We start from the raw sequence: 54,772 nt of genomic DNA on the forward strand, positions 1-54,772 counted from the left end.
TTCGTCTTCGGATTGGAGGCATTGATCAGCCACATGACCAGGAAAAAGGCCATCATGGCGGTCATGAAGTCGGCATAGGCGATCTTCCACGCACCGCCATGGCTGCCGCCATGCGCGGCCGCATGTCGCTTGATGATGATGATTTCGTTCTTGCCGTGATGGCTGTTGCTCTCGCTCATGCTATCACTTTCCGTACGGTATCAGCCCAGGCCGACAGCCGGGTCATCAGGATCGAATCGCCGAATTCGGCGGAGAGGTCGATGTCATCGGTTTCCACATGGCGGAAGGTCACTTCCGTGTCCGAAAGACGCGTCTCGAGCGCCTGGAACATCCGGGCCGGGCCGCGCACGGTGATCTTCACGGCGTCGCCGTCGATGGAATGGCGGATGGCGGCCGCAAGCGACTCCACGGCCTTTTCGGTCAGCGTTTCCTGCAGGATCGGCGCGAGAACCTGGGCCGTCTGCTCGCAGATCATGCCGGCGAGCAGCGAACCGATCTCGCTGAAGCGCTGATGGATCATCGCGGCGGCCTGGTTCTCGAGGCGCTCGCGGATGTTTTCGCACTCGGCCTCGTGTTGTGCGCGCAAGGCGGCAATCTCGGCCTGGTGGCGGGCACGCATCTCCATTTCGGCATGTTCGCGGCCGCGCCCGTAGGCGCTCTGGCGTTCGGCCTCGATATCGATGACCGGCTCCGGCGGCGCCTTGACGACCGGGCGCGTGTCGCGCGAGACGGGTTCTTCGATGTCGGGAAAATAGGTTTTCGGCACGCGCGTCAGGTCCACCTTCGGCGCGCTGAAATCCTTGAGATATCGGGAGAGTGGCGCCGTCATCGTTGCATCTCCGGCATCGCCCGTCCCGCATCGTTGCGGACACAGGGTTTGCGGGCTGGGGACAACAGGCTTTCGGGGCCGAAACAACGGGTCATGGGCACGTCCGACCGTCTCCTTCTGGGCCCGTGCCGTGTCGGCAGAGCCCGGACATCTCGTTGAGCAGACAGGCGGAACGGAATCCGGAAGGCTGCAAGCGGCGGTACAAGGACAGGATGCACCGGCGGCCCTGCCCCGCACTGTGCGGGATCTTCGGTCCGGACGGCGCGCCTGGGTGGCGAGCACGGGCCGGAGACGGGGCTGCGAGAGGAGAGTAGCGGGTCAAACTTGTGCGAGGGTTGAAGGGTGTTGGACCGCGCTCGGGCAATAACGCGGTCCAACCGATCCACCGAAGCCGATGACCGCGGCTCCGGCGAATGACGGCCTAGCCCCCCGACGATGGCGGAGGCGAGGCCTTGTCCGGGCTTACTGCTGGAAGAGGCGCAGGATGTTTTCGGAGTTGGTGTTGGCGATGGAGAGCGACTGCACGCCGAGCTGCTGCTGCGTCTGCAGAGCCTTCAGGCGGGTCGATTCCTCGTTCATGTCGGCATCGACCAGACGGCCGACGCCCTTGTCGATCACGTCGATCAGGTTGGCGACGAAGCCTTCCTGCAGGTCGATGCGCTTGGTGATGGCGCCGAGCGTGGAGGCTGCATCCGTCAGGCCGGACAGGATCTCGTTAACGGCGGACAGCATGCCGGCAATCTGCTGCGGCGTCGTCGCCTGCGACAATTCGATCACCGCCCCGGCGGCACTCGTGCCGCCCAGCGCGTTGATCAAGTGGTATTCGGTCGGAACGGTGCCGCCTGTGCCGTCGGGCTGATCGACCGTGATGTCCTTGGTCAGCTGACCGCGGGTCGGGTCCTGAAGATCGATCATGATCGAGGTGGACGTGTCGTAATCCAGCGTCGTCACCGAAACGGAACCGTCCGACGAACGGTTGAAGGAGCCGACGATCGACTTGATGCCGACAGCGGTCGAGCCCGCATTGTAGAGCCAGTTTTCACCGGAGAAGGAGGCCGACTGTGCGGCGGCGGCGAGCTGGTTCTTCAGCTCGGAGAGTTCCTTGTTGATCTTGGACTTGTCGACGCCCGGCTCGCTGGCCGCAACGAGCTTGGACTGGATCTCGGTGATGACGTCGATCGAGGAGCTCATGGCGGAATAGGACGTGTCCACCTTGGCGGCACCCAGACCAAGCGCGTCCTGGACCGTGGAGAGCGCCATGTTGTCGGAGCGCATGGTCGTTGCGATCGACCAGTAGGCCGCGTTGTCGGACGCCGTTTCGACACGGTAGCCGGAGGAAACGCGCGCCTGGGTCTCTTCCATGGCAGTACTGATCGTGCGGAGCGTCTGCAGCGCAGCCATAGCTGCGGCATTGGTCATGATGCTGGTCATTGGGGTTCACCCTTTTTTGGAAGATCGAAAGCATGCGGCCGATGGCCCGCGACGACGAAGGAGCGTCATGCAGCTGCCCGATTTACCCGATCGGCAGCGCTTCGTCTTAAGGATGATTTAATCGTGTTATGGTTAACAAAGATTTAAGCGCGACGCTTGGCCGTCAATCTTTATGAACAGATCTCAATCCATATTGCCAGCGCATTAATATGTTGAATACAAACAAAAAAAGACCGCCTCTTGCGAGACGGTCCTTTGTTCGGGGAGCATGAAACGCTGTCCCGCGTTCCTACTTCTCTTAACGGAAGAGCGACAGGATGTTTTCGGAGTTGGAGTTGGCGATCGAGAGCGACTGGACGCCGAGCTGCTGCTGCGTCTGCAGAGCCTTGAGGCGGGTCGATTCTTCGTTCATGTCGGCATCCACCAGACGGCCGATACCCTTTTCGAAGGACGAGCTGAGGTCTTTGACGAAGTCGGCCTGCATATCGATGCGCTTGTTGAGGGCACCGAGGTCTGCACCGGCGTCGGTCATGGTCTGCAGAACGCCATCGACGCCCGAAATAGCGGCTGACAGCAGAGCGGGTGTCAGGGCGGAGATATCAAGAGTCAGAACGCTCATGTTGGTCAGGCCAGCCAGATCGGTCGTCAGCTTTCCGGCGGTACCGCCTGCCGCAGGATTGCCCGAGGCATCGACTTCGATCAGCATGCTCTTCGACGTATCGAAATCCAGCGTTGTCAGGCTGACGGCGTTGGCGGAATCGCGGTTGAAGCCGCCGACGATGTTCTTTAAGGCACCAGCCGTACCCTGAACCCAGTTTTCGCCCGAGAAAGAAGCCGATTTGGCGATCGAGACCAACTGGTTCTGAAGTTCGTCGATTTCCTTCTGGACTTTGCCCTTGTCGACACCCGGCTCGCTGGCGGCAACGAGCTTTGCCTTGATTTCGTCAACGACGCTGATGGAAGAGTCCATGGCGGTGTAGGCGACGTCGGTCTTTGCAGCGCCGAGGCCGAGGGCGTCCTGGACCGTGCCGAGCGCCTTGTTGTCCGACTTCATGGTCGTTGCGATCGACCAGTAGGCGGCGTTATCGGCGGCAACGCCAACCTTGAGGCCCGAGGACACGCGGCCCTGGGTGGTTTCCATGTCAGCGCCGATCTGGCGCAGCGTGGAGAGTGCCGCCATTGCGGAAGAATTCGTCAGAATGCTCGTCATCGTGATCTGCCCCTCTTGAACAGGAAAAATGGAAGGGACATTCCGGCCTATACCGGGAGACAGCGGCCAGCTTCATGCCTGCTAACGTGTTAATTCTCTTGGTTAACCCGCTGTCTCGATAACCATAGAAAACACTATCAGAGTTAAAGAACAGCTAAGGCCAGAAAACATTTTCGATCAGACGAGAAAAGGCCGCGTCTCTTGCGAGACGCGGCCTTTGGTCGAGTTCGTTCGTGTCGGGCTGAGCCCGCCGCAATTAACGGAAGAGCGACAGAATGTTCTGCGAGTCCGAGTTGGCGATCGAAAGCGCCTGGATGCCGAGCTGCTGCTGCGTCTGCAGAGCCTTGAGGCGGGTCGATTCCTCGTTCATGTCGGCGTCCACCAGACGGCCGATGCCCTTCGAAAACGAAGCCGTCAGATCGCTGACGAAATCGGTCTGGAGCGTGATCCGTTTGTTGAGTGCACCCAGATCAGCGCCGGCATCCGTCATGCTCTGCAGGACGGCGTCAACGCCGGAGAGGGCCGTGGCAAGATCGACATTGGACAGGCTTGTGATATCAAGGTTCAGAACCGTCTTGCCGGTCATGTTTGCGCCGGTAAGGTCGGTCGTTAGCTTTCCGCCCGTAACCGCGGCACCCGTGCCGTCGACCGCGATCAGAAGGCTCTTGTTCGTGTCGAAATCCAGAGTCGTCAGGCTGACGGCATTGCTGGAGTCACGGTTGAAGCCGCCGACAACGTTCTTGACTGCGCCGCCTGCGGCGCCCTGAACCCAGTTCTCGCCGGAGAAAGATGCCGACTTTGCAATCGACTTAAGCTGGTTCTGAAGTTCCGTGATGTCCTTCTGCACCTTACCCTTATCGACGCCTGGCTCGCTGGCGGCAACCAGCTTGGCCTTGATTTCATCGACGACCTTGATGGAGGCATCGACCGCCGTGTAGGCGACGTCGGTCTTTGCAGCGCCGAGGCCGAGGGCGTCCTGAACCGTGGCCAGAGCCTTGTTGTCCGACTTCATGGTCGTGGAGATCGACCAGTAGGCGGCGTTGTCGGAAGCCGAACCGACCTTGAGGCCGGAGGAGATGCGCGACTGGGTGGTCTCCATTTCGTTGCTGATGGTGCGCAGCGTGGAGAGTGCCGCCATTGCGGAAACGTTGGTATTGATGCTTGACATTTAGACTGTCCCTCTAAGGTACACAAAACAAAAAACTTAGGGACATACCGGACTAACTTACCGGTGATAACGGTTCGGCATCATGCCACTCGGTGCCTGCTATTCCTCAGGAGAACCAAACCCGTCATGTAAGCGTAATATCGCATTCAAAGCTTGCGATTTGCTTAAATCGACCTTTGGCGCAGGGCAGCTCCGTCCGCGGCGGATTCCCATCTCGCCGCAGAATATTCGTTTTATAACAATGACTTAGAAAACGGATTAAGACTAAATATACCGTGCCGAACAGTACTTGGTTAACCACGCCCGCAAGGTCAGTTGAACGAGCGCACCAAACTGCCGACGAGCAGGTTCCAGCCGTCGATCAGCACGAAGAAGAGAATCTTGAACGGCAGCGAGATGGAGGTCGGCGGCAGCATCATCATGCCCATCGCCATCGTGATGGTCGCCACGATCAGGTCGATGACGAGGAAGGGCAGCATGATCAGGAAGCCGATCTCGAATCCGCGCCGGATCTCGGAGATCATGAAGGCGGGGATGACGGCACGCAGGTCGACGCGACCATCCACGACGACGGTCTGGTTCTTCTCCTGGGCGATCTCGACGAAGAGCTGGAGATCCCGGTCGCGCGTGTTGGCGAGCATGAACTCGCGGAAGGGCTCGCTGATGCGCGTGAGCGCCTCGGTCTCGGTGATCTGGTTCTGGATGAGCGGATCGACGCCCTCCCGCCACGCCCGGTCGAATGTGGGTGCCATGACGTAGAAGGTCATGAACAGCGCGAGGCTGACCATGATCATGTTCGAGGGGGTGGTGGCGAGACCCATGCCTGTGCGCAGGATCGCAAAGGCGATGACGAAGCGTGGGAAGCTCGTGACCATGATGAGGATGCCGGGCGCGACCGACAGGATCGTCAGAAGCCCGAACGTGCGAATGATCCACGAGGCCGCGGAGCCGTCGATCGGCTGGTTGAAGATCTGCGAGGGGAAGCCCTGCGCCCCTGCGATCCCCGTCATGGCGACCATGGCGGCTATGAATGCGACCAGACGAATCATTGGACCACGAATGTTCTGAAGATCACATTCGTTACGCGCCCTTCGGAGCGCAGGTCAACCCGTTCCTGAATATCGTCCTTCAGATACTGGAAGCCGCGGGGGCCCTGGATCTGCTGCAGCGAGACGGTCCGCAGGTAGGTTGCGATATCCTCGTGGATCTGCTGGGCCATGGCGACGTCCGGCGCGCCCTTGAAAAGAAGCGCCAGCTCCAGCCGGATCCAGTTCTCCGTGGGATAGGACAGGTTGGTGGTGATCGGGTCGAGCTGCAGGACGCCGTTGGCTTCGGTCGAGGCCTTCGGCAGGCCGTCCTTGTCTTCCTTACTGGCCTCGCCGTGCCCGCCGCCCGGAGGCGCGGCCTCGTTGGCGGCTTCTGCGGCTTCCCGCGTCCTGATGGTCGCCTTGGCTTCCTCAAGCACGCGGGCCTCGTCGGAGGTCAGCGGCTCCGGCGCCAGCATGCTGCCGAGGAACCAGCCGCCGCCGGCACCGAGCACGGAGACGATGGCGACCGCCGCGATGGTCATGACCATGCCGCTTTTCTTTTTCGGCGGTGTGCCGTTTTCGATCTCGTCCATCTCGCCTCGCTCAAGCCTTCCAGATGTCCGTTCCGTTCCGTCCGCCGGCACCTGCCGGTCGAAGCGCGATCAGAGCGGCGATATGATGTCCATGACCTGCTGACCCCAGGGCGGCTGCTGCACTTCGGTCAGGCGGCCACGGCCGCCATAGGAGATGCGGGCCTCGGCGATCTTGTCGTAGGAGATCATGTTCTTCGCATCGACGTCCTGCGGCCGCACGATACCCGCGACATTGAGGATCCGGAGCTCGTGATTGACGCGAACCTCCTGCGAGCCGCTGATCAAGAGGTTGCCGTTTTCCAGCACGCCCGTGACCACGGCGGCGACGAGAAGGACGAGCTTTTCGGATCGCTCCGTCGTCCCCTCCCCCTTCGTCGAGGTGTTGGAGCCGTAATCGAGATTGCCCTTCCAGGCGAAATCGCTCGTCTGGGAATTGCCGGCCGCGCCGAGATTGTAGCCGCTGTCGTTGGTCCGCTTGCGGTCGGTCTTGTTGTCGAAGCTCGCCTTGTCGTCGATGCGGATATCGACGGTGATGATGTCGCCGATCTTCATGGCGCGGGCGTCCTTGAAGAGCGCCGACTGCTGGTCGCTCCACAGCGAGTAGCCGCTGGCCACCTGATGCGGCTCCTTGGGATACATCGCGAGCTGCGGCGTCTGCGTGTATTGCAGGCCGCTGCCGATGGGGCTCATGGCGGGGGCGCGGCCGACATCGTGCAGGGACGACTGGCAACCGGTCAGAAGACTTGCGGCCAGGGCGGCCGAAAGGCGAATTTTCATGACGGTTCCTTCGATGTGTTCGGATCGGCGGCACTGGAGATGATGTTGGTCAGGACGGCCGCCTTCTCGTCGCTCATCTCGCTGAGGATGAGGCTGGACTGGCGGGGCGGCAGCTTCATGATGACCGCGGCAGCGATTTCGGCGCGCACCAGCGACAGCTTGCTCGCCGCCGCATCCGGCTTCATGGTCTTGTAGATGTCGACGAGGTTGAGCTCGGCCTGCTTCAGGAATTCGTCGCGGCGCTTGCGCCAGTCCTCGTATTCCGCGCGCCGCTTTTCCAGAAGGGCGATGCGCTCGTCGACGCCGGCCTGCAGCTGCTCGATCTGCTGCTTCTGCAGCAGATAACGCTGGTCGCGGGCGGCATCTGCAATGTTGGTGCAGAACTGCTGGATCTCGCCGCCCTCGGGGGCGCCCGTGCCGGACGGGGATGCGACCTCCTGGGCGAATGCACCCGGGATCGTCAGGACAAGGCTCGTCGCGGCGCCGATGAGCAGCTGGCGCAGGCGCGCGGATGACATGTGGTTCGCGATCATTGCAGAACGAGCTCCGCCTGGAGGGCACCGGCCGATTTGATGCCTTGAAGAATGGAAATGATGCCGTCCGGCTTCACGCCGATCGAATTCAGGCCCGAGACGAGCGTGCGCAGATTGGACCCGTTGAGGATCGCGACCTTGCCGCCTGCCTGGCTGGCATCGATCTGCGTGTTCGGCTCGATGGCGGTCTCGCCACGAGAGAAGGGTTCGGGCTGGACGACCGTCGGCGTCTCCGTGACCTGCACCGTCAGCGTGCCGAAGCTGACCGCGACCGGCGAGATCTGCACATCCTGCCCGATGACGATCGTGCCGGTGCGCTCGTTGACGACGACACGGGCGGGGACGTCCGTTTCGATGACGAGGTTTTCGATATCGGCCATCAGGCGCGCGAGATCGGCCATCTTCGGCTTGTCGATGATGACGGTCTGGCTGTCGCGGGCCTCGGCGATCTGGCCGCCGAACTGCTCGCGCCCATAGCGGTTGATGGCCGCGGCCATGCCGACGGAAGTGGAAAAGTCGGGGTTGCGAAGCTGCAGGACGAGATTGATCGCATCCTTGAACTTTGCCGGAAGCTCGCGCTCGATGATCGCGCCGTTCGGCACGCGGCCGGCCGTCGTGATGCCCTGCTGCAGGGTTGCGGCATCCCCCTGGGCACTGAAGCCGGTCACGACGACGGAGCCCTGGGCCACCGCATAGATCTGTCCGTCCGCGCCCGAGAGCGAGGTCATGACCAGCGTGCCGCCGCGCAGCGACGTGCTGTCGCCGAGCGACCCGACGGTGACGTCGATGCGGCTGCCGGGACTGGCGAAGGGGGGAAGGTTGGCGGTGACGAGCACGGCCGCAATATTCTTCGACCGCGACTCGCCGCCCTGCGTGGAGATGCCGAGGTTCTGCAGCATGGCGCGCAGCGACTGCTCGGTGAAGGGCGAGGAGCGCAGGCTGTCGCCCGTTCCCTGCAGGCCGACGACGAGGCCGTAGCCGATCAACTGGTTGTCGCGACCCGACTGCAGCGAGGCCACATCCTTGATGCGGGCTGCCGCGGATGCGGTTTCGACGCCGAGGGTCAGGTTAAGCGGCAGGCTGAGAGCGAGCGCCGCAACCACTGCAATGAGGCGCCGTGCCATGGAAACGATCATTTTGCCACCACGTGAACTGTTCCGTCTGCCATGACGGTGCCCGATACGATCATGCCGGAATCGGTGTTGCGAATGCGAATGAGGTCGCCGACGGCGGCATTGTCGAGCGGCGAGCCGCCGGCGCTGATCGTCAGCGAGCCGTTCGAATAGACGATCCGCACGGCCTTGCCGCGTTCCACGGCATAGGGTTCGCGCAGTCCGGCGACGAAGATGACGCGGCCGGCGAGAAGCGTCCGGTTCGTGATCTTGCCGACGACTTCCTCAAGCCCGGAGGCGTAATCGCCGGACAGGTCCGGATTGGTCACGGCGACCACCTGCAGGTGGCCTTCCTCGATGGTCTGGCCGGGATAGATGGTTTCCGTGGGGATGACGGCCGTCTTCGACGCGGGCTGTGCCCCGTCCCGGACACCCGTCTGGCTGCCGGCCTGGCCGTTGGCGCCGGTGATCGTCATCGTCGAAAGGGCGGCAGCGCACAGCATCGTGGCCATCAGGCGCCGGAGTGCGGGCTGCACGATGCGCGCCGCCGACCCCACCGTTCTCAACCTGTTCATCGGGCGAAACATCATGTCTGCCGCTCCTTCCGTGTCTTCCGGGCTCTGGCCGCTTATCTCAGGTTCTTGCTGACGGTGGAGGCCATCTCGTCGGCGGCCTGGATGATCTTGGAGTTCATCTCATAGGCACGCTGCGCTGAGATGAGGTCGGTGATTTCCTTGACCGGATCGACGTTCGACGCCTCGAGATATTTCTGCTTGATGGAGGCGTAGCCCGGATCCGCCGGCGTGCCGACGACCGGAGGGCCGGATGCAGGGCTTTCCTTGAAGAGGTTGTCGCCCTGGGGATCGAGACCCGTTTCGTTGATGAAGTTCGCGATCGTCAGCTGGCCGACCTGGGCGGGGATGGAGGCGCCGTTCAGACGGGCCATGATCTGGCCGGACCCGGAAATGGTGATATCGGTCGAGCCTTGCGGAATGGTGACGCCGGGAGAGACGGTATATCCGTCGATGGTGACGAGCTGTCCCGTCTCGTTGGTGTTGAAGGCGCCAGCCCGGGTATAGGCCATCTCACCGTCGGGCATTTCGATCTGAAACCAGCCCTTGCCCATCAGCATCACGTCGAGGTCGTTGCCCGTCTGAACGGGGCTGCCCTGAATGTGCAGGTTGCGCACGGCGGACGTCTGGACACCGAGACCGACCTTGGCGCCTTCGGGCACGATCGCCTGGTTGGAGCGGTTGGCGACGCCGGCCGCGCGCTCGGTCTGGTAGAGAAGGTCGGAGAACTCGGCGCGTGCCCGCTTGTAGCCCGTCGTGTTGATGTTCGCGATATTGTTCGCGATCACTTCGAGGTTCAGCTGCTGGGCGTTCATGCCGGTGGCGGCAATGGAGAGAGCCTTCATGGTACTATTCCTTTAGATCCGCGCCTCAGATCGGTGTACGGGCAATTTCGAGATAGGCCGTGACGATCTTGTCGCGGATGGCGATGGCGGTCTGGAGCGACTGTTCGGCGCTCATGACGGCATCGATGACGTCTCGGGTGTTGGCCTTGCCGCTGATCCCCTGGATGGACGAGGTTTCCGCGGAGCGCAGCGAATTGGTCATCTCCGATGCCATGCCGCTGAAGACGTCCGAGAAGCTCTGCCCGGCCGGCGCTGCGCCGCCCAGAGCCTGGGAGGCGATGGAGGCCGCGGAGCCCGTGGCGTTGGTGGTGCTTTCGGTGGCGGTGGAGAGTGCCGCACCGATGGTCTTGATTGCGTCGATCATTATTGCGAGGCCCTCAGGAGGTCGATTGTCTGGGAAATGAGGTCGCGGGCCTGCTTGGTGGTCTGCAGGTTGGCCTCGTAGGAACGGTTGGCTTCGCGCATGTCGGCCATTTCGATCAGCACGTTGACATTGGGCAGCTTGACCATGCCCTTGGAGTCGGCGGCCGGATTGCCCGGATCGAACTCGACGGTGAAGTCGGACTGATCGACGCCCAGTTTCTGGACCTCGACGCTCGACGCGCCGCTGACGCGGTCCACCTCGGCGGAGAAGCTGACCGTCTTGCGACGGTAGGGGTCGGCACCGGCGGTATCGCCGGTCGAACGGGCGTTGGCGATGTTTTCGGACACGATGCGCAGGCGCGTGGACTCGGCTTCGAGACCGGAGGCTGCGACTTTGAGAGCGGAGACGAGAGGATCCATGACCATTACTTCCTGACGACCATCAGCATCATGCGATGGAAGGACTTCACCAGACCGGTGTTGAGTTCGTAATCCCGCTTCACCTCGCCGGACTTCATGAGCTCTTTCTCGATCTCGACGCTGTTGCCCGACTGCTGGACTTCGCCATCCTCGACCAGCGACGTCTCCGTGACCTGGTTGCTCAAGGGGCCGCTGGTGAAATGCGCGGGATTGGTGGCCGCCAGCTGGAAGCCGGTTTCCTTCATGACGCTATCGAACGGCTTGATGTCCTTCGATGCGTAGTGCGGCGTATTGGCGTTGGCGATGTTGCCTGCGACGACATTCTGGCGGACGGCGAGCCATTGTGCTTGCCTCGATGCCAGTTCGAACAGCTGAATAGGTTGCATCATGCGACTCCATGCTTGTTGATGGAGACACTAGGCGCGTAAACTTGCGTGGGACTGGCGCAGATTTGCAGGCTTTCGGCGCGTGAAAAACGCGCGAAAATCGGCCTTCGACCAAGATGTGGGCGGGCCGTCATGGCGGGGAGCGGGAGCTAAACTCAAGGCTGGCCTCCGGGGCGTGTCGGACCCGGCGTCACGAGAACGCGAAGGGTGCCGCGGCCATCCCTGGAGATGGCGAGCCCGCGCAAGCATCATGCAAGCGGAAGAAAGGGACAGGCGGAACGTGTCATTCCGCCTTGAAGACGTCTCCCTTTGACGTGATCATCACCCAGTTGCCGTCACGCTCTTCGAGCGTGGCGAGCCGACTGTTGTCCGGCAGGGGCGAGCCAACCCGGACGATATACATGCCGCTGACGTCCTCGATCAGGGCGCGACCGCCGGCGACGTGGATGAGCTTGAAGGTGCTCGATCCCGGGAAAGGCTGGTCGAGCATCGGCGCGTCGGCTTCGCCCGGTTTCGACGGCGGTGCGGGGACGGTTGCCGTGGTGAGCCGGTCGACGGCAGCCTGGGTTTCCGCCGTCAGCGAACCTGCCGGCTCCAACGGGGAGGCCTGGGGAGCGGAGGCCATGCCCGGCGTGCCGATCTTTTGCGGCAGATCGCGGGTGGCACCGGTCCAAAGGGCGGGAAGCGCGAATTTCTCCTGGTGCAGGAAGGCGTACCACGGAAAGAACATGGCGAGACCCGCAAGGGCGATGCCCGTGCCGGCCAAAGCCTTGTCGATGACGGGCATGCGATCGGCGAGCTTGCGCTGCCGGACGATTTCGTCTGCGTCCGTGTCGTTCATAGCGGCCCCTCTCCTTGTCAGCGACGCGCCTGCTGCGCGCCCGCTCCGGCCTTCAGCGCATTGGCGAGGTCGGTGAAGGCGTCGAAGGCAGGGCGTTCGCCCGGTGTCTGTTTCAGGATGTCGTAGATGACCGGCACCTGCTTGATGGCCATGTCGAGATCGGGATCCGAGCCTGGACGATAGCCGCCGATGAGGCGCAGATCGCGGGTCTCCTCGAAACGATGGATCAGCGACTTCAGCCGCGATACCAGCATTTCCTGATCCGGCGTCCAGGCCTTGCGCGCGAGACGCGAGACGGAGGACAGCGGGTTGATCGGGGGATAACGCCCCTCTTCCGCAAGGCTGCGGTCCATGACGATATGGCCGTCGAGAATGCCGCGCGTCGAGTCCGCGATCGGGTCGTTGTGATTGTCGCCATCGACGAGGATCGAGATGATGGCGGTGATCGTGCCCGTTCCCTCGGGACCGGGGCCGGCGCGTTCCAGAAGGCGCGGCAGCTCCGTAAAGACGGACGCGGGATAGCCGCGCGCGATCGGCGGCTCGCCGGATGCGGTCGCGACTTCGCGGATGGCGTGCGCGAAGCGGGTCACGCTGTCGATGATGAGGAGGACGTTGTCGCCCTGGTCGCGGAAATGCTCGGCAATGGTGATGGCCGTCAGCGGCGCCATCTTGCGCAGCATCGGGCTCTCGTCGCTGGTCGCGACCACGGCGACCGACTTCTTCAGGTTGTCGCCGAGGGTGTCCTCGATGAATTCGCGCACTTCGCGACCGCGTTCGCCCACAAGCGCGATGACCACCCGGTCGAAGGCGTCGGCGCGCGCGAGCATGGACAGCAGCGTCGATTTGCCGACGCCGGAGCCGGCGAAGACGCCGAGACGCTGGCCAAGGCAGAGCGGCGAGAAGATATCGACCGCGCGGACGCCGGTGCGAAAGCCGTGCTCGACGCGCTGGCGCGTCATGGAAGGCGGCGCGGAGGTGGAGATCGCCCGGCGGACGTCGCCCTGCATCATAGGCCCGCGACCGTCGATCGGCTCGCCGAGCGAATTGATGGTGCGGCCGCACCAGCTGGCGGTGGGCGCGACGCGGAAGGCGCCCTTGCGGATGACCGTGTCGTGAATGCCGATCGGCTCGCCCGGCTCGATCGGGCAGACGACGACGGTTTCGGGCTCGACCTTGACGACCTCGCCGAGATGGATGCCGGTCGCGCTCTTGTGGGCGACGAACTCGCCGAGGCGAACATGGCGGGACAGGCCGCTGACCGTGTAGTGGCCGGGCGAGATGGTCTGGACATGCCCGCCGGGCGCCACGGCATGCTCGGGCCGGGAATACCGATCGACGAGACCGGCGAGCGCCGACAGCGCGGTCGAGGCCTGCCGGACATCCAGCGGCTGATCGTTGATGACCGTCACTTGCTGCCACCGAGCGTCTTGATCGCCTCATCCAGCGAGGTCTCGCTGTCGCGCAGCAGGGAGGCGATGCTCTCGAAGGCGCGCGAGACGGTGATCAGCTGCGACATTTCCTGAACGGGATTGACGTTGGATTCCTCGACATATCCCTGCATCACGCCGACATCCATGCGGTCGACGACCGGCTCCGAGGCGGCATTGGGAAGAATGGCGGAATTGTCGTAGCGGCTGAAGCCATTGGCGAAATTGGCCTCATAGAGGCCGAGCGCGGCGACCTGGTTGCCGTTCTGGCGAATGGCGCCGTCATTGGCGATGGAGATCTCGCCGGCATTGGCGTTCAGCTGGATGGGCGCGCCGCCGGCATCGAGAACCGGATAGCCGCGCAGGGTGACGAGATCGCCGGTCTCCGTCAGCGAGAAGCGTCCGTCCCGCGTCAAAGCGGGACCGGCGGGCGTCTCGATGGACAGCCAGGCATCGCCCTTGATGGCGACGTCGAGCGTGTTGCCCGTGTGGGAGAGGCCACCCGACTTGGTGTTCAGAAACTCCGCACCCTCGCCGACGAAGGCGACCTTGTTCGGCTTGGTGTCGCCGAGCACCGTGTTGAACTTCACTTCCGTGGCGCGAAAGCCGACGGTGGTGGAATTGGCGACATTGTCGGCCAGGGTGTTCATGCGCTTTTCGAGCGCAATCTGCGAGGAAACGCCGACGTACAGACCGGTTTGCATGCTCATCGACCTCCGAGCTTCAGGGTGTTGATGGACAGGAGCAGGTCGGACGAGATGCCGAAGCCGCTCTGCGTGCCGAACAGCGCGAGGGGGTCGTAGCTGCTCGTGGCATTGTCCAGCTCCCAGAGCGCGGTAAAGCGCTCCATCAGCTTCGACAGCTTCTGCGGATCCTTCAGATCCTTGAGGTCGATCGCCTTGGAAACGGCATCGGCCTGCTTGTCGATGTCGGCCGCCGCGAAAGCCTCGGGCACCTGCATGAGCGTGCGAACGACCTGCCCCATGGCCTCGTCGGCCAGGAGCCCGTAGGCATTGCTGACGCCGGGCGCCATGCGTTCGAAATAGAGCGCGAGGCGAACGCCGGCATTGTCCTCGCCCGCATCCTGCTCCAGCGTCTGGCGCGCATATTTGTCCGTCACGCCCTTGCGAGCCTTGTCGGACGCGGTGGCGGCAGCGCCGTCCGCGGCGAAGTTGAGCGACTTGACGAGCTCCGTGTAGCGGCTGTCGGACAGCTTGTTGGCGAACGCGTCGTCGCTGGCCACGCCTTCGGTCAGCACCTTGCGCATGAAGGCCTTGGCGTAACCCATGTCCTCCAGCCCGTGCGCCTTCAGCGCGTAGTCATAGAGACGGCTGTCGGCAAAGAAGTCGTCAATCGATTTCACATTGCCGATATGGGCGAGATAATACTCGGTTTCCCGGGCGACGTCGGGCTTCTCCGTGACGCGCTTCAGCGACGTCGTGAGGTCCGCGGTGATCTGCCTGTAGCTGGTGAAGGTGGTGGTCAAGGCATGTCCTCGATGGCGAAGCGCATGGCTCGGGCCCGGCTCCTGTTCGCTCGACAAGCTGGACCTTACGGCTTGCGCGAACCTGATGGGGCGACCTGCACTTTTCCATCGTGCTTTCGCCCGCGCTTTCGCCGGGGTTGCAGCCAGCCTCACGCAAGCAACGAACCCTAGGGATGGACACCACAATCCACCACTGCGGCAGGTAGAGACATGAACATCATCATCGGGCTCGTCATGACAATGGGCTGTATTCTCGGCGGCTTCATTGCGATGGGCGGGCACATGGCCGTTCTCAACCAGCCTTTCGAGCTTGTCATCATCGGCGGCGCGGGTATCGGCGGCTTCATCATGGGCAACTCCATGAAGACCGTGAAGGACGCCGGAAAGGCGCTCGTCGAGGCCTTCAAGCACAAGGTGCCCAAGCAGCGGGAATATCTCGATACGCTCGGCGTTCTCTACAGCCTGATGCGCGACCTGCGCACCAAGTCGCGCAACGAGATCGAAAGCCATATCGACAATCCCGACGAATCCGCGATCTTCCAGCAGGCCCCGACCGTCCTGAAGAACAAGGACCTGACGGCCTTCATCTGCGACTATGTCCGCCTCATCATCATCGGCAATGCCCGCAGCCACGAGATCGAGGCGCTGATGGACGAGGAGATCAACACGATCACCCACGACAAGATGCACTCCTACAACTCGCTGGCGACGATGGGCGACGCCTTCCCCGCCATCGGCATCGTCGCGGCCGTTCTCGGGGTCATCAAGGCCATGGGCGCCATCACGGAAAGCCCGGAAGTTCTCGGCGGCAAGATCGCAGCCGCGCTCGTCGGCACCATGCTCGGCATCTTCCTGTCCTACTGCATCGTCAGCCCGCTGATCGCCAACGTGAAGCATGTGCGCGAAAAGCAGAACCGCCTCTACATCATCGTCAAGCAGACGCTGCTCGCCTACATGAACGGCTCCGTGCCGCAGGTGGCGCTCGAATACGGCCGCAAGACGATCTCCTCCTACGAGCGTCCGTCGATCGACGCCGTGGAGCAGGAAATGATGAACCCGGGCGGTGGCGGCGAGAGCAAGGCGGCCTGATCCATGACCAGCGAAAACATCTACTCCTTCGATCGCAGACTGCTGGCGCGCATGACGGGTGCGCTGGGCGACGACAAGACGATCGGCAAGATCTGCGCCGATCTCGGCCAGGTGTTCGGCGAGTTCCTGCCCGACCTGCTGCAGAGCGAAACCGGGCTCGACCTGACCATCGGCTATGCCGGCTTCGACACCGGCCTGAAGAGCGAGCTGATCCGCAAGCTTGGCGACGGGGTCGCGCTGTCGGATTGTCTGCTGCGCAACTGGTGCAACGATTTCACCATCAGCTGCGACAGCCCGGCGATCATCGCCATGATGGAAATGCTGCTGGGGTCTCCGGCCGAATCGATCGAGGAACCGCGTCCGCGCAATCTGTCGGGCATCGAGCTCGATGTCGCGGCCATCGTGTTCGAAAAGGTGGCGGGGGTTCTGAAGTCCGCCGTGAACGCGGCAGGCGGCTTCGAGCCGAATGTCGGCAAGGCCTATAATGCCGAGAACCGGCCGGCGGCCGACAAGGAGGCCGAGGACGTCTTTGCCGCCTGCGTCAACATTTCGCTCGGCGTCGGACCCGTGCTCTCGACCTTCTCGATCCTCGTGCCGCAGCAGACGCTGCTGAAGACGACGATCGTGTTTCCCAAGGGCATCGGACAGGCCCGCCGCCAGAAGTCGGCCTGGGCCGAACAGGTCGAACAGCAGGTTCGCCGCTCCATGGTCGAGCTGCAGGCGCATATCCGGCTCGAGGAGCTGACGCTTGCCGCGATTACAAAGCTGAAGCCGGGCGACGTCATTCCCTTCCACGACCCCAAGGATGTGCGCGTCGACGTGAAGGCGAACGGCCGCGATCTCTATGTTTGTGAATTCGGACGCTCCGGCACACGCTACACCGTGCGGGTCAAGGACACCTACGGGTCCGAAGACGAGCTGCTCGAGCATCTCACGCGCTAATCCGCCGCTCCCCCGGCCCGCGACAGGCTTGGGGCAAGTTTCAACTGGAATACTCTCGACATGGCACCCAGAAAAGCACCCATTACAGAAGACATGAGCGCGGGAGCGGGCGATGCTGAGCTCGACCAGGCGATCGATGACCTGCGCGGCGTTCTGAAGACGGATGCCGAGGGCGGACTTCCCGATACCGGCTTCGACATGGATTTCGGCGCGGCCCCTGCGGCAGAACCCGATTTCATGAGCGACTTCGGCGCGGTCTCGCAGGACGAAGATCCTTTCGCGGGCACCTTCTCCGAGCCGACGGCCTTTGCCGATACGGCTTTCGGCGGCGGTGAAGATGCGTTCGAGGACAGCTTTGCGACGCCCTCGGCCACCGCCGGCGCGACGATGCATGGCAATCTCGACCTGATCATGGACATCCCGATCGACGTCCAGATCGTGCTCGGCTCCAGCCGCATGCAGGTTTCCGGCCTGATGGGTCTGACGGAAGGCGCGACCATCGCGCTCGACCGCAAGATCGGCGAGCCGGTCGAGATCATGGTCAACGGCCGGGTGATCGGCCGTGGCGAGATCACGGTCCTGGAAGAAGACGACACCCGGTTCGGCGTCAGGCTGATCGAGGTGAACAGCGGAAAGAAGGCCTGAGGGCCGCGAGAACGTGTGAAAGGCGGTCATGACGGCCGGCTTTCAGATCCTGCAAGGGCGACTGCACGCCGTCCGGACCATCAGGGCCCGGAGACCACGGCAGCCGAGTGAGAGCGTTTCGACGTCGCGACTGAGCGCGACGCCGTCAAGGAAGGATCCATGATGGATTACGATGATTTCGAAGCATCGGCGCTGACGCGCCCCCTGACCCAGATGGACAAGGCTGCCGCCGTGCTCCTGAGCATGGGCAAGCCGATTGCCGGGAAACTGTTGAAGTTCTTCACGCAGAGCGAGCTGCAGGGCATCATCGCCTCCGCGCAGACGCTGCGGTCCATTCCGCCGCACGAGCTGGAAATCCTCGTCAACGAGTTCGAAGACCTGTTCACCGAAGGTGCGGGCCTGATGGACAATGCCAAGGCCATCGAGGCCATTCTGGAAGAAGGCCTGACGCCCGACGAGGTCGACGGCCTGCTCGGTCGCCGCACCGCGTTCCAGTCCTACGAGACCAGCATCTGGGACAGGCTGCAGGATGCCGATCCGACCTTCGTCTCGCAGCATCTTTCGCGCGAACACCCCCAGACCATCGCCTATATCCTCTCCATGATGCCCTCGACCTTCGGCGCCAAGGTTCTGCTGCAGCTGCCGGAAAGCGGACGCGCCGACATCATCAACCGAACCGTCAACATGAAGAACGTGGCGCCGAAGGCTGCCGCGATCATCGAGACGCGGGTCGTGGAACTGCTGCGCGAGATGGATGCCGACCGCAACTCCGCCGGTTCGGTCAAGATCGCCGAAGTCATGAACGAGATGGAGAAGAACGACGTCGACACGCTGCTCGCCTCGCTCGAATCGATCAGCACCGAATCGGTCAAGAAAGTCCGGCCGAAGATCTTCCTCTTCGACGACATCCTCCTCATGCCGCAGAGGAGCCGCGTCGCGCTCTTCAACGACATCTCGGGCGACATCATCACGATGGCGCTGCGTGGATCGAGCATGGAACTGCGCGAATGCGTGCTCGCCTCGATCGGCGCCCGCCAGCGCCGCATGATCGAGTCGGATCTGGGCTCCGGCGATGCCGGCATCAATCCGCGCGACATCGCCGTTGCCCGCCGCTCCGTCACGCAGGAAGCCATCCGGCTCGCCGCCAGCGGCCAGATCGAACTGAAGCCGAAGGAATCGGTCGCCGCTTAAGGCTGTCGAGCCTTTCAGTACCAAGACATCGGAAGTCCGCCTGCGACCTGCGTCGCGGCGGGCTTTTCGCGTTCAACGGGGCTGAACCCATACCCGGCCGGCCCGGACGAGGCCCTTGCCAGATGCGGCCCGTCGGCCCACAACATGGCGAACAGCGCCCGCCGGCCCGGGATGATCCGACCCGGCAGGCGCGACGTCGTGAAGGGCCGTTTCCATGTCGGACGATCAGGATAAAGACAGCAAAACCGAATCGCCGTCCGAGAAAAAGCTCAGCGATGCCGTGGAGAAGGGCAACGTTCCCTTCTCCCGCGAAGTCACGATGTTCGCTTCCACGCTCGCCATCTACATCTATGTGGTCTTCTTTCTGCCGGATGGATTTCGGAGCATGGCCGAAGCGCTGAAGGATGTTTTCGAGCAACCGGATGCCTGGCGAATCACGACGTCGAACGATGCGTCGGCGCTGATCTCGAAACTCCTCTGGGCGTCGGGCTCCCTGGTCGTGCCGATCTTCGTGCTGATGATCGCGTTCGGCGTGGGCTCGTCGATCCTGCAGAACCTTCCGAGCCCCGTGCTCGACCGGATCGCGCCGAAGCTCAACCGGATCTCGCCGATTGCCGGCGTCTCCCGGATTTACAGCGTTCCCGGCCTCGTCGAGTTCGCAAAGTCCTTCTTCAAGATCGCCGTCATCTCCGGCATCGTCGCGCTCACCCTGTCGGACGACTTCTACGCGACGCTCGATGCCATGTTCTCCGATCCGTTCACGATCTTCGAGATCATCGGCCGCGACTTCAACAAGATCATGAACGTCGTCCTGTTCTCCACGGCCGTCATCGCCATTGCCGACTTCTTCTGGACGCGGCACCACTGGTACAGCGAGCTGCGCATGACCAAGCAGGAAGTGAAGGAGGAAATGAAGCAGACGCAGGGCGACCCCATCGTCAAGGCACGCTTACGCTCCATCGCCCGCGACCGTGCGCGGCGCCGGATGATTTCGTCGGTTCCGCGCGCAACGCTTGTCATCGCGAACCCCACCCACTTTGCCGTGGCGCTGCGCTATGTGCGGGAAGAAGGCGACGCCCCGGTCGTGGTGGCCAAGGGGCAGGACCTCGTTGCGCTGCGCATTCGCGCCCTTGCGGAGGAAAACAACATACCGGTCTTCGAGGACCCGCCCCTCGCTCGCTCAATGTTTGCGCAAGTCTCGGTGGATAGTGTCATTCCACCGGTGTTTTACAAGGCGGTCGCCGAACTCATCCACCGGGTCTACGCAACGAAATCGAACCCGACACGGATGAACTGATTGCGATGAAAAAATGCGAATATTCCGAACAGCGCGAAAAGATCGTTGCGGATGCCATCCGTCCGGTCGCAACCGAACTCCGTCTCATCGATGCCGCGGACTTCATCGCGCTGCTGCGCTATGAATCGCATGGCAGCCTGGCCGACCTCGTGTCGTCGGCGGCCGAGCTCTATTTCGTTCCGGGTACGGTGAATTTCGGCATTGGCGGCAACTACATGCTCGACTGGAACCGCAGCCCGGAAATCGTGCTCGACCTGGAGCTGAAGCCCGACGGCGTGACCGTCTATGCGCAGCTTGCCCTGCGGGACGATTCCGCGGCGATCGAGATCAACCATATCGCCTTCAAGAAGCCGTCGGTCGATCCGGACGAGAACACGGCGTTTCTCGCCCGCAGCTTGAATGCGGCCAAATTCATGAAAACCTTCCCAACGGCACTCGCCAATTAAAAAGGCTTTTCAGCTGATATAGCCAAGGCGGATCGCCTTGGCGATCGCCTGGATCCGGTTGACGGAGTCGAGCTTGGCGGTGGCCGCGCCCAGATAGGCGTTCACGGTGTGCACCGAGAGACCCATCTTTTCGGCAATCTCTTCGCTGATATAACCATCGCCCGCCATCTGCAGGCAACCGATCTCGCGTTCGCTGAGCGCTTCGGCGGGCTGCAGCCGTCGCTCGTCGGCGGCAAACAGGTCCGTCATCAGGTGGCAGCTTCGGCCGTGGAGATCGAGAATGATCTCGCTTGTCAGGTCGAGCGACGGCGCCATGAAGGCGACATAGCCGTTTCCCTGCGCACCGAGGCGGACGGGGAAGGCGATCCCCGCATAGGACAGCGTCCGCGGCTTCATGCGGAGAACGAAGCGATCGAAATCGATCGTCTCTGCCGTCTGCCGGTTGTCCGCGCCGTTCCAGAGGAGCGGCAGGAGCGACGTGTCGAGATGCTGCTTCATCTCGTCGCCATAGGTCGAGACCACGTCCTGCGTCATCTCTTCCGCTGCCGTTCCCCAGTTGTCGAGGACGCAGGTCAGTTTGCGCGAAGCGGGCAGACCGTTTCCGTTCATTCGGAAGACGGCGAAGTTTCGAGCCTCGATATCCTTTTGCATCACCTGCAGGCGGGCAACGAGCAGGGCCGTGCGCGAGGCCCGTGTCTGGCGGCCGTTGCGGCTCTCATCGCCGCTCCGTCCTCCTGGAATATAGATGACCATCCGCGTTCCTATACCAGGTTGTTTCGAACCGCGCAGGCAATCGCTTCCGAGCGCGTCTTGGTCGCCGTCTTACGCATGACACTGGTGATGTAGTTGTTGATGGTATTGCGCGAGATGCCGAGAATAAGGGCGATCTCCTCGCTCGTCTTGCCTTCCGCGATCCAGGAGAGGCATTCGAGTTCGCGTTCCGTCAGGTCGAAATCGCGCTCCGAGCGCAGCGAGACGTCCCGCGCGAGGCTGGCGAAATAGCCCGTGAGGAGGCCGACGTCGCGCAGGCCTTCCCGCGACAGGATCAGGTCCTGCGGAAAGAGCAGCATCAGCGACAGGCGAAGCCGGCCGATGGAGAAGGTGATGGCGCAATATTCGCGGCTGATGCCGCGACCGAGGACGACCTCTTCGGGAAGGCGCATGAAGACAGGGTGCAGCAGCGAGAGGCACTTTTCCTGCTCGTTGGTCTTGGCGTGGAGGCCCTGCATGACCTGGCCCAGCCGCTTGACCACATCGAAGGGCCAATCCGAGACCATGACGAAGTCGAGGCCGCTGTCCTGCGACAGGTCGTAGCGCGCCAGCAGATAGTGGCTGGCACCGACATAATCCGTCAGCGCCGCAAGCGCCTTGTTGAGCTGACCGCGCGCAGCGTAATCTCCGAGCTTCTCCAGAAGCTGGCGCTTGGCTGCGGGATGGCCGACCGGACTGATCGGAACCGATTGGCCTGCGTGAACTGCTGGGCCTGCGTGAACTGCCGGGCTCGAACCCGCCAGCGCTGCTCGCATCGAGGCGACCGGCATCGGTCGTCCCGCAATCTCCGTGTGAAGAGCTTCCATGACATTTTCCCCGTGACGGATCCGGTCATGCAACCTGTGCACGCGCGCCGCCAAGGGCAGCAACACGGCCGGGGATCCGCTTTCCCCGACGAGCACACATCACCATGCGAATCACTATCAAAACTATACAGGCCCGAACTCAAAAAACTACTGCCGGCTTATCGGGATTTACTTTTTGTTAATAACCTGAAGTGATTCGGCCGAAAGACATTACAAATCTGTCGTTCACCGTGAACAAACGGGAACCGTCCTCTTAAATAATTGATATTCATCCATTTTTCTGGAAACCATATTGGCCGTCGCGGGCGATAACGGCGGTTAATCGCGTTTTCCGGCGTTGCAACCATACGAAAATCGACGCCGGCCTGAGTCATGTTTCGAATCGGATTTGTATTTGCGAAGTCCATGTTGCGCAATTGCATCAGAATGGTTTCGAGCACAATAGCGTTCGTTGTGAAGCACACTTTTGATTAAACGAAGAACTATACCAGTTTTCGAAAGATATTTTCTTGCGCTGACACAATCATTTTTGACGCACCCGGAGTCGAGCCGCATCCGCAAGCAAGCAAATCGACCTTTCCACATAAAAAAGTGACCAATTGGTTAAATAGAGGAATCGTGCACGTGTCGCGTCGACCGTCGCGATACGGAGAGGACTGTGCCAAATGACACGAAGACTCCGCTCGGTGCCGTCCGTGACCTCTCCAAGCCTGAAAGAACCCACCCCGTCAGGCACCGTTTCTTGATCGCTCTGCCGCGCACGGTCGGAAGGCTTGCACAAAAAAAATCCGCCGGAGGGGCGGATTTTTTCGTTGGCGGCGTCTTTCGAGGTCAGGCGGCTTTTTCTGCGACCCATTTGCGCAGGATCTTGGCCGCGCGTTCCTCGTTGATCTCGACCATGCGGGCCAGGCGCCGCTCGGGACCTTCCTTGACGCGGCGGTTGAAATCGCCGCCGTCTTCGCCGAGGCTGAGGAGGTCGTCGGTGCTGTCGAAGCCGAAATCCGAACCGAAGCCTTCCATCAGGGCACCACCCGCGGCACCTGCAGGGGCCGGCGAGAAGTCCGGCAGTTCGAGGCCGACAGCCTCGGTCTCCGTCAGGGTGCCCGGGCCGCCGAAGCCCATGGACCGTGCCAGGGGACGCAGGCCCATCCAGACGACGAGGACGGCGACCGTGATGAAGGCGAGTGCATTGATGATGCCACCGAGATTGCGCGTCAGCGTTTCCATGATGCCCGGGCCTTCGACCGGCGCATCGAGCAGCTCGGTGTTGACGAAGTCCATGGCGGTCAGGGTCACCACGTCTCCCCGGGCAGCGTCGATGCCGACGGCGGAGGCGACGATCTTCTGCATCTCGGCGAGATAGGTGTCGATCTTGGCCTGGTCGGCGCCTTCGCCGATCATGGCGGCAACCCGGCCCCGATTGACGACGACGGCGACGGAGAGTTTCTCGACCTTGAAGCTGTTCTTGGTGGTCGCGATCGTCTTCGAGTTGATCTCGTAGTTGGTCTGTTCTTCCTTCTTCTCGGCCTGGTCGTTCGACTGCGGACCGGCGCCACCGCTCTTGGGGGCGGCCTGGGGCACGTTCTGCTGAACGGTCGTCGCGTTGTCGGCCTGCTGCTGGCTCGACTTCTGTTCTTCCTTGGTGACCCGCGTCGAGCGTTCGACACGCGATTCCGGATCGTAGGTGGTTTCCTGAACCTGCTGCGTGTCGGTGTTGAGCTGGGCGGTGACGCTGGAGCGGAAGTTGTCGACGCCGAGGAAGGGCGAGAGAGCCTTGTCGATGTTCTTTTCGATTTCGCCCTGGACGGACTGGACGATGGAGAGCGACTGGTTCATCGCGCCGTTCTGCGGATCGTCGCCCGAAGCCAGGAGCTGGCCGGCGCTGTCGAGAATGGTCACGTCGTCGATGGACAGGCCCGGAACGGAGGAGCCGACGAGATGGCGGATCGAGGCGGCAGCACCGCGACCGATGGTCGAGCTGGCGCGGATCATGACGGATGCGGTCGGCTTCTGCTCCGTTTTGCGGAAGCTTCCGCGGTCGGCCATGACGATGTGGACGCGGGCGGAGGTGATGCCGGAGATCTGCTGGATGGTGCGGGCGATTTCGCCTTCCAGAGCGCGGACCCGCGTGACTTCCTGCATGAAGGAGGTCAGGCCGAGCGAGCCGACATTGTCGAAGAGCTCATAGCCGGCATTGGCGCTGTTGGGGAGGCCGCGCTCGGCGAGGAACAGGCGTGCCTTGCTTGTATTGCCGACCGGGACCTGAACGCTCTTGCCGTCGGTGCCGACCTCGAAGGCGATACCGCCCTCGGCCAGCGCCATGGTGACCTGGTTAAGGTCTCCCGACTCCAGATTGACGTACAGGGTCTCGAAGGCCGGCTTGTTGACATAGAACCCGGCTGCCAGAACGAGCCCGATGGTTACGAGGGCCGCCGCCGCCATGGCGATCAGCTTGCCCTGCCCCAGGCTCGTCAAATTTTTCGTGACCGACGAAAGTTGATCTAACAGATTCATTCTGTTTCGCACCCAGTAGCGCACTTCACCGCGCGAGATTGCACGGACAAAGCTTCATTGCGCAGTCCCAACATCAGGGTCCGATCCGGCCGCTCTGGGCGAAAACCTTCGCACATGCGGGCACAGATCCATCTGACCCGTTTGGAGAATAGGATGCGAAGCTTGCGCGAACTTGTCGTTTCCCGCCCGGCCCCGGTCTCGATCCCTGTCGCGACACGCGAAAACGCACCTGCCGCTGAAACCGGAGGTGCGTTTTTTGGGGTGCATTCCTGCTTTCGAAGACGGACGTGGGCTAGAAGGCCTCGAAGTCGCCAGCGGCCTCGGTCAGAGGCTGCGAATGGCCATGGCGCAGGCCGTTTGCGAGCGACTTCTGCATGTCCGCCAGCTTCACGAGGTTCAGGGCGGTGGAGATATCCACCAGCCACGACTCCGGTAGCGCTGCCGTGATCGTGTCGATGAACTCGGCGAGCCCGCGCGTCTTCTGGACCGCAAGGTCGATGCCCTGCAGAACCTGGATGCGGTGGGCCGAATTGGCCTGCGGTTCGCCCGCAAGCTCGCCCAGCATCGGCTCGATCCGCTCGATCAGGTAGGCGACGTCATGCAATTCCGAAACGACACGCATCATGACGTCCGGAAGGGCCTCGTCCATATCCCGGGGGATCTCTTTTCGCTCGCTCTGCATATGGTGTCCCCTGACCGCGCGCCGGACGGCGCGGTTGCTGATTAAAAGAACTCGATCGAATTGTCTGCGGGCTTGGGAGCCGGAACCGGGCGCTGCTCCTGGGCCACGGTCTTCTGCGTCTCGACGCCGGTCAGGGCGTATTGACGGGCCCGGCCGGTCACCGGCCAGTATTCCAGCTTGCGGCCATGCTCGCCGCCGGTGCTCTCGCCGACGATGGGGATGCCTTCGTCCTGCAGAAACCGGCGGGCAAACAGGGCATTCTGCTCGCCGACATTGGAAAAGCGCGCAATGGTCTTGGCGCCGCCGAAGATCTTGGCCTCGAGCCGGTCGCGCCGCGCGCCTTTCTTGAGAAGACCGTTGATCAGCAATTCCATGAGATGGACGCCATATCGCGTGGCGTCCCCTCCCGATGACATCGCTTCGGCGGAACCGGGCAGCAGGAAATGGTTGATGCCGCCCACGCCTGCCACGGGATCACGCATGCAGGCAGCAACGCAGGAGCCGAGAATGGTCGAGAGAACCACGTCCGGATCCGTTACGACCTTGTACTCGCCCTGGATAACATGCACGCGCTTAACCGCAGCGTCTAAGGTCATTTGAGCGCTCCGAACACGGCTTCGATCGCCGCCCGCATCTTTTCGATGGTGAAGGGCTTTGCCAGGACGTTGTTGGCGCCCAGCGCTGCCGCTTTGGTGACGAGTGCCCGGTCGCCCTGGGCCGTCAACATGATGAAGGCGGCCTTCTTGGTTGCCGGGTTGGTGCGAACGGCCTGCAGCAGACCGAGACCGTCCATCTTCGGCATGTTGAAGTCGGAGATCACGAGGTGATGCGGCTGCTGTGCCATGATCTTGGCCCCCTGCTCGCCATCGGCGGCAACGGTGATCTGCTTGAAGCCCAGCTGCTGCAGAGCTTCGCCCAGCAAAAGCCGGCTGGTAACCTGATCGTCGACGATCAGCACTTTGATTTTTTCGGCGATAGACATTATTCAGATCCTTCCCTTCGGGTCGCAGCGCATTTCAGAACTTCTTCCCCGATGGAGTTGAGGGGCAGTTGCATTTCGACGGCGCCTATCTCGTAGGCCACCCTCGGCATTCCATAGACCACGCAGGTCTTTTCATTCTGGCCGAACGTCCGGGCTCCGGCCTGGCGCATCCGCAGAAGGCCGGAGGCGCCATCGCGCCCCATGCCCGTCAGGATGACGCCAATGCCATTGCGGCCGGCGAGTTCGGCAACAGAGTCGAACAGAACGTCCACGGACGGGCGATGTCCGTTGACGGGCTCCCGATCGATCAGCCGGCACGTGGGTGCGGACGGATTGACGATCTGGAGGTGACGATCTCCCCCGGGGGCGAGATAGATCTTGCCGATCTCGAGCTTTGCCCCGTCGAAGGCCTCTTCGACCGTTGGGGCGCAAAGCCGGTTGAGCCGCTCCGAGAAGCTTTTCGTAAAGGTGACCGGCATGTGCTGGGTGATCACCGTCGGCGGGCAGTTCTTCGGAAACTTCTGCAAGACGTTGATCAAGGCCTCCACCCCCCCGGTGGAAGACCCGATGGCGATGATCCGGCGGGCCGCCCGGTAGTCGACGGCCGTGGCATTGGTGTTGGCAGCGCTGGGTGCCGCAACCTTGTTGCCGGACAGGATGAACTTGCGCTGCGAGCGCGCCGCGGCCTTCACCTTCTCGGCGAGATCGCTGAAGGGGTGCGGATCGCCCGGCAGAGGCTTGCCGACGCAATCGAACGCGCCGATCTCGAGCGCCGCCACCGAGGCCTCGGCACCCTTGTGCGTCAGCGTCGAGACCATGATGACGGGCATCGGGCGCAGCCGCATTATCTTCTCGAGAAAATCGAGACCGTTCATGTTGGGCATCTCGATGTCGAGCGTGATGACGTCGGGATCGAGATCCTTGATCGCCTGGCGCGCCTGCAGCGCATCGGCCGCCTGACCGACCACGCTGACGGCGGGATCGGCATTGAGAATGGCCGTGATGAGACCGCGCATCGTGGCGCTGTCATCGACGACGAGGACGCGAGCGGGCGCGGTCATCAGCGGCCTCCCCCGTGCTTGCCGGTATAGCGATAGGCGGTAATGCCGATATTGTCGAACACGGCCTTCGCATCGCCGGACACCCGCTCGGAGTGACCGATATAGAGGTGCCCGCCGCCGTCCAGCATCGTGGCGAAGCGCGACCAGATCTTCATCTGGGTTGGCTCGTCGAAATAGATGACGACGTTGCGGCAGAAGATCACGTCGAACGGCCCCTTGAACGGCCACTGCGCCATGAGGTTCAGCTCGTTGAAGGTGATCAGACGCTTGACCTTGTCGTCGATCTGCCACTTCTCGCGACCGTTGATCGAGGTCTGCTGGAAATGCTGCTTGCGCATCTGCGGCGTGACCGTTTCCAGCGCGTTGACGTCATAGGCGCCGGCGCGGGCGATCGCGAGGATCTTCGGATCGATATCGGTCGCGAGGATCCGGATGTCGAAATCCGCCGCATTGGGCAGGACCGACAGAATGGTCAGCGCGATCGAATAGGGCTCCTGCCCGTCGGAGCAGGCGGCGGACCAGATGCGGACGCGACCGCCGGCCTTGGCACGGGCGATCAGGCCCGGCAGGACCGCATCGCGCAGGTGCTCGAAATGGTGGTTCTCGCGGAAGAAGCGCGTGAAATTGGTCGTGAGATGCGACAGCATGTCCCGGCGCTCGGCGGCACCGGCCGGAGACGAGACGAGGCTGCAGTACTCGCGGAAGCCCCCGAGGCCGAGATTGCGGATGTGTTTCGACAGGCGCGAATAGACGAGCGAGGCCTTGGACTCGTTCAGGTAGATGCCGGCATCGGCGTAGATCATCGCTGCGATCTCGGAAAGATCGCGGCGCGTCAGCGGGTATTCGCCGCTGGCCAGGCACTCGTCGGGCGACGCTTTCGTGTCGAATGCGGCCATTCTGCTCATGCGGCTTCGCTTTCGGTATGAGGAAAGACGGCGTCCAGTTCGATCAGGCAGATCATGCGCTTCTCGATGGCAAGGACGCCGCGGGCAAAGGTTCGCTCGAAATCGGAACTGACATCGGGCGTCGGCTGTATGTTGTCGTTCGTCACGCTCAGAATGTCGGACACCGCCTCGACCAGCAGTCCGACGATCGTCTGTCCGGACTGTGCGACGATGATGACATGCCGAACGGTGGGTTCGGCCGGGTTCATTCCGAGGCGCGCTGCCAGATCGACGATCGGCAGGACGGCGCCCCGCAGGTTGATGACGCCGAGCATGTAGCTCGGCGTGTGTGGCATCTGCGTCGCAGGCGTCCACCCGCGGATCTCGCGGACGGACATTATATCGACGCAGAACTCCTGGTCGCCGATCCTGAAGGCGATCAGTTCGCGGGCACCGCTGGTCATGGTGTTTGCGAGCGTCGTCATGGCTTATCCCACAGCGGCCAGAGCTGATTCCAGCCTGAGGGGCTGGCCGCGGGAGGCGGCAACGACGGCGTCGACATCCAGGATGAGCGCCACGCGGCCGTCACCCAGAATGGTCGCCGCGGCGATGCCGGGCACGTGGGTGTAGTTGGCCTCGAGGCTCTTGATGACCACCTGGCGCTGGCCCTGGATCGCATCGACCATCAGCGCGCGCTGACCGCCGCCTTCGGATTCCACCAGCAGGGCCACGCCTTCGACCGGGTTGGCCTGGGTGGCGCGGAAGTTGAGGATCCGGCCGACATCGACCAGCGGGCAGAAGGAGTTGCGGATCGAGATCAGACGCTGCGTCGCACCGAAGGAATGGATCGAGGCGGCATCCGGCTGCAGGGTTTCGACGATGGCGGTCAGCGGCACCACCAGCGTCTGGCTGGCCACCGTGACGACCATGCCGTCGAGGACGGCGAGCGTCAGCGGCAGGCTCATGGTGAAGACGGAGCCTTGGCCGGGCTTCGAGGAGATGTTGATGCGTCCGCCGAGCGCCTGGATGGAGCGCTTGACCACGTCCATGCCCACGCCGCGGCCGGAAAGGTCGGAGACCTTCTCGGCCGTCGAGAAACCGGCATGGAAGATCAGGTTGTCGATTTCCTCGTCCGACAGGTTGGCATCGGCCGCGATCAGGTCGTTGTCGATCGCCTTCTGGCGAACACGCTCGCGGTTGATGCCGGCGCCGTCGTCCGCAAGTTCGATGATGATGCGGCCCGAGCGGTGCTTGGCGGTCAGGCGGACCGTGCCTTCCGGGTTCTTGCCGAGGGCGATGCGCTTTTCCGGCATTTCGAGGCCGTGATCGACCGCGTTGCGGATCATGTGGGTCAGCGGCTCGGCGAGCTTGTCGATGACGGTCTTGTCGACTTCGGTGTTTTCACCCTCGGTGATGAGGCGAACCGACTTGCCGGTGATATCGGCGATTTCGCGCACCGTGCGGGCCATGCGCTGGAAGACGGGCTTCACCGGCTGGGCGCGGATGGCCATGACCGAATCCTGGATCTCGCGGGTGAGCTGCTGCAGCTCCTCGAGGCCCATATTGATCGACGACGTGCCGTTGGTATCGTTTTCGATGACGCTCTGGGAGAGCATCGCCTGGTTGATGACGAGCTCGCCGACGAGGTTGATCAGGCGGTCGACGCGGTCGAGATCGACACGGATCGTCTGGCCTGCCGCTGCGGCCTGCTGCGCGCTGGCGGCATTGGCGGCACTGGCCGGCGCCTGCTTTGCTTCCGCCGCCTTGGCAGCGGCGCTGGCGAGATTGAGAACGTTGCTGGCGGTTTCCAAAGCGGTGGCAGCCGCGATCTGTTCCTCTTCCTCGACCACGCCGAGGGCCTGCGCTGGTTCATCGTCGAGAATGGACAGATCGAAGGGAACGGCCTGCATCGGGGCTTCGCCGTCGACGGCAACGGGCTGCTCGCCCTCTGCAAGCTCGGCAATCTCGAGTTCGCAATCCCACTCGGCAAATTCGAACACGCCGCGGATCGCATCTTCGCCCTTGTCGGTGCGCAGCGAGATCTTCCAGGAGAAATAGGCGTCTTCCGGGTTCAGGGCCTCCAGCGACGGCAGGCTGTCCATGTCGCAGAGGATGCTCATCTCACCAAGGCGCGAGAGGTCGCGCAGAAGCAGCGTCGCCTCGTTGCCCTTGCGGTAGAGGTCCGCATTCGGCTTGAAGGAGATTTCGAAGGTCGGCATCGCGGACGTCTCGGCGGCGGCGTCGCCACCGAAGTCGTCGAAGGAGAAGGCGACGGGGACGAAGCCCTGATCGTTCGGCGCCGCAGCGACGGGTGCCGGAGCAGCCGGCTTGGCGGGCGCCGCGGGCTTGGCCGGGGCAGCCTTTGCAGCCGGCGCTTCGGCAGCACCCGGGAGCGGCGTGCCGTGCGCCAGAGCTTCGAGTTCGCGGATCAGCTGCTTGGAACGCGCTTCATCCACGCTGCCGCCGTCGCGGGCACAGTTGGTCAGGTCGGCCAGGACGTCGGCCGACTTGAGCATGACCTTCAGAACCTCCTGCGTCGGTTCCAGCTTGTTGGAGCGCACGCAATCCAGTGTCGTTTCGAACACGTGGGCGAACGAGACCAGATCATCCAGTCCGAAGGCGCCTGCACCGCCCTTGATGGAGTGAACGGCCCGGAAGACCGCATTGACCGTTTCCGGATCGCGATCCCCGTCATTCAAACGGAGGAGACCGGATTCCAGTTCTGCGAGCTGTTCTTCACATTCCTGGAAGAAGATCTCTTTGATTTCATTCATATCCATAGCTGGAATCCTGGCGAGGGTGTTTTTTTAAGCGGTTACGCGCTCGATGGCGTCGATCAGCTTGGTCGGATCGAAGGGCTTGACGATCCAGCCTGTCGCTCCGGCCTGGCGGGCGCGGTTCTTCTTTTCCGCATCGCTCTCCGTGGTCAGGACCAGGATCGGAATGGCGCGGTACTTCTCGTTGCGACGGACGCCTTCGATAAAGCCGAAGCCATCCAGGCGGGGCATGTTGATGTCGGTGACGATGACGTCGGGGTTACAGTCTTCGAGGACTTCGAGACCTTCGATGCCATCTTCGGCCTGAATGGTTTCGAAACCGGCATTGTTGAGCGTCACGAGGAGCATATTCCGGATGGTCCGGCTATCGTCCACTGTGAGAACCTTCTTCTTCATTTTCAGATCTCCTTGGCCATCAGGTGGTCGACATTGACCCCGATGAGCTGCGTCGTTTTGGTAAAAGCGTCCGACACCTTGGAAATGGTGAAGGCGTGTTTGTCCTGTTCCCAGCTCTTGGCACCGGCCATCAGGACCTGCACGCAGAGTGCTCCGACCCGCTCGACGGCCGATGCATCGATGACGATGTTGCTGCCACGCATCTCCGTCAGCTTGCTGTGAAGCGCGCTTGCCTCATTGAGGTCGAGGACCGGCGCGAGATTGAGCGTCTTCGATGCGGCTTTCTTTGGGGCCATCACGGCGCCTTTCCTTGTGTCACCTGGAGGAGATTGACCTGTCGAACGAAACCGTCCCGTCTGCCAACGCCCGCAAGGGCGGTGTCACGCAGGCGGCACGGGCATGGACGCAGAGCCGGGAGCATCATCATGATCGCCCCCATGCCGACACACGCCCGAAGGCCATGTCGTCCTCGTCATCGAGAAAGGCCTCCGCCTTCGTCACCCGCGCGGCCAGGGCCTGTCGCGGTTGCGTGGCGGCGGCCGTCGTATTGGCTGCCGCACGTGCGCCCGTGCCTTCGGGGCGCAGCGTGAAGCGGCGAATGGTTTCACCGAGCTCGATCGTCACCAGCCGGGCCGTCTGGCCAGCGGCGCTGGTGCGCTCCGCGTCGCTGGTGAGGCCGGCGAGCGCGCGGCCGGAACGGCCGATCTCGGTGCGCAGATCCTCAAGGCTCAACAGATCCTCGCCCGACTGCCGGGCGATGCCGGTGATGGCGGACTGGATGCCGTGGACCTGTTCGACGATGCTGCCGATTGCGGCCTGGGTGCGGCCGACGCGTTCGACGCCGGCATCGACCTGGGCCTTGGTGCCCGTGACCAGCTGCTTGATTTCCCGGGCCGCATCGCCGGAGCGCTGGGCGAGTGCCCGCACTTCCTGGGCGACGACCGCGAAACCGCGACCGCTTTCGCCTGCACGCGCGGCCTCGATCCCGGCATTCAAGGCGAGAAGATTGGTCTGGAAGGCGATTTCGTCGATGACGCCGATGATCTGGCCGATCTTTTCGGCGGAGGTCTCGATGTCGGCCATCGCCGCGATGGCAAGGCCGGCGATCTCGCCGCTGCGCTCGACCGAATGGCCGGTGGCCGCGACGGCCTTTTCGGCCTCGGCACTCTCGCGCGCGCTTTCGCGAACGCGGGCGACCAGGGCCTCGAGCCGTTGCGCAACCGAGTCCAGAGCCGCCGCCTCGGATTGCGCGGACGATCCCAGGCGTTCGGTGCCTTCGGCCAGCGCGGCACCGGCCGTGGCGGAGGAGGATATGCCCGCATCGAGCGTGCGAAGATTTGCCTCGATCGTGTCGAGAGCCGCATCCAGCGAGCGGGCGAGCGGAACGGCCGCATCCGGAACATCGGCCGGCGTGCGGGCCGAGACATCGCCCAGCGACAAGGCATCGGCAATGCCGGCGAAGGCTGCGAGAAGTTCGGTTTCGGACGCGGTGCGCGTTTCCGCAATCTGCCGCTGATGGGCCTGGCGCTGTTCGTTGAAGCGCAGCGTGACGCCGATCTCCGTATCGACGAAGACGGTTCGCACCAAGGCGGAGACGAGCTCCGTCAGTTCCTGCTGTTTGCCCTTGCCGGTCGACAGCATGGATTTCGGCCAGAAGGCCTCGACGGCAGCGACGATGAGCCGTTCGAGAATGATGCCGTGGCCGGCGATCTGCCAGCGGGGATCAAGGCCCATGCGACTTTCCGCATCGGCCAGAACCTTGACGCGCTCGGCATAGAGACTGTCGAACCGCGCATCCGTCAACACACCCCAATGGGAGGCGTGGAGGTCATGCAGGCGATCGATCTGGCGGTCGCTGGAGAAATGGCGCGCGGCTTCCGGGAAAGTCTGAAGGCGCTGGAAAAGATCGCGCAAAGCGAGATCGACCTGGGGCTGAAGGGCCTGGCGGTGACGACGCAGGATGTCCGTTTCGCCGGAATCCAGCCCGGCAAACCGCAGGCGCTCGACCAGGCTTCCCGCCTGCGCCCTCCGATTCTGGTCCGCCACCGCTTCCTGTGCCACGCTTGTCCCCGGTCCCGTAGGTCTCCCGTCAGGATCGGTGACCATCACCGCCTGCCGAACGATATGAGAATGTGCGCCTGTGGCGCACGATGATGCCAATTTGGCCGAAAACGGTACAAAGCCCGTTAACGTCCCATACCGGGTTGGAACCGGCTCGTCGGATCGGCATCATGCCCGGGAGAGGACAAGGGTCCCCACTTCGACGTGTAGGGACCATGTTTATGGTTAATTCGTTGCTTGAAGGTTAACGGCCGACCCCTATTCCACAGAATGCTGAACGATCCCGGGACAAAAGCCGCAAACGCCTGTGAATACAGGTTTTCACCCCCCATTCCTTGCAATTGTGGCGGTGGTCACGCGCGCATAGAAAGAGGACGCTTCCGGCACGACGTCCGGCCCCGAGCGACCCGCGTCATGAGAGACGCAATCCGGTCGTTCCGGCACCGTCGCGTGTCTTACGGGAAGGATCCAGCGGGCATCATGACGATGACGCGAAAAGGAAACGGGCAATGATTGTTCTCGGACTGAGCGCCACCCTCATCGCATGCCTGACGCTCGTTGCCGTCTCCGTTCTTCTCAATATCGAGGACGGCCGCGTCACGCTCCCGTCCCGGGTGCTCTGACGTCCTGCGGGACCGATCCTTTCCGGCATATTTCGTGTCGCTGACGATCTAACCCCGGGCCCGCTCCGCCCTATCTCATGGTTCATCCATTCGGAAAGGAACCATCCATGGGTATCGAAAGCATCCTCATCTTTCTGCTGATCGGGGCCGTCGCCGGCTGGCTTGCCGGGCTCATCGTCTCGGGCTTCGGCTTCGGCCTGTTCGGCAACATCATCGTCGGCATTCTCGGCGCCTTCATCGCGGGCTGGCTGTTTCCTCGTCTCGGCTTCGTGATCGGCGGCGGCATTCTCGCCGCGATCATCCATGCCACCCTCGGCGCGATCATTCTGCTCGTGCTCATTCGCGTGATCAAGCGAGCCTGAGGACGCGACATCCATGACCAGCACGACAGATCCCAAGATCGAAGCCGCACTCGCCTCGTTCATCTCCGACCATCCGGAGATCGACAGCCGGGACGCGGCGATTGCCGCCATTCTCGAGAACTGGTTCACGAGCCATGGCTACCTGCCGCACGGCCAGACGGGCACGCGTCCCGAAGATCTTGACGCCACGAACGACGATTGAAACAATCGGCATCCGGACGTGTGAAGGGGGGTCGAACGATCCGCCTTTCCTGTCTGCAGGGACCGGCCTTGGGGTCGGCACGCGGGACGAACCAACATTGGAAAAGCGGATAGCCTGATGAGCCTCTCCTCCGTGACCGCCTTCCTTGCCGAGACGGCGCCCGATCTTCACGTGATCGTTCTCGACGAGAGCACGGCAACCGTCGCGATGGCGGCGGCAGCCCATGGCGTCGCGCCGGCGCAGATCGCCAAGACCCTGGCGCTGCGGGCGGGCGAGGAGGTGATCCTGATCGTCACCGGCGGCGAAGCGCGCCTCGACAACAAGAGGTTCAAGGCACAGTTCGGCACCAAGGCCCGGATGCTCGACCTTGCCGATGTCGAAGCCGAGACGGGCCACCCGGTCGGCGGCGTCTGCCCCTTCGGCCTGCCGCGGCCGCTCGCGGTCTATTGCGACGTGTCGCTGCGCGCCTTCGACATCGTGGTGCCCGCAGCCGGGGCGATCAACGCGGCGGTGCGGATTTCGCCCGAGCGCATGGCGGAGATCACCGGTGCGACGTGGATCGACGTTACGGCAGCGTCATAAATCCGCTGATCGGCTGTCGTTTCAAAACGGTCTTTCTTTTCAGGGCGATAGACCGGAACGAAGGCGTAAGTTTACACGCACTTTTTCGGCCTCAGGCGCCCTCGCCTCTTTTCAGCCATTGAATGGACAAGAAAATCGCCTTGAAGCAGAGCTTCGACCGATAGTGAAAGAATCAACGCATGAACAGGATAGCCTTGTCGGCTTTGCTGGCGGCAGGCGCCGCCACCTCGACGGCCGCCATGGATCAGAGGCTCGTTCGCCAGTTCGAGAAACTCGACCCGGCCACGCGGCTGGAGCAGCGCTGCGATACCGAAGCGATGGAACGGATCAACAAGGACAAGAACCATTACCGTCCCGACAAGGTGATCGCCTATGCCTTCGGCGATCCGGTGACGGGCACGAATACGATCACTGCACCGGGGGCGGTGTTTCGGAGCCAAGGCGAGTGGTATCGGCTGAAATTCCGCTGCACGACCGGCCCGGATCACATCGATGTGGAATCCTTCAAGTACGAGATCGGCAGCCAGATCCCGCATGACGCCTGGGAACGGCATTATCTCTATCCCTGACGCAGGATCTTTCGAGGGTCACGCCAAGCCGACCGACCTGCCTAATTGGCAGCCCAGAGCACGAGACCCATCGAGACCGTCAGGAATGCCATGGTGGTCAACAGCGTGCGCATCATATGTGCGGCCATATCAACTTCCTCCCCGCGTGCGTCCGGTGCCGGCACCGGACGGCCCCGTCGTTCCCGATCGCCCCTCATCTGCGGATCGCCTCCTCCAAGGCCGGTCCGTCGTCAGGGGTCTTCACCCTTGCGTTAACGAGCATATCGTCCATCCGTTAACAGTTCGCGGCACCTGCACCGGATCAGTACATATTAGATATTCCTAATACCATTTCTAAAGCGCTCGTGTGAAGAAAGATTCTTTTCCGGGGTGCGGGAATAAACCATCGTCGCCGTGCGTATATGAGGCATGGACGACAGGAAAAGCCCTTTCGATGTCATCGGCCAGCTTGGCGCTCTTCGGCGCTATGCCCGATCGCTCGTGCGCAATCCGCACGATGCGGAGGATCTGGTGCAGGACGCGCTGATGCGCGCCTATGAACGCCGGCCGACCTTTCGCCAGGGTGCGAACCTGCGGACATGGCTGATGTCCGTCCTTCACAACACGCATATCGACAGCCTGCGCCGCAAGCGCTCGCAGGCGCGGCGCGTGGAGGAGGCAGCGCTGCTGTCGGAAGGGCTGCATCATGGCGACGCGGAAGATGTGGTTCGTCTCGCACAGCTGCGCGAGGCCTTCTTCAGCCTTCCGGAAGAGCAACGTGCAGCGCTTCATCTCGTCGCCATCGACGACATGTCCTACCAGGATGCCGCGCGCGTCCTCGATATTCCCGTGGGGACGCTGATGTCGCGCCTTTCCCGCGCGCGGGCTCGCCTGCGCGCCTTCGAGGAAGGTCGCGCGCCGACGCATCTCAAGATCGTTGGAGGTACCGACAATGACCGTGGCTGACCCGATCCTCGACAGCGACCTCGATGCCTATGTCGACAACCAGCTGACGCCGAAGCGGCGCCTGCAGGTCGAAGCGCATCTGGCGCAGAACCCGGAGGCCGCCGCCCGCGTCATGGGCGATCTGCACATGCGCGGCGAACTGCGCCTGTCGCTGCAGGCGACCGTCGATCCCGGCGGCACGCGCCAGACCCGCGATGCGGCGCGGCGGCTGGAAAGCGGTCTGCGTTTCCCCCGGTTCGGCCAGCAACTGCAGCGCGTGGCCGCCGTCGGCCTGCTCGTCGGTGCCGGCTGGGTCGCCAGCACGAGCTTCGGCCCCTTCCAGGTGACGGAGGTCGTGGCCTCCGAGCCGCCGCCGGCCCATGTCGAGGAAGCCGTCCGGGCACACCGGACGGCGGAGATCCGCGAAACCATGTCGTCGCAGCCGGAGGTGCACACCTACGACCGCGAGGACATCCGCGCCGCGACCGCGATCGTCATGCCGGCGCTGCCGGACAGCTGGACCGTGGTCGATGTGCAGGTGTTCCCGTCGCGCTTCGGCCCCAGCGTCGAACTCGCCATCCGCACGCCGGACAAGGCGCAGATGTCGCTGTTCGCCGTTCGACCGGGCGCTTTTTCGGTGCGGCCGGTGAAGACCTACGCGATCGACGGTATCGAGGCGGCGGACTGGCAGATCGGCGACGTCGCCTATGCACTGGTTTCCGCGACAGGCGAGGCGAAGCTGACCCAGACGGCGGAGCGCCTTTCCAAAACCCTTTACTGACCCCGGACCGGACTGACCCGGATCGGCCCCTGGGCCTTCCGGTGCCGACGTCCTTCACACTTTCTGATCCAACCATCCCCACTTTCTCATCCAAAAGGAGACCCCCGATGAGTTTCAGCAATCCCGGCCCCCGCTACGGCGCAACGGCACAGAGCGGCGCCTTCCTCGACCAGGCGCTGCGCCAGCACATGCTGCGCGTCTACAACTACATGGGTCTCGGCCTCGTGGTCACCGGCCTCGTCGCCTTCATCGTCGGCACGACGCCGGCGCTCTACGTTCCGATCTTCCAGTCGCCGCTGAAGTGGGTCGTCATGCTCGCGCCGATCGGCTTCGTGCTGTTCATGTCGTTCCGCCTGCAGACCATGTCGGCGGGCATGGCACAGGCCATGTTCTGGGCGTTCTGCGCCGTGATGGGCCTGTCGCTCGCCTCCGTCTTCCTCGTGTTCACCGGAACGAGCATCGCGCGCACCTTCTTCATCGCCGCGACCATGTTCGGCGCGACCAGCCTTTACGGCTACGTGACCAAGGCCGACCTGTCGAAGATGGGCTCGTTCCTGATGATGGGCCTGATCGGCGTGGTCATCGCCTCGGTCGTCAACATCTTCCTCGGCTCGTCCGCCCTGCAGTTCGCCATCTCGGTCATCGGCATCGTCGTGTTCGTCGGCCTGACGGCCTACGACACGCAGAACATCAAGGAACAGTTTGCCGAGAACATGGACCAGGAATCGCAGCAGAAGCTTGCCGTGTTCGGCGCCCTGTCGCTGTACCTGAACTTCGTCAACATCTTCCAGCTCCTGCTGAACTTCACCGGCGAGCGCGAATAGTCGCGTCCGACGTCCCGTCCTTCTCCTTCCGGCCCGCGGGCCGGGGGGATCTTTCCAAGCCGTTCCTGCAACAGTCGCGTTGCGTATGAGATCACGGAGACACATCACCATGGACAGCAATGACCGGCAGGCGATCGACGGGCTCTTTTCCCGCATTGCCGAGGTCGAGCGCCAATCCGGCCCGCTCGATCAGGAGGCCAATGCCTTCATCGGCCAGAAAATCGCCGCCCAGCCGACGGCCCCCTACCTGATGGCGCAGACCATCGTGGTCCAGGACCAGGCTCTGGCGGCAGCCGAGCAGCGGATCCAGGAACTGGAGCGCCAGTCGTCCGGTCGCTCTTCCGGCGGGCTGTTCTCCAGCCTGTTCGGTGGCGGAAGCCAGCCCTCCCCTGCCCGCCATGCGGCACCGGCAAACAGCTATGGGCAGCAGCCCCCGCAAGGCGGCTATGCTCAGGCCAGCCCAGCCATGGGCCAACAGCCGGCAGGCCAGCCGGGCGGCCAGCCCAACAGCCCATCCAACAGCCCCTGGGGTAACCAGGGTGGCGTTCAGCAAGGGCAACGGGCCGGTGGCGGCTTTCTGCAAGGTGCGGCCCAGACCGCCATGGGCGTCGCCGGCGGCATGCTCCTCGGCAGCGCTATCGGCAGCATGTTCTCCGGCGGCGAAGCCAACGCGGCGGAAACGCCCGCCGAAGCTCCGGCGGAGGATATGGGCGCCGACGACATGGGTGGCGACGATATGGGCGATATGGATTTCTGATCGCCCGAAGCATCGAACGAAAAGCGAGAGTCGGCCAAAAGCCGGCTCTTTTTCGTGATGGCGGATGGCGGAAACCACCGGTCGTCCATCGCACGCGCGAGACAGTCCGACAGACGCGGTCGAGATCCCGGTTTTCCCGGATCGTTTTCGAAAAAAGGGAGAGAAGAATGGTGCTGCTAGAGAGATTTGAACTCTCGGCCTCTCCCTTACCAAGGGAGTGCTCTACCCCTGAGCTATAGCAGCACTGATGACAGCGGCGGCGCAGAGGCGACCGTGTCGTAGCGAGGGCCTATTGCCATAGGTTTTCGGGGAGCGCAAGGCAGGGGGAGCGGTTTTCTTGTGTTTGGGGCATTTGGAGGCGGCCCGAGGGCACGGCTCGGGTTTCGCGCGGCGCGGCGATTTTGTAGGAAGGCGGCGTGGCGGTGCGGTGCGGACGGTCGGATGCACGCGATCGTTTGGGTGCGGCCATGGTCGAAAGGGACGGGAGCGGCGAATGAGCGAGGCGGAACGGCAGGCACAGGCGCGGCGGGAACGGGCGGCACGGACGTTGCGGGAGAACCTCCAGCGGCGCAAGCAGCAGGGACGCGCGCGACGGGCCGGCGATGCCGACGAGGCCGTGGGATTGCCGGCGGCCAGCGGCGAGGCGCTTGTCGACGTCGGTGGCGATGCGCGCCTTCTCGCGGACCCCGAACCTGCAGAGGCCGAATCGGCTGCGGACACCGAGCGCGCGCATCGCAGCGATGGCGAGATCGATCCCGCAGGCGGTGTCGATCGGCATCCTGCCGCAAATCCGGACCAATCCTCAAGATAATGCGGCGCGGCGCCCCTCTTTCGGGGTGCCAGCATCGCCCACGCCCACCGCTCGCGCCGCCGCGTCCTGCGGATCGCTTCTCATTTGCCCTGGCTTGCTTTATGGAAGCCGCTTTCCTGCCGACGAACGGCATATCTATCATGCAGGGGCGTTTCAGCCCCGACGAGGACTGATCATGGATCGCATCAGAATTACCGGTGGCAACGAGCTTCACGGGATCATCCCGATTTCCGGCGCCAAGAACGCCGCCCTGCCGCTGATGATCGCATCGCTCCTTACCGACGACACGCTGACGCTGGAAAACGTGCCGCATCTCGCCGATGTCGAGCAGCTCATCCGCATCCTCGGCAATCACGGCGCCGACATCTCGGTCAACGGCCGGCGCGAGCGGCAGGGCGAGAGCTATGCGCGCACGATCCACTTCACCTGCCGCAACATCGTCGATACCACGGCGCCCTATGAGCTGGTCTCGAAGATGCGCGCGAGCTTCTGGGTCATCGGACCGCTTCTGGCGCGCGAGGGCAAGGCGCGCGTGTCGCTGCCCGGCGGCTGCGCCATCGGGACGCGGCCGGTCGATCTCTTCATCGAGGGCCTTGCGGCGCTCGGCGCGAATATCGAGATCGACAGCGGCTATATCAATGCGACGGCCCCCGCAGGCGGGCTGATCGGCGCGCGCTACGTGTTTCCGAAAGTCTCCGTCGGCGCGACGCATGTCATGATGATGGCGGCGACGCTGGCCAATGGCACGACCACGATCGGCAATGCCGCGCGCGAGCCGGAAGTGGTCGATCTCGCGAACTGCCTCAACGCCATGGGCGCGAAGGTCACCGGCGCCGGCACCTCCACCATCACCATCGAGGGCGTCACCTCGCTTTCGGGCGCGCGCCACCGCGTCCTGCCCGATCGCATCGAAACCGGCACCTATGCCATGGCCGTGGCCATGACCGGCGGCGATGTCATCCTCGAAGGCACCGATGCGAGCCTGCTCGATACGGCGCTCGAAGCGATCCGCCGTGCGGGCGCCGAGATCACGCCGACGGAAACCGGCATCCGGGTCTATCGCAATGGCGGCGGCATCAAGCCGGTCGATGTGGTCACCGATCCCTTCCCGGGTTTCCCGACCGACCTGCAGGCGCAGTTCATGGGCCTGATGACGCGTTCCAGCGGCGTTTCGCACATCACCGAGACGATCTTCGAAAACCGCTTCATGCACGTGCAGGAGCTCGCCCGGCTCGGCGCGCGCATCACCCTGTCCGGCCAGACGGCGAAGATCGAGGGCGTACCGCGCCTGAAAGGTGCGCCGGTCATGGCGACCGACCTTCGCGCTTCCGTGTCGCTGGTCATCGCGGGCCTCGTGGCCGAAGGCGATACGATGGTGTCGCGCGTCTATCATCTGGATCGCGGCTTCGAGCGGCTGGAAGAGAAGCTGACACGCTGCGGCGCGATCGTCGAGCGCGTGACCGACTGATGCGCGGCGGGTCGCGGCCCGTTGCGCAAGCCGCCGCCGCGACCTATCTCTGCTCTGGACCCCGGAACCCGAAGGGCCAGATCTCACAGGCAGGACCTCATGGACACATTGAAGCTCATGGCGCTGGACGCGCAGGACCTGGAGATCATCTCCGCACATGTGCAGGATGCGGTCTTCAAGGTCGAGGGCATCTCCTACACGCCCCGGACCGGCAGCTTCGCGTTGGTGGTCAACCGCTTCGTCTGGGAAAAGACGGTGGGCGGCGATGCGGCCGCCGCCAAGAAGAAGACCAACGAGCGCCGCCGCGCCGTGATCGGCTTCCACCGCGTGACGGCCGTGCGCTCCATCGGCTTTTCGAGGACGGACACGGACGCCGTGCTGTCGCTGCTGGCCCTGCGGTTCGAGCCCAAGGGCGAGGGCCCGGACGGCGTGCTGGAACTGGTGCTGGCCGGCGATGCGACGATCGCGCTGAATGTGGAATGTATCGAGGTACAGCTTGCGGATACGGGCGGGGCGTGGGAAACCGCTTTCAGGCCTCACCATCCGGAAAGCTGAGACGGTGCCGGCCGGCGCTTGACGGGGAGAGGCCAGTGACGCCGGCAACCCCAAAGGCGCTATTCCGCCTGGCATGCCCGAATTCCCTATGACGTCCGCCGACACGAAGGATCCCGACACAGTGGCCATTCGCCTCGACCACCGCGCTTCCGATTTCGAGGCCGCATTCGCGGCCTTTCTCACCACCAAGCGGGAGGTCTCCGAGGATGTCGACCTTGCCGTGCGCCGGATCATCGCCGACGTGCGCGAGCGGGGTGACGCTGCCCTGTCCGAATATACGCTGAAATGGGACAAGCTCGACCACGCCACGACCGCCATGGCCGTCTCGGCCGAGGAAGTGGATGCCGCGATCGAAGCCGTGCCGTCCGAGGTGCTGGGCGCGCTGAAGGTCGCCGCCGTGCGGATCGAGGCGCACCATGCCCGCCAGCTGCCGAAGGACGACATCTATACCGATGCGATGGGCGTCGGCCTCGGCTCGCGATGGACGCCGATCGATGCGGTCGGCCTCTACGTTCCCGGGGGCACGGCGAGCTATCCCAGCTCCGTGCTGATGAACGCCTTGCCGGCGAAGGTCGCCGGCGTTCCGCGGGTGGTCATGGTCGTGCCGGCGCTTGCCGGCAACATCAATCCCGCCGTTCTCGCCGCAGCCCGCATGGCCGGCGTGTCCGAGATCTACCGGATCGGCGGCGCGCAGGCCATCGCGGCCCTTGCCTATGGCACGGCCACGATCGCACCGGTCGCCAAGATCATGGGTCCGGGCAACGCCTATGTGGCCGCCGCCAAGCGCCAGGTGTTCGGCACGGTCGGCATCGACATGATCGCCGGCCCATCCGAAGTTCTCGTGATCGCCGACAAGGACAACGACCCGGACTGGATCGCCGCCGACCTTCTGGCGCAGGCCGAGCACGATATCAATTCGCAGTCGATCCTCATCACCGACGATGCCGCGTTTGCCGACGCGGTCGAGCGGGCGGTCGAGCGGCAGCTCGCCACGCTTCCCCGCGCGGAGACGGCGCGCAGCAGCTGGCGCGATTTCGGCGCCATCATTCTCGTCGAGGATCTTGCCAGCGCACCGGACCTTGCCAACCGGATCGCGGCCGAGCACCTGGAACTGGCCCTGGCTGATCCGGATGCGATGATCCCCAAGATCCGCAATGCGGGGGCGATCTTCATCGGACGCTACACGCCCGAGGTCATCGGCGACTATGTCGGCGGCTCCAACCACGTGCTGCCGACCGCGCGCTCGGCCCGGTTCTCCTCCGGACTCGGCGTGCTCGACTATGTGAAGCGCACCTCGATCCTCAGGCTCGGCACCGAACAGCTGCGCGATCTCGGTCCCGCCGCCATCGCGCTCGCCCGTGCGGAGGGTCTGGAGGCGCATGCGCGCTCGGTGGCGATCCGCCTCAACCTTGGAGAGACGGGATGAGCCAGGCGCCCGCTTTTCGCCTCTGCGACGTGGTGCTGGACGAGACGATCGGCCGCTCGACGCCCGATGTGGAGCATGAGCGGGCCGTCGCCATCTTCGACCTGATCGAGGAAAACAGTTTTGAGCCGATCGGCCATGAAGGTGGCCCCTACCGGCTGAAACTGTCGCTGATGGACAGCAAGCTCGTGCTCAACGTGACCACCGAGGCGGGCGGCGACGTCATCACCCATATTCTCTCGCTGACGCCGTTCCGCCGCATCGTGCGCGATTATTTCATGATCTGCGAGAGCTATTACGAGGCAATCCGCAGCTCGACGCCGAGCCAGATCGAAGCGATCGACATGGGACGGCGCGGCATTCACAACGAGGGTTCGCAGACGCTGATGGATCGCCTTTCCGGCAAGATCAAGCTCGACTTCGACACGGCACGCCGGCTCTTCACCCTCGTCTGCGTGCTCTACTGGCGGGGGTAGGCGATGGTGCCGGGGCTTGAACCGCGAGACGACGGCACCGGACCTCCGCGGTCGGTGCTGTTCATGTGCGGCATGAATGCCATCCGCTCGCCCATGGCCGAGGTGCTGGCAAAGGCGCTGCTGCCGGCCGGGACCTACATCGCCTCGGCGGGCGTGAAGACCGGCGAGCGCGACCCCTTCGTCGATGTCGTGCTGGACGAGCTGGGCCTGACCGCCGGACGCCATGAGCCGCACACGCTGGACCAGCTCGAGGACGACTATTTCGACATGATCGTCACCCTAGCCCCGGAGGCACATCACCGCGCGCTGGAGCTGACCCGCTCGATGGCCGTGGATGTCGAATATTGGCCGACGGCGGATCCGACGGCCGCCATCGGCACGCGCGACCAGATCGTCGGGGCCTATCGCGATGTGCGCGACCATCTGGAAAGTCTCATCCGGCATCGTTTGCTTGGACAATCGCCGAACAAGATGCCATAGAGCGGGTTACGCGCAGCCGCGCATGCGAGGACAGGCGTTCTCCGGTGGCCGCACGGACCCTCGTCGACGCCCTCGTGCCCGGCCTGCAGCGTCGAAAGACGCCGTTTTGCCGTTGCCGAACCCCCGGCCGCTGACGGAAAGATCGAAAACCGGAACGCCGCTGTTCACAAACGGACGGTGATTGTGTAGTTTCCGGCAAATTTTTTAAAGAGGCCCAGGGCCTTCATGAAACTCGGAAAGACAAATCGTCAATGGCGAAAGAAGAAGTCCTCGAATTCCCGGGCGTCGTAACCGAACTGCTCCCCAATGCGACGTTCCGCGTCAAGCTGGAAAACGAACACGAAATCATCGCCCACACCGCCGGCCGCATGCGCAAGAACCGCATCCGCGTTCTTGCCGGCGACAAGGTGCTGGTGGAAATGACCCCGTACGACCTGACCAAGGGCCGCATCACCTACCGCTTCAAGTAAGGCACGCGAAGACAGGCACGGAATGAAGCCGGGCCGGCGCGCCGAGACGCATCGCATCCTGTCATGCGCCGCCCGCACATCACAGCGCTGCGAGATCGTACCCGTTTCGGCTCGGGGACGGCATGAAGGCAGCGCAAGCGGGCATGGCCAGAACCGACACCGCTCCGCCATGCAAGCTGCCGCATGCGCCCGTTCCGTCACACCGGTTCCGGTCGGGAGATCCTTGCGCAGAGATCCGGGAACGACAGACGATGGCAAACGATCAGACGCTTATCCTGGCATCCGGCTCGCCCCGCCGCGTCGAGCTCCTCGCGCAGGTCGGCATCGAGCCGCGGCGATTGATGCCGATGGATCTCGACGAGACCCCGCGGCGCACGGAGCATCCGCGCTCGCTCGCCTGGCGGCTTTCCGCCGAAAAGGCGCGAGCCGCGGCAGCGACGCTGAAAGGCATGGACGAGGCGCGCGGCGCTTATCTTCTGGCAGCCGACACCGTCGTCAGCGTCGGTCGCCGCATCCTGCAGAAACCGGAAAGCCTTGGAGAGGCCACGGCGGCCTTGACGCTTCTCTCCGGCCGCAGCCACCGGGTCTATACCGGCATCTGCCTCATCACGCCGGACGGCTCCGTTCGGCAGAAGGTGATCGACACGAAGGTCCGCTTTCGTCGCCTGACCTCCCACGATATCGAGAGCTATCTCGCCTCCGGCCAGTGGCGCGGCAAGGCGGGCGGCTATGCCATCCAGGGCATTGCCGGAAGCTTCGTCGTCAAGCTCGTCGGTTCCTACACCAATGTCGTGGGCCTGCCCCTGACCGAAACCGTCGCCCTGCTCTCCGGCGAGGGCTTCAACGTGCACGATGCCTGGCTCGAAGGATGACACCATGAGCAACGACACCCCGAAAGCCACAAGCGGCCGCAAGACCCCGAACGATCCTGCGAACGACAGCCCCGCCGCACAGGCCAAGCCCGTCTCCAACGTCGCTCCGCTGCGCAAGACCGTGCCCTGCCCGGAATGCGGCCGCCCGTCCCACCGCGAGCACTATCCCTTCTGCTCCAATCGCTGCCGCGACCTGGACCTCAGCCGCTGGCTCACCGGCGCCTATGCCATCCCCGTTTCCCAGGACGAGGACAACCCCGACGATACGCTCCAGAACGGCACGCGCGACGACGACTAGGGGCCGCTGAAAGAGAGAGGGCCGGCCGCCGCACAGCGAGACGTGCAGCAGCGCCAAAGACTTTCCTGTCCTCGATCCCTCAGGACGACCTCCAAGCCTCTCGCTGCCCTTACAGGCGCCTCGTGGAGACCGCAATCGGGCACTCCGTCCCTCCCCCAGCCTCTCGGTCCTCTTGAGAAGCTGAGCTCTATCAACAGCTTGTTCCGCAAACGAACTTTCTGTCAGAAAAACGCCATCTGGCGCTGGACACCTCCGAACAAGATGTTATAACCCCGCTCGCTTCCCGGGGAAAACCAAAGCCCCACGGTCTCACAAGGCCTTCGAAGCCGGTATGCCCGGATAGCTCAGTTGGTAGAGCAGCGGATTGAAAATCCGCGTGTCGGTGGTTCAAATCCGCCTCCGGGCACCATTTTTCCGCAACTCGTTACTCTTACAGACCCGCAGGCAGTGATGACGGCCGCGTCGTGTTCAGCTGCTCCGCATGGCGCGCAGGGGCGATGTGCGTCACCCTGTCTTGATGTTCTCCTTGATGCTTGGGGTCTGCGTTTCAGCCTGGCGGCACGTTGCGGAAGAGACGGGGCGGGGGGCGGTCGAATGTCTGGTGGCCGTTCTTCCAGGCAGCGGTTGCCGTTGCCGGGCCTGCGACGGCGTTTGCGGCGGACGGTGCCGAGAGGAGGACGAGCGTGGCGGGATCGCCGATCGCGGGCGGCAGGGCGCTTCGCCCCAGCAGCCGTTCCGCATTGACGGTGATCATATCGAAGACGCCTGCAAGCGCCTGATCCGTGCCGAGTTGCGCGATGTTGGCATAGAGATTTGCCATGCGGAGCAGCGACATGTCGCCGAAGGGCGTGAAGGGGTTGAGAACATTGTTGGTGGAAATCGTGGTCAGCACGCCGTGGCTTGCGAGCCGGTGGGCCGGTGCCACGCCGCGGGGAACAAGGTGCGTGGCATCCCGGGCGGTGAGGAAGAGGTCGGTCGCCGGCAGGACGGTGACGGCGATGCCGGCGTCCGCGATTTCTCGGGCGATCACCGCGAAGGCTTGAGGCGGGAGTGCCGAGAGCTTGGTGACGTGGCCGATGGAGACGCGCCCCTGGTAGCCGCGCCGCACGGTCTCTGCGATGACGGTCGGGAGATTGGACCCCTCGGGATCAAGATCGAAATCCAGGTGGAAATCGACCGGGACGCCATGGCGCTCCGCAAGGTCGAAGATCGCGGCTATATGCGCCTGCGGATCGGGATCGGTATAGGGGCAACCGCCGACGACATCCGCGCCGGACTGCAAGGCCGCATCCAGCATCTCCAGCGTGCCCGGATCGTTGGTCAGTCCCTCCTGGGCAAAGGCGCAGATTTCGATGTCGATCAGGGCTCGATAATCCGCGCGCAAGCGCTTGATCGCCTCGAAGGAGCGGAAGCCGGCGCGTCCGTCGATCTCCACGAAGGTGCGCAGGCGGTTCGTGCCATTGACGATCGCCTGCTCCACGACATAGGCGGCCCGTTGATAGACATCGGCCTGCGTGAACGCGGCCTTGGCGCGCGAGGTCTCGGCCACGGCTTCGGCCAGCGTGCCGGTGCAGAGCGTGCACCGGCCGATGATGCCCGCCTTGTCGAGGTGGAGATGGGTTTCGACGAGGCCGCGACAGAGGAGATTGCCCAGGGCGTCACGCTCCGGCGCATCGCAGACGAAGGAGCCTGCCGCACTTTCGGCGATGCCGGCAATGAGGCCGCCTTCGAAGGCGATATCGTCGAGGCCTTCCCTTCCCTCCAGCCGGGCATTGCGGATCACGAAATCGATGGTCATTGTTGCCTCGCGATCGCTGGAGCCCTGATCCGCCCTGCGGGTTTACAGTCCTGCGGGTTTAAAGTTCTGGGACAGGGGGTCGGCGAAGTTGAAACGGGTTCTTGCGGGAACGCAAGGCCGGAGATGGCGATGGTGCGATGAGCAGACGGCAATCCACGGAAACGTCGGGCGCGGCGCGGCCAAGCCTTTCGCGCGGGCGCGGCGGCATGGTCACAAGCCCGCACGCGCTGGCGAGCAACGCGGGCGCCCGTGTGCTGCGCGAGGGCGGCAACGCGCTCGAGGCCTGCATTGCCACCGGCGCTGCCATTGCCGTGCTCTATCCGCATTTCTGCGGCCTCGGCGGCGATGCCGTCTGGATCGTCGCCGATCCGGATGGGCGGCGACGCTGCTTTCTCGGGATCGGGCAGGCGGCGCGTCAGTTGCCGGAGCGAGCGGCGGGCGATACCGCCATTCCCCTTCGCGGCGCCGGCTCGACCCTGACCAGCGCCTGCGTGGTCGACAGCTGGGGGCATGCACTCGCCTATTCGGAGAAGCACTGGGGCGGCACGCGCAGCTTCTCAACTTTGCTCGCCGATGCGATCGGCTTTGCGCGCGATGGATTTCCGGTGACGGCATCGCAGGCCTTCTGGCTCGACTTCCGCAAGGCGGAGGCGGTGCGCTGGCCGGGTTTTGCCGCACTGTTCATGCCCGGCGGCGTCGCCCCGGAGGTCGGCGCGATTTTTCGCCAGCAGCAGCTCGCCCGAACGCTCGAACGTCTGGCGGCGGAGGGGCCGCGTGCCTTCTACGAGGGGCCGTTGGCACAGGTGATCGCCGATGGTCTGCGCGCGGCCGGATCTCCGCTGACGGCATGGGATCTGGCGGCAACGCGAACGCGGGAAGAGGCGCCGGCGAGCCTCGTCTATCGCGGTCTGGAACTGCTGGCGCCGCCCCCGCCGACGCAGGGCGTGACGACGCTCGCGATCATGGGCATTCTCGCGCATTTCGATCTCTCCGCGCTTGAGGCCGGAGGCGCCGATCATCTCCATCTCTGCGTGGAGGCGGTGAAACAGGCCTTTCTCGATCGGCACGGGCTTGCCGATCCCGATGCGCGCGCCCAGCCGATCGACGCTTTTCTCGATGTCGTGCACCTCGCCGCCCGGGCAAAGGGCATCGATCGGACGCAGGCAAAAGCCTGGCCGCATGTGTTTCGCACCGGCGATACCGTGTTCTTCGGGGCAACGGATGCGGCAGGGCGCAGCGTCAGCGTGCTCCAGAGCACCTATTTCGATTGGGGAAGCGGGGTCGTCGTCGGCGATACCGGCATTCTCTGGCAGAACCGGGGCGCGGCTTTCTCGCTCGAACCCGACCATCCCAACGTGCTGGCGCCGGGCAAGCGGCCGTTCTACACGCTCAATCCGGGCATGGGCCTGCGCGACGGGCGTCCGGAACTGATCTACGGCACGCAAGGCGCCGACGGGCAGCCGCAGACGCTGGCGATGCTTCTCACCCGGCTGATCGATTTCGACGAGGATCCCGCCCAGGCGCTGGCTGGGCCGCGCTTCCTGCTCGGCAAGACGTTTTCCGACAGCCGCGACAGCCTGAAGCTTGAGGCGGATGCCGGCGAGACCGTGTTCGAAACGCTGGCCGGCCGGGGCCATCTGCTGTCGCCCCTGCCCGCACTCAGCCCGATTGCCGGACAGGCAGGCGTGATCCGGATAAATGCGGACGGCACGCTCGAAGGGGCGCACGATCCACGCGGCGAGGGCCTGGCCGTGGCTGTCGAACCGGATATGTCGCCGGCTAAATAGCTAGGCGTTGCAGCGCGGCCTCCGCGTCCTGCGGGAAACGTGCGGTCTCCATGGCCGCTCCGGGGAAGACGCTGCCGACGGCGATCAGAACGGGATTGTCGTAGCCGATGTCGGCGATCCCGACATGCAGGGTCGAGAGCGTGCCATGCCAGCGCCGTTCTTCCGCACGGCTGATGTTGGAGGCGATGACGACCGGCATGTCGCCGCTCATGCCCTCGGCCATCAGGCGCTCGGCGATCGCCGGGGCCGTGCGTCCGCCCATGTAGAAGACGGTGGTCGTGCGCGGGTCGGCGCAGGCGCGCCAGTCGATATCGGTCGGCAGGCAGCCGTTGCGCGAGTGGCCGGTGATGAAGCGGACGGCATGGGTATGATCGCGATGGGTGAGGGACACGCCGAGCCGCGAGGCGAGCGCGCTGGCCGCGGTGATCCCGGGCACGACATCCACGGGAATGCCATGCGCTTCCAGGCAGGCGATCTCCTCCCCTGCCCGGCCGAACACCATGGGATCGCCGCTCTTCAGCCGCACCACGGTCTTGCCCGCCTTGGCGAAGGTGACCATCATCGCGTTGATATCCTCCTGCTTGCAGCTCGTCCGCCCACCGCGCTTGCCGACCAGCATGCGCTTGGCCTCCCGGCGGGCCAGCTCCAGCACATCGGTGGAAACGAGGTCGTCGAACAGGATGACGTCGGCCGCCTGAAGCGCGCGGACGGCCTTCAAGGTCAGCAGTTCCGCATCGCCCGGACCGGCGCCGACCAGCGTGACCTTGCCGATGCCGGGCCCCTCCCGCGTGCCTTCGCGTCCGGCGGCCAGCCGATCGGCCTCGGCGATGAGGTCGGCGCCGCTTTCGGGCGTCGGCAGGCTGGTGAAAGCCCGATCCACGAAACGCTCCCAGAAGGCGCGCCGCTCCGGCCCCGGATGCAGCCGCGCGGCGACCGCATCGCGCAACGACTGGGCGAGCATCGACCAGCCCTTGATGCTCTGCGGCAGCAGCGTCTCGATACGGCGGCGGATCGCCTGCGCCAGGATCGGCGCGGCGCCATCGGTGGAGATGGCGACGACGACCGGCGAGCGGTTGACGATCGAGCCGAACTGGAACTGGCAGAAAGCCGGCTTGTCGATGACGTTGACCGGCACGCCCGCCGCGATCGCGCCATCGTAGAACGCGCGCGCCTCGTCTTCCTCTTCGCAATCGGCAATGGCGAGGGCTGCACCGGGCAGGACATCGGCTGCCCACACCCGTGCATGCTGCACGAAGCCACCGCGCGCCCTGCCCGCCGCGCGCTCCTCCGAATGACGCGCGAGCATGTCGGCGAAGACGTCGCAGAGCGTGTCGTCGGGCGCATAGACGTGAACCTCGGCACCGCAGGCGGCGAGAAGCTCGGCCTTCCAGCACGCCCCTTCCGTGCCGCCGGCAAGGATGACGCGCTTGCCTTCGAGGCCCCAGAAGACGGGGAGTTTGGCCAGGGCCTCGACGCGGGCCGTCGCCTTCGATGTCGATCCCTCGCGGGACGTGTTGTCGTCACTCCGCAGCAGCGATACGCGTTCCATTGAGGATCTCCCTGATCTCTGCGCGGCAGGAGCCGCAATTGGTGCCGGCGTTCAGCGCCTTGCCGATGGCCTCGACCGTGCAGCAACCGCCGGCCGCCGCAGTGACGATCTGGTTGATGCCGACATTGAAGCAGGAACAGACCGTGGCGCCGGGGTCGATCGATTCTGCACCCGGACGGCCGGCAACCACGGCGAAGCGGCGCCGCAGATCGGAATGGACGTCACCCAGCTGGGAGATAGCCCAGTTTCGGGCGACCGCGACCGGGCGCGGGCTGAGGAAGACGGCGCCGAGCAGACGCTCGCCATCGAAGAAGGCCATCCGGATCTGGCCGGTGACGGCATCGCGGTAGCCGAGGGGTTCAAGGCCCGGGGGAATGCCGAGCGTCTCGACACTCCACCCGGTCCAGTCGCGATCCTGCACCCCACCCTCCTCCTCAAGAGACAGGGGTGCAGCCGCAAACTCCATGCGCCAGCCACCGGCAGCGCGTGCCAGCGCATGATAGGCGAGCGGATGGGAGGACAATCCGGAAACCTTCGGCTTTTCCACCGAGATGGCAAAGCCGTAAAGCCCGACGTCCAGCTTGGCCGCGGCGACAGCCACATGCTTGGAGGCGGGCTGGCCGGACACCGGGTCCACCAGCCCCGGCACCAGCGCATCGATGCGGGCAGCAGAAGCGAACTGGTCGTTCCAGTGCATGGGCGCAAAGAGGTGGCCGGGCTTCTGGCGCGGGGTGACGAGGGCGCGCAGCACGGCGCGTCCCTGCGGGCTCTCCAGCACCACGAGGTCGGCCGGCGTCAGATCGAGCGCCCGCGCGTCGTCCGGGTGGATCTCCACGAAAGGTTCGGCGAAGTGCGCGGTCAGCCGCGCGGTCTTGCCGGTCCGCGTCATCGTGTGCCACTGGTCGCGGATACGGCCTGTGTTGAGCGCGAAGGGATGCGCCTCTGTCGTCCGGCGATCGCGCGCGGGAATAACGGGCACGAAGCGCGCCCGGCCATCTGCATGATAGAAGCGACCATCCGCGAAGAACCGGCTGTCTGTTTCACGCGGGGCCGTGCCGGCCGGCTGCGGCCACTGGAAGGGCGCGAGCGCTTCATAGGCGTCCGCGGAAATGTCGGCATGAGCGCCGATATCGAAATCGCGGCGGCCGTCGTTTTCGAAAGCGGAGAGCGCAGCGTGTTCGGCAAAAACCGCGGCTGCGTCGGGGAAGTTGAATGCCGCATCAAAGCCCATGCGCCGGGCGACCTGCGCCATCTGCCACCAGTCGGCTTTTGCCTCGCCCGGCACGTCGAGAAACGTCCGCTGGCGGGAGATGCGGCGTTCGGAATTCGTCACCGTTCCCTGCTTTTCACCCCAGCCGACCGATGGCAGCAGCACATGGGCAAGCGCCGTCGTGTCGGTTCCGGCCATGACGTCGGAGACGACGACGAAGGGACAGGCGGCAAGTGCTGCGCGCACGAGATCGGCTTCGGGCATCGAGACGACCGGGTTGGTCGCCATGATCCAGATCGCCTTGACGCGGCCATCGGCGACTGCGCGGAAGAGGTCCACGGCCTTCAGACCGGGCTTGCCGGCGATGACCGGCGACTGCCAGAACCGCTGGACCGTGTCGCGATCCTGCGCATCCTCGATCGCCATATGGGCCGCGAGCATGTTGGCGAGACCGCCGACCTCGCGTCCGCCCATGGCATTCGGCTGGCCGGTCAGCGAGAACGGCCCCATGCCGGGCCTGCCGATGCGGCCGGTGGCAAGATGACAGTTGATGATGGCATTGACCTTGTCGCTGCCGGAGGAGGACTGGTTGACACCCTGGCTGTAGCAGGTGACGACGCGCTCGCTGGTCGCAAACAGCGCATAGAAATCCTCGATGTCAGCGCTATCGAGGCCTGTCGCCTCCGCCACCTGGGCGAGGCCGAGATCCGCGACGCGGGACAGCGCGGCATCGAAGCCTTGCGTGTGCGCCTCGATAAAGGTCCGGTCGAGCATGCCTTTCGAAGCGAGATCGGCGAGCAGGCCGCCGAACAGGGCCGTGTCTCCGTCGGGCAGGATCGAGAGGTGGAGGTCGGCGATATCGCTCGTCGCGGTGCGGCGCGGATCGACGACGACGACCTTCATCTGCGGTCGGGCAGCCTTGGCCGCGGCAAGGCGCTGATAGATGACCGGGTGGCACCAGGCGAGGTTTGAACCGGTGAGGACGACGAGATCGGCAAGCTCGATATCGGCATAGGTGCCCGGCACCGTATCCGACCCGAAGGCGCGCCGATGGCCGGCAACCGAGGACGACATGCAGAGACGGGAATTGGTGTCGATGTTCGCCGAGCCGATGAAGCCCTTCATCAGCTTGTTGGCGACGTAATAGTCCTCGGTAAGAAGCTGGCCCGAGACGTAGAAGGCCACCGAATCCGGTCCATGTTGCCGGATCGTGTCGGCAAACGTCGTGGCCACGAGATCGAGGGCCGTATCCCAGGACGCCGGCGCGCCGGCGATGTGGGGCACCAGCAGGCGACCGTCGAGATCGATGGTTTCGGCCAGCGCCGAGCCCTTCGAGCAGAGCCGGCCAAAGTTCGCCGGATGGTCGGGATCGCCGCGTACCGAGACGGCCCCGGCCTCCTCGACGCGAGCGATGACGCCGCAGCCGACGCCGCAATAGGGACAGGTCGTCTTGATCTCAACGGGCATCGGCATTTTTCCCAAGGTTGACGTGAGGACAGTCCCGCGACCGGTCGCCGCTATTCGGCGGCGACCAGCAGGCTGAGCTTGTCGACCGCGATCGACAGTCGGCCGTCGCGATTGCGGATCGGGATGGTGCGGACCTCGCCTTCGTCGGCACCCTGCGCCTGTCCGGTTTCCAGCGAGAACACCATGTTGTGCAGCGGGCAGGTGACCGATGTTCCGTGGACGATGCCCTGGGAAAGCGGACCGGCCTTGTGGGGGCAGCGGTCCTCGATCGCAAACACCTGATCGTCCGCCGTGCGGAACACGGCAATCCGGCCCTGCGGTGTGCGGACGCAGCGCGCCCCTCGCACGGGAATCTCATGGATGACGCCGATATCCACCCAGTCCCTGTCGAAGCCGCTCGTGACGGCGTCCGCATCGCTCCTGCTCATGATCTTCGTTTCCATCGCCATCACTCCGCCGCTTCCGCCATGCCGACGACGGCCATGGGCTTGAACTCGTGCTTGTCCTTGCCGGAGACGCGCTCCGACCAGGGATCGACCTGTGCGAACTTCTGGGAGAAGACGAAGCGATCGAAATAGCCCTTGCGCTTCTCGGCATCGCCCATGATCTGGCGGCGGATCTCATCGAGCCCGACGCGCTTTGCCCATTTGTAGATGCGTTCGAGATAGCGGCCCTGCTCGCGGTACATCTGCGCCAGCGCCACGATGTGTTCGAGCGCCTCCTCTTCCGTGGCCACGAGCCCCAGCACTTCGGTGCCCTTGATGTCGAGGCCGGCCGCGCCTGCGAAGTGGATCTCGTAGCCGCTGTCGACGCAGATGACGCCGATGTCCTTGCAGGTCGCTTCCGCGCAGTTGCGCGGACAGCCGGAAACGGCAAGCTTCAGCTTGGCCGGCGTCCAGGAGCCCCACATGAACTTCTC

Annotated in this window: 60 protein-coding genes, 2 tRNA genes and 2 pseudogenes (2 of these 64 only partly in view); 25 read left to right on the forward strand and 39 right to left on the reverse strand. The window is 63.9% G+C overall.

Annotated features, from left to right (window positions below; genetic code table 11):
* The 19 genes and pseudogenes from C8J36_RS09755 to C8J36_RS09845 all read right to left on the reverse strand — a co-directional run.
* On the reverse strand, positions 1–179 hold the start of the coding sequence (locus C8J36_RS09755) for a flagellar motor protein MotB (protein WP_132534430.1). Its footprint begins 1,012 nt before the window's first position; 179 of the gene's 1,191 nt are visible here — the first part of the coding sequence; its start codon is at positions 177–179; the stop codon falls past the left edge of the window.
* Entirely contained in the window at positions 176–829 is a 654-nt protein-coding gene (locus C8J36_RS09760) for a hypothetical protein (protein ID WP_132534432.1), read from the reverse strand. The genes C8J36_RS09755 and C8J36_RS09760 overlap by 4 nt, the downstream gene beginning before the upstream one ends.
* A gap of 462 nt (positions 830–1,291) precedes the next feature.
* Complete coding sequence (locus C8J36_RS09765) at positions 1,292–2,260, reverse strand: flagellin (protein ID WP_132534434.1); 969 nt, start codon at positions 2,258–2,260, stop codon at positions 1,292–1,294.
* A 298-nt stretch (positions 2,261–2,558) separates the two neighbouring features.
* A complete protein-coding gene (locus C8J36_RS09770; RefSeq protein WP_062595093.1) occupies positions 2,559–3,470 on the reverse strand; it encodes a flagellin in 912 nt (303 codons plus the stop codon).
* A gap of 256 nt (positions 3,471–3,726) precedes the next feature.
* On the reverse strand, positions 3,727–4,638 hold the full coding sequence (locus C8J36_RS09775) for a flagellin (RefSeq protein WP_062595094.1): 912 nt from the start codon (positions 4,636–4,638) through the stop codon (positions 3,727–3,729).
* A 311-nt stretch (positions 4,639–4,949) separates the two neighbouring features.
* Positions 4,950–5,687, reverse strand: coding sequence for a flagellar type III secretion system pore protein FliP (gene fliP / locus C8J36_RS09780; RefSeq protein ID WP_062470289.1), 738 nt, complete (start codon positions 5,685–5,687; stop codon positions 4,950–4,952).
* The gene (locus tag C8J36_RS09785; protein WP_132534436.1) at positions 5,684–6,259 is read right to left on the reverse strand and encodes a flagellar basal body-associated FliL family protein; all 576 of its coding nucleotides are present in this window, start codon (positions 6,257–6,259) and stop codon (positions 5,684–5,686) included. The genes fliP and C8J36_RS09785 overlap by 4 nt, the downstream gene beginning before the upstream one ends.
* A gap of 69 nt (positions 6,260–6,328) precedes the next feature.
* Positions 6,329–7,036 carry a flagellar basal body L-ring protein FlgH gene (flgH, locus tag C8J36_RS09790; RefSeq protein ID WP_062595096.1) on the reverse strand — a complete coding sequence of 236 codons (708 nt, stop codon included), beginning with the start codon at positions 7,034–7,036 and terminating at the stop codon, positions 6,329–6,331.
* Positions 7,033–7,569: a MotE family protein gene (locus C8J36_RS09795; RefSeq protein ID WP_132534438.1), complete on the reverse strand. Its 537-nt coding sequence runs from the start codon at positions 7,567–7,569 to the stop codon at positions 7,033–7,035. Before C8J36_RS09795 ends, flgH begins: the two co-directional genes overlap by 4 nt.
* A pseudogene (locus tag C8J36_RS09800) lies at positions 7,566–8,603 on the reverse strand (flagellar basal body P-ring protein FlgI); the annotation flags it as partial. The pseudogene C8J36_RS09800 and the gene C8J36_RS09795, both read right to left, overlap by 4 nt.
* A gap of 98 nt (positions 8,604–8,701) precedes the next feature.
* Positions 8,702–9,271, reverse strand: a complete 570-nt coding sequence (gene flgA / locus C8J36_RS09805) for a flagellar basal body P-ring formation chaperone FlgA (RefSeq protein ID WP_245506514.1) — start codon at positions 9,269–9,271, stop codon at positions 8,702–8,704.
* Between the two features lie 38 nt (positions 9,272–9,309).
* The gene (gene flgG / locus C8J36_RS09810) at positions 9,310–10,098 is read right to left on the reverse strand and encodes a flagellar basal-body rod protein FlgG (protein WP_062595099.1); all 789 of its coding nucleotides are present in this window, start codon (positions 10,096–10,098) and stop codon (positions 9,310–9,312) included.
* 25 nt (positions 10,099–10,123) lie between these two features.
* A complete protein-coding gene (locus C8J36_RS09815) occupies positions 10,124–10,462 on the reverse strand; it encodes a flagellar hook-basal body complex protein FliE (RefSeq protein WP_132534442.1) in 339 nt (112 codons plus the stop codon).
* Positions 10,462–10,881 carry a flagellar basal body rod protein FlgC gene (flgC, locus tag C8J36_RS09820; protein ID WP_062595557.1) on the reverse strand — a complete coding sequence of 140 codons (420 nt, stop codon included), beginning with the start codon at positions 10,879–10,881 and terminating at the stop codon, positions 10,462–10,464. Before flgC ends, C8J36_RS09815 begins: the two co-directional genes overlap by 1 nt.
* Before the next feature lie 5 nt (positions 10,882–10,886).
* Complete coding sequence (gene flgB / locus C8J36_RS09825) at positions 10,887–11,267, reverse strand: flagellar basal body rod protein FlgB (RefSeq protein WP_062595558.1); 381 nt, start codon at positions 11,265–11,267, stop codon at positions 10,887–10,889.
* A gap of 283 nt (positions 11,268–11,550) precedes the next feature.
* Positions 11,551–12,108: a hypothetical protein gene (locus C8J36_RS09830; RefSeq protein WP_062595101.1), complete on the reverse strand. Its 558-nt coding sequence runs from the start codon at positions 12,106–12,108 to the stop codon at positions 11,551–11,553.
* 17 nt (positions 12,109–12,125) lie between these two features.
* Entirely contained in the window at positions 12,126–13,508 is a 1,383-nt protein-coding gene (gene fliI, locus C8J36_RS09835) for a flagellar protein export ATPase FliI (protein ID WP_132534950.1), read from the reverse strand.
* A gap of 5 nt (positions 13,509–13,513) precedes the next feature.
* On the reverse strand, positions 13,514–14,239 hold the full coding sequence (flgF, locus tag C8J36_RS09840) for a flagellar basal-body rod protein FlgF (protein ID WP_062595102.1): 726 nt from the start codon (positions 14,237–14,239) through the stop codon (positions 13,514–13,516).
* 2 nt (positions 14,240–14,241) lie between these two features.
* Positions 14,242–15,021: a DUF1217 domain-containing protein gene (locus C8J36_RS09845; RefSeq protein WP_132534444.1), complete on the reverse strand. Its 780-nt coding sequence runs from the start codon at positions 15,019–15,021 to the stop codon at positions 14,242–14,244.
* A gap of 210 nt (positions 15,022–15,231) precedes the next feature.
* Between C8J36_RS09845 and motA the strand changes: the two genes are divergently transcribed.
* From motA to C8J36_RS09875, 6 genes are all read left to right on the forward strand, one after another.
* Positions 15,232–16,110, forward strand: coding sequence for a flagellar motor stator protein MotA (motA, locus tag C8J36_RS09850; protein ID WP_062470323.1), 879 nt, complete (start codon positions 15,232–15,234; stop codon positions 16,108–16,110).
* 3 nt (positions 16,111–16,113) lie between these two features.
* On the forward strand, positions 16,114–17,052 hold the full coding sequence (locus tag C8J36_RS09855) for a FliM/FliN family flagellar motor switch protein (RefSeq protein ID WP_062595104.1): 939 nt from the start codon (positions 16,114–16,116) through the stop codon (positions 17,050–17,052).
* A 60-nt stretch (positions 17,053–17,112) separates the two neighbouring features.
* Positions 17,113–17,697, forward strand: a complete 585-nt coding sequence (fliN, locus tag C8J36_RS09860; protein ID WP_132534446.1) for a flagellar motor switch protein FliN — start codon at positions 17,113–17,115, stop codon at positions 17,695–17,697.
* A 159-nt stretch (positions 17,698–17,856) separates the two neighbouring features.
* A complete protein-coding gene (fliG, locus tag C8J36_RS09865) occupies positions 17,857–18,888 on the forward strand; it encodes a flagellar motor switch protein FliG (protein WP_132534448.1) in 1,032 nt (343 codons plus the stop codon).
* Positions 18,889–19,102: 214 nt separating this feature from the next.
* Positions 19,103–20,185 (forward strand): flagellar biosynthesis protein FlhB, encoded by a 1,083-nt coding sequence (gene flhB, locus C8J36_RS09870; protein ID WP_062595107.1) that lies wholly within the window; start codon positions 19,103–19,105, stop codon positions 20,183–20,185.
* Between the two features lie 5 nt (positions 20,186–20,190).
* Entirely contained in the window at positions 20,191–20,631 is a 441-nt protein-coding gene (locus C8J36_RS09875; RefSeq protein ID WP_132534450.1) for a hypothetical protein, read from the forward strand.
* Between the two features lie 9 nt (positions 20,632–20,640).
* On the opposite strand, the gene C8J36_RS09880 is transcribed toward C8J36_RS09875, so the two are convergent.
* The 13 genes from C8J36_RS09880 to C8J36_RS09940 all read right to left on the reverse strand — a co-directional run bounded on the left by C8J36_RS09880 (position 20,641) and on the right by C8J36_RS09940 (position 33,565).
* Positions 20,641–21,384: a helix-turn-helix transcriptional regulator gene (locus tag C8J36_RS09880; protein WP_132534452.1), complete on the reverse strand. Its 744-nt coding sequence runs from the start codon at positions 21,382–21,384 to the stop codon at positions 20,641–20,643.
* Between the two features lie 8 nt (positions 21,385–21,392).
* Positions 21,393–22,208: a helix-turn-helix transcriptional regulator gene (locus C8J36_RS09885; protein ID WP_245506515.1), complete on the reverse strand. Its 816-nt coding sequence runs from the start codon at positions 22,206–22,208 to the stop codon at positions 21,393–21,395.
* Positions 22,209–23,039: 831 nt separating this feature from the next.
* Positions 23,040–24,722, reverse strand: a complete 1,683-nt coding sequence (fliF, locus tag C8J36_RS09890) for a flagellar basal-body MS-ring/collar protein FliF (RefSeq protein WP_062595110.1) — start codon at positions 24,720–24,722, stop codon at positions 23,040–23,042.
* 292 nt (positions 24,723–25,014) lie between these two features.
* Positions 25,015–25,404 carry a hypothetical protein gene (locus C8J36_RS09895; protein ID WP_062595111.1) on the reverse strand — a complete coding sequence of 130 codons (390 nt, stop codon included), beginning with the start codon at positions 25,402–25,404 and terminating at the stop codon, positions 25,015–25,017.
* A gap of 41 nt (positions 25,405–25,445) precedes the next feature.
* Complete coding sequence (gene cheD / locus C8J36_RS09900) at positions 25,446–26,000, reverse strand: chemoreceptor glutamine deamidase CheD (protein ID WP_062470351.1); 555 nt, start codon at positions 25,998–26,000, stop codon at positions 25,446–25,448.
* The gene (locus C8J36_RS09905) at positions 25,997–26,386 is read right to left on the reverse strand and encodes a response regulator (RefSeq protein ID WP_062470356.1); all 390 of its coding nucleotides are present in this window, start codon (positions 26,384–26,386) and stop codon (positions 25,997–25,999) included. The genes cheD and C8J36_RS09905 overlap by 4 nt, the downstream gene beginning before the upstream one ends.
* Positions 26,386–27,447, reverse strand: coding sequence for a chemotaxis response regulator protein-glutamate methylesterase (locus C8J36_RS09910; protein WP_062595112.1), 1,062 nt, complete (start codon positions 27,445–27,447; stop codon positions 26,386–26,388). The genes C8J36_RS09905 and C8J36_RS09910 overlap by 1 nt, the downstream gene beginning before the upstream one ends.
* Positions 27,447–28,352, reverse strand: a complete 906-nt coding sequence (gene cheR / locus C8J36_RS09915; RefSeq protein ID WP_062595113.1) for a protein-glutamate O-methyltransferase CheR — start codon at positions 28,350–28,352, stop codon at positions 27,447–27,449. The genes C8J36_RS09910 and cheR overlap by 1 nt, the downstream gene beginning before the upstream one ends.
* Positions 28,349–28,816, reverse strand: coding sequence for a chemotaxis protein CheW (locus C8J36_RS09920; protein WP_132534454.1), 468 nt, complete (start codon positions 28,814–28,816; stop codon positions 28,349–28,351). The genes cheR and C8J36_RS09920 overlap by 4 nt, the downstream gene beginning before the upstream one ends.
* Before the next feature lie 3 nt (positions 28,817–28,819).
* Positions 28,820–31,111, reverse strand: a complete 2,292-nt coding sequence (locus tag C8J36_RS09925; RefSeq protein ID WP_062595115.1) for a chemotaxis protein CheA — start codon at positions 31,109–31,111, stop codon at positions 28,820–28,822.
* A 27-nt stretch (positions 31,112–31,138) separates the two neighbouring features.
* Positions 31,139–31,504, reverse strand: a complete 366-nt coding sequence (gene cheY1, locus C8J36_RS09930) for a chemotaxis response regulator CheY1 (protein ID WP_062470377.1) — start codon at positions 31,502–31,504, stop codon at positions 31,139–31,141.
* A gap of 2 nt (positions 31,505–31,506) precedes the next feature.
* Positions 31,507–31,800: an STAS domain-containing protein gene (locus tag C8J36_RS09935; protein WP_062470379.1), complete on the reverse strand. Its 294-nt coding sequence runs from the start codon at positions 31,798–31,800 to the stop codon at positions 31,507–31,509.
* Positions 31,801–31,927: 127 nt separating this feature from the next.
* Positions 31,928–33,565 (reverse strand): globin-coupled sensor protein, encoded by a 1,638-nt coding sequence (locus tag C8J36_RS09940; protein WP_165915015.1) that lies wholly within the window; start codon positions 33,563–33,565, stop codon positions 31,928–31,930.
* Positions 33,566–34,295: 730 nt separating this feature from the next.
* Between C8J36_RS09940 and C8J36_RS09945 the strand changes: the two genes are divergently transcribed.
* From C8J36_RS09945 to C8J36_RS09960, 4 genes are all read left to right on the forward strand, one after another.
* Complete coding sequence (locus C8J36_RS09945; RefSeq protein WP_062595117.1) at positions 34,296–34,550, forward strand: GlsB/YeaQ/YmgE family stress response membrane protein; 255 nt, start codon at positions 34,296–34,298, stop codon at positions 34,548–34,550.
* A gap of 13 nt (positions 34,551–34,563) precedes the next feature.
* Positions 34,564–34,752, forward strand: a complete 189-nt coding sequence (locus C8J36_RS09950) for a hypothetical protein (protein WP_132534458.1) — start codon at positions 34,564–34,566, stop codon at positions 34,750–34,752.
* A gap of 117 nt (positions 34,753–34,869) precedes the next feature.
* Complete coding sequence (locus C8J36_RS09955; RefSeq protein ID WP_132534460.1) at positions 34,870–35,334, forward strand: YbaK/EbsC family protein; 465 nt, start codon at positions 34,870–34,872, stop codon at positions 35,332–35,334.
* Positions 35,335–35,513: 179 nt separating this feature from the next.
* Complete coding sequence (locus C8J36_RS09960; RefSeq protein ID WP_062595120.1) at positions 35,514–35,903, forward strand: DUF930 domain-containing protein; 390 nt, start codon at positions 35,514–35,516, stop codon at positions 35,901–35,903.
* A 41-nt stretch (positions 35,904–35,944) separates the two neighbouring features.
* Here C8J36_RS09960 and C8J36_RS24890 read toward each other — a convergent pair whose 3' ends face one another.
* On the reverse strand, positions 35,945–36,100 hold the full coding sequence (locus C8J36_RS24890; protein WP_165915016.1) for a hypothetical protein: 156 nt from the start codon (positions 36,098–36,100) through the stop codon (positions 35,945–35,947).
* 211 nt (positions 36,101–36,311) lie between these two features.
* Here C8J36_RS24890 and C8J36_RS09965 point away from each other — a divergent pair, with 211 nt between their 5' ends.
* From C8J36_RS09965 to C8J36_RS09980, 4 genes are all read left to right on the forward strand, one after another.
* Positions 36,312–36,848 carry a sigma-70 family RNA polymerase sigma factor gene (locus C8J36_RS09965; protein ID WP_132534461.1) on the forward strand — a complete coding sequence of 179 codons (537 nt, stop codon included), beginning with the start codon at positions 36,312–36,314 and terminating at the stop codon, positions 36,846–36,848.
* Positions 36,835–37,608 carry a zf-HC2 domain-containing protein gene (locus C8J36_RS09970; RefSeq protein ID WP_132534463.1) on the forward strand — a complete coding sequence of 258 codons (774 nt, stop codon included), beginning with the start codon at positions 36,835–36,837 and terminating at the stop codon, positions 37,606–37,608. Before C8J36_RS09965 ends, C8J36_RS09970 begins: the two co-directional genes overlap by 14 nt.
* Before the next feature lie 107 nt (positions 37,609–37,715).
* Positions 37,716–38,432, forward strand: a complete 717-nt coding sequence (locus tag C8J36_RS09975; protein ID WP_132534464.1) for a Bax inhibitor-1/YccA family protein — start codon at positions 37,716–37,718, stop codon at positions 38,430–38,432.
* A gap of 109 nt (positions 38,433–38,541) precedes the next feature.
* Complete coding sequence (locus C8J36_RS09980) at positions 38,542–39,189, forward strand: DUF2076 domain-containing protein (RefSeq protein ID WP_132534466.1); 648 nt, start codon at positions 38,542–38,544, stop codon at positions 39,187–39,189.
* A gap of 168 nt (positions 39,190–39,357) precedes the next feature.
* Here C8J36_RS09980 and C8J36_RS09985 read toward each other — a convergent pair.
* Positions 39,358–39,432, reverse strand: a tRNA-Thr gene (locus C8J36_RS09985).
* 250 nt (positions 39,433–39,682) lie between these two features.
* Here C8J36_RS09985 and C8J36_RS09990 point away from each other — a divergent pair.
* The 10 genes and pseudogenes from C8J36_RS09990 to C8J36_RS10035 all read left to right on the forward strand — a co-directional run bounded on the left by C8J36_RS09990 (position 39,683) and on the right by C8J36_RS10035 (position 46,451).
* Positions 39,683–40,000 carry a hypothetical protein gene (locus tag C8J36_RS09990; RefSeq protein ID WP_132534468.1) on the forward strand — a complete coding sequence of 106 codons (318 nt, stop codon included), beginning with the start codon at positions 39,683–39,685 and terminating at the stop codon, positions 39,998–40,000.
* A gap of 175 nt (positions 40,001–40,175) precedes the next feature.
* Complete coding sequence (gene murA, locus C8J36_RS09995; RefSeq protein ID WP_062595126.1) at positions 40,176–41,468, forward strand: UDP-N-acetylglucosamine 1-carboxyvinyltransferase; 1,293 nt, start codon at positions 40,176–40,178, stop codon at positions 41,466–41,468.
* A gap of 99 nt (positions 41,469–41,567) precedes the next feature.
* Entirely contained in the window at positions 41,568–42,023 is a 456-nt protein-coding gene (locus C8J36_RS10000; RefSeq protein WP_132534470.1) for a DUF2948 family protein, read from the forward strand.
* A gap of 121 nt (positions 42,024–42,144) precedes the next feature.
* Positions 42,145–43,449, forward strand: a complete 1,305-nt coding sequence (gene hisD / locus C8J36_RS10005; RefSeq protein ID WP_132534954.1) for a histidinol dehydrogenase — start codon at positions 42,145–42,147, stop codon at positions 43,447–43,449.
* Entirely contained in the window at positions 43,446–43,922 is a 477-nt protein-coding gene (locus C8J36_RS10010) for a UPF0262 family protein (protein WP_132534472.1), read from the forward strand. The genes hisD and C8J36_RS10010 overlap by 4 nt, the downstream gene beginning before the upstream one ends.
* Positions 43,923–43,925: 3 nt before the next feature.
* A complete protein-coding gene (locus C8J36_RS10015) occupies positions 43,926–44,402 on the forward strand; it encodes a low molecular weight phosphatase family protein (RefSeq protein WP_132534474.1) in 477 nt (158 codons plus the stop codon).
* A 251-nt stretch (positions 44,403–44,653) separates the two neighbouring features.
* On the forward strand, positions 44,654–44,872 hold the full coding sequence (infA, locus tag C8J36_RS10020; protein ID WP_004435948.1) for a translation initiation factor IF-1: 219 nt from the start codon (positions 44,654–44,656) through the stop codon (positions 44,870–44,872).
* Positions 44,873–45,123: 251 nt separating this feature from the next.
* Positions 45,124–45,744 (forward strand): Maf-like protein, encoded by a 621-nt coding sequence (locus C8J36_RS10025; RefSeq protein ID WP_062595130.1) that lies wholly within the window; start codon positions 45,124–45,126, stop codon positions 45,742–45,744.
* A gap of 94 nt (positions 45,745–45,838) precedes the next feature.
* Positions 45,839–46,042: pseudogene (yacG, locus tag C8J36_RS25315) on the forward strand (DNA gyrase inhibitor YacG); the annotation flags it as partial.
* 333 nt (positions 46,043–46,375) lie between these two features.
* Positions 46,376–46,451, forward strand: a tRNA-Phe gene (locus C8J36_RS10035).
* Between the two features lie 138 nt (positions 46,452–46,589).
* On the opposite strand, the gene C8J36_RS10040 is transcribed toward C8J36_RS10035, so the two are convergent.
* Entirely contained in the window at positions 46,590–47,840 is a 1,251-nt protein-coding gene (locus C8J36_RS10040) for an amidohydrolase family protein (protein ID WP_132534478.1), read from the reverse strand.
* A 206-nt stretch (positions 47,841–48,046) separates the two neighbouring features.
* Between C8J36_RS10040 and C8J36_RS10045 the strand changes: the two genes are divergently transcribed.
* Positions 48,047–49,627 (forward strand): gamma-glutamyltransferase family protein, encoded by a 1,581-nt coding sequence (locus C8J36_RS10045; RefSeq protein ID WP_132534956.1) that lies wholly within the window; start codon positions 48,047–48,049, stop codon positions 49,625–49,627.
* Here C8J36_RS10045 and cysG read toward each other — a convergent pair.
* The 4 genes in view from cysG to nirB are tightly spaced (at most 50 nt apart) and all read right to left on the reverse strand, a layout consistent with a single transcriptional unit that may run on beyond the window.
* Entirely contained in the window at positions 49,620–51,176 is a 1,557-nt protein-coding gene (gene cysG, locus C8J36_RS10050) for a siroheme synthase CysG (protein ID WP_132534480.1), read from the reverse strand. The genes C8J36_RS10045 and cysG overlap by 8 nt on opposite strands.
* A complete protein-coding gene (locus C8J36_RS10055; RefSeq protein ID WP_132534482.1) occupies positions 51,148–53,853 on the reverse strand; it encodes a nitrate reductase in 2,706 nt (901 codons plus the stop codon). The genes cysG and C8J36_RS10055 overlap by 29 nt, the downstream gene beginning before the upstream one ends.
* 50 nt (positions 53,854–53,903) lie before the next feature.
* A complete protein-coding gene (nirD, locus tag C8J36_RS10060; RefSeq protein WP_062595565.1) occupies positions 53,904–54,281 on the reverse strand; it encodes a nitrite reductase small subunit NirD in 378 nt (125 codons plus the stop codon).
* Positions 54,282–54,301: 20 nt separating this feature from the next.
* A protein-coding gene (gene nirB / locus C8J36_RS10065) for a nitrite reductase large subunit NirB (RefSeq protein WP_062595133.1) crosses the window boundary here: on the reverse strand, positions 54,302–54,772 show its end. 1,977 nt of this gene lie beyond the right edge of the window; the window shows 471 of its 2,448 coding nt (coding positions 1,978–2,448); the start codon falls outside the window, past its right edge — the gene reads right to left on this strand; its stop codon occupies positions 54,302–54,304.

The organism is Rhizobium sp. PP-F2F-G48 (assembly GCF_004342335.1).
In the GTDB taxonomy this organism is placed as follows: domain Bacteria; phylum Pseudomonadota; class Alphaproteobacteria; order Rhizobiales; family Rhizobiaceae; genus Ferranicluibacter.

Coding starts and splice junctions, on each gene's coding strand:
- C8J36_RS09760 (WP_132534432.1), bottom strand. CDS start 829: ATGACGGCGCCACTCTCCCGATATCTCAAGGATTTCAGCGCGCCGAAG.
- C8J36_RS09765 (WP_132534434.1), bottom strand. CDS start 2,260: ATGACCAGCATCATGACCAATGCCGCAGCTATGGCTGCGCTGCAGACG.
- C8J36_RS09770 (WP_062595093.1), bottom strand. CDS start 3,470: ATGACGAGCATTCTGACGAATTCTTCCGCAATGGCGGCACTCTCCACG.
- C8J36_RS09775 (WP_062595094.1), bottom strand. CDS start 4,638: ATGTCAAGCATCAATACCAACGTTTCCGCAATGGCGGCACTCTCCACG.
- fliP (WP_062470289.1), bottom strand. CDS start 5,687: ATGATTCGTCTGGTCGCATTCATAGCCGCCATGGTCGCCATGACGGGG.
- C8J36_RS09785 (WP_132534436.1), bottom strand. CDS start 6,259: ATGGACGAGATCGAAAACGGCACACCGCCGAAAAAGAAAAGCGGCATG.
- flgH (WP_062595096.1), bottom strand. CDS start 7,036: ATGAAAATTCGCCTTTCGGCCGCCCTGGCCGCAAGTCTTCTGACCGGT.
- C8J36_RS09795 (WP_132534438.1), bottom strand. CDS start 7,569: ATGATCGCGAACCACATGTCATCCGCGCGCCTGCGCCAGCTGCTCATC.
- flgA (WP_245506514.1), bottom strand. CDS start 9,271: ATGATGTTTCGCCCGATGAACAGGTTGAGAACGGTGGGGTCGGCGGCG.
- flgG (WP_062595099.1), bottom strand. CDS start 10,098: ATGAAGGCTCTCTCCATTGCCGCCACCGGCATGAACGCCCAGCAGCTG.
- C8J36_RS09815 (WP_132534442.1), bottom strand. CDS start 10,462: ATGATCGACGCAATCAAGACCATCGGTGCGGCACTCTCCACCGCCACC.
- flgC (WP_062595557.1), bottom strand. CDS start 10,881: ATGGATCCTCTCGTCTCCGCTCTCAAAGTCGCAGCCTCCGGTCTCGAA.
- flgB (WP_062595558.1), bottom strand. CDS start 11,267: ATGCAACCTATTCAGCTGTTCGAACTGGCATCGAGGCAAGCACAATGG.
- C8J36_RS09830 (WP_062595101.1), bottom strand. CDS start 12,108: ATGAACGACACGGACGCAGACGAAATCGTCCGGCAGCGCAAGCTCGCC.
- flgF (WP_062595102.1), bottom strand. CDS start 14,239: ATGCAAACCGGTCTGTACGTCGGCGTTTCCTCGCAGATTGCGCTCGAA.
- motA (WP_062470323.1), top strand. CDS start 15,232: ATGAACATCATCATCGGGCTCGTCATGACAATGGGCTGTATTCTCGGC.
- C8J36_RS09855 (WP_062595104.1), top strand. CDS start 16,114: ATGACCAGCGAAAACATCTACTCCTTCGATCGCAGACTGCTGGCGCGC.
- fliN (WP_132534446.1), top strand. CDS start 17,113: ATGGCACCCAGAAAAGCACCCATTACAGAAGACATGAGCGCGGGAGCG.
- fliG (WP_132534448.1), top strand. CDS start 17,857: ATGATGGATTACGATGATTTCGAAGCATCGGCGCTGACGCGCCCCCTG.
- flhB (WP_062595107.1), top strand. CDS start 19,103: ATGTCGGACGATCAGGATAAAGACAGCAAAACCGAATCGCCGTCCGAG.
- C8J36_RS09875 (WP_132534450.1), top strand. CDS start 20,191: ATGAAAAAATGCGAATATTCCGAACAGCGCGAAAAGATCGTTGCGGAT.
- C8J36_RS09880 (WP_132534452.1), bottom strand. CDS start 21,384: ATGGTCATCTATATTCCAGGAGGACGGAGCGGCGATGAGAGCCGCAAC.
- C8J36_RS09885 (WP_245506515.1), bottom strand. CDS start 22,208: ATGGAAGCTCTTCACACGGAGATTGCGGGACGACCGATGCCGGTCGCC.
- fliF (WP_062595110.1), bottom strand. CDS start 24,722: ATGAATCTGTTAGATCAACTTTCGTCGGTCACGAAAAATTTGACGAGC.
- C8J36_RS09895 (WP_062595111.1), bottom strand. CDS start 25,404: ATGCAGAGCGAGCGAAAAGAGATCCCCCGGGATATGGACGAGGCCCTT.
- cheD (WP_062470351.1), bottom strand. CDS start 26,000: ATGACCTTAGACGCTGCGGTTAAGCGCGTGCATGTTATCCAGGGCGAG.
- C8J36_RS09905 (WP_062470356.1), bottom strand. CDS start 26,386: ATGTCTATCGCCGAAAAAATCAAAGTGCTGATCGTCGACGATCAGGTT.
- C8J36_RS09910 (WP_062595112.1), bottom strand. CDS start 27,447: ATGACCGCGCCCGCTCGCGTCCTCGTCGTCGATGACAGCGCCACGATG.
- cheR (WP_062595113.1), bottom strand. CDS start 28,352: ATGAGCAGAATGGCCGCATTCGACACGAAAGCGTCGCCCGACGAGTGC.
- C8J36_RS09920 (WP_132534454.1), bottom strand. CDS start 28,816: ATGACGACGCTCGCAAACACCATGACCAGCGGTGCCCGCGAACTGATC.
- C8J36_RS09925 (WP_062595115.1), bottom strand. CDS start 31,111: ATGGATATGAATGAAATCAAAGAGATCTTCTTCCAGGAATGTGAAGAA.
- cheY1 (WP_062470377.1), bottom strand. CDS start 31,504: ATGAAGAAGAAGGTTCTCACAGTGGACGATAGCCGGACCATCCGGAAT.
- C8J36_RS09935 (WP_062470379.1), bottom strand. CDS start 31,800: ATGGCCCCAAAGAAAGCCGCATCGAAGACGCTCAATCTCGCGCCGGTC.
- C8J36_RS09945 (WP_062595117.1), top strand. CDS start 34,296: ATGGGTATCGAAAGCATCCTCATCTTTCTGCTGATCGGGGCCGTCGCC.
- C8J36_RS09950 (WP_132534458.1), top strand. CDS start 34,564: ATGACCAGCACGACAGATCCCAAGATCGAAGCCGCACTCGCCTCGTTC.
- C8J36_RS09955 (WP_132534460.1), top strand. CDS start 34,870: ATGAGCCTCTCCTCCGTGACCGCCTTCCTTGCCGAGACGGCGCCCGAT.
- C8J36_RS09960 (WP_062595120.1), top strand. CDS start 35,514: ATGAACAGGATAGCCTTGTCGGCTTTGCTGGCGGCAGGCGCCGCCACC.
- C8J36_RS24890 (WP_165915016.1), bottom strand. CDS start 36,100: ATGAGGGGCGATCGGGAACGACGGGGCCGTCCGGTGCCGGCACCGGAC.
- C8J36_RS09965 (WP_132534461.1), top strand. CDS start 36,312: ATGGACGACAGGAAAAGCCCTTTCGATGTCATCGGCCAGCTTGGCGCT.
- C8J36_RS09970 (WP_132534463.1), top strand. CDS start 36,835: ATGACCGTGGCTGACCCGATCCTCGACAGCGACCTCGATGCCTATGTC.
- C8J36_RS09975 (WP_132534464.1), top strand. CDS start 37,716: ATGAGTTTCAGCAATCCCGGCCCCCGCTACGGCGCAACGGCACAGAGC.
- C8J36_RS09980 (WP_132534466.1), top strand. CDS start 38,542: ATGGACAGCAATGACCGGCAGGCGATCGACGGGCTCTTTTCCCGCATT.
- C8J36_RS09990 (WP_132534468.1), top strand. CDS start 39,683: ATGAGCGAGGCGGAACGGCAGGCACAGGCGCGGCGGGAACGGGCGGCA.
- murA (WP_062595126.1), top strand. CDS start 40,176: ATGGATCGCATCAGAATTACCGGTGGCAACGAGCTTCACGGGATCATC.
- C8J36_RS10000 (WP_132534470.1), top strand. CDS start 41,568: ATGGACACATTGAAGCTCATGGCGCTGGACGCGCAGGACCTGGAGATC.
- C8J36_RS10010 (WP_132534472.1), top strand. CDS start 43,446: ATGAGCCAGGCGCCCGCTTTTCGCCTCTGCGACGTGGTGCTGGACGAG.
- C8J36_RS10015 (WP_132534474.1), top strand. CDS start 43,926: ATGGTGCCGGGGCTTGAACCGCGAGACGACGGCACCGGACCTCCGCGG.
- infA (WP_004435948.1), top strand. CDS start 44,654: ATGGCGAAAGAAGAAGTCCTCGAATTCCCGGGCGTCGTAACCGAACTG.
- C8J36_RS10025 (WP_062595130.1), top strand. CDS start 45,124: ATGGCAAACGATCAGACGCTTATCCTGGCATCCGGCTCGCCCCGCCGC.
- C8J36_RS10040 (WP_132534478.1), bottom strand. CDS start 47,840: ATGACCATCGATTTCGTGATCCGCAATGCCCGGCTGGAGGGAAGGGAA.
- C8J36_RS10045 (WP_132534956.1), top strand. CDS start 48,047: ATGGTCACAAGCCCGCACGCGCTGGCGAGCAACGCGGGCGCCCGTGTG.
- cysG (WP_132534480.1), bottom strand. CDS start 51,176: ATGGAACGCGTATCGCTGCTGCGGAGTGACGACAACACGTCCCGCGAG.
- C8J36_RS10055 (WP_132534482.1), bottom strand. CDS start 53,853: ATGCCCGTTGAGATCAAGACGACCTGTCCCTATTGCGGCGTCGGCTGC.
- nirD (WP_062595565.1), bottom strand. CDS start 54,281: ATGAGCAGGAGCGATGCGGACGCCGTCACGAGCGGCTTCGACAGGGAC.